Source organism: Geobacter anodireducens (assembly GCA_001628815.1).
Lineage (GTDB): Bacteria > Desulfobacterota > Desulfuromonadia > Geobacterales > Geobacteraceae > Geobacter > Geobacter anodireducens.
Map to the genome: position 1 here is coordinate 115,344 of CP014963.1, position 57,671 is coordinate 173,014.

Below are 57,671 nucleotides of genomic sequence, written 5' to 3' on the forward strand. Positions count from 1 at the left end.
CGAGAAGGAGGGCCAGGACCGCAAGGACTGGCGCGGATGGGCGCCGCAGGCTCGCCCACGACCGTTCGAGGTATGCCCGGAGTGAACGCAACCCGGGGAAGCGGTTGGCTGCCGTGAGAATCATCCTGTGTTCTCCGGGTAAGGCCGTAGCCGTACCCTGTTCCAGAGGATGCGGCGTCTGCGGTCAGAAGGCCGGAGGGGCTGCATCCCGGGAAGCGGAACTGCTTCCAATTACCTTCGATGCCTTGCGGCGCGCCTTGTCGGCGTACATGCGCTGGTCCGCCAGGCGCCAGGTTTGGTCGAGGGTGAGTGGCGCCGTGGCCGTTGCCGTGCCCAGGGAAAGGCTGAGCTCGGGAGAATCTCCATCGGAGTTGAGCAGGGCTACGGTTTCCCGGACCCGCTCCAGTGCCTCCAGCGCCGTTTCGTGGTCGGAGCCCTCCATGATGACGGCAAATTCGTCGCCACCGACCCGCGCCACCACGTCTTCGGACCGGAATGCCGCCCGCAGGGCCTGGGCCGCCTTGACGATGAGGGTGTCGCCCGCAGTGTGGCCGAAGGTGTCGTTCGCCGCCTTGAGATTGTCCACGTCGACCATCACCATGCTCACGGGGAAGTGCCGCCCCCGGTCGATCCGCTGCATCTCCGCCTCGAAAAAGAGCCGGTTGTAGAGGCCGGTCAGGGAGTCGTGGTTGGAGAGATGGACGAGCCGGTCTTCCTTTTCGATGAGCCGGTTAACGAGGCCGTTGAATGCCTCGGCCACCCGTTCGATCTCATCACCCGAACGGATCAGTACGTTGCGGTGGGCGCCGCTGTCCTCGGCTCCCCGGATCTGGCGCTCCAGCGCGAGGATCGGCAGTGTCAGGCGGCGCATGAGGAGCCAGATGGCGGCCGCGCTCAGGAGTCCCCAGGGGATGACAGCCATCCATGCCGAACGCTCCGCCATGCGGAGCGGCGCATAGGCCTCGTCCTCCGGCAGGTCGGCCGCAAGGGTCCACGTGGTCTGGCGCAGCTTTTTCAGGGTGCTCAGCATGGCAGTGTCGCTGGCAACGGTTTCGACCGAGATGACGTCTCCCTTGGGCAGGGAGGATGCCAGGTGCAGGATTTCCGGCTTGACACTCTGCTGCAGGATGCTTTCCCGTTGGGGATGCATGATCAGGGCGCCGTCATCGGCAAACAGGTAAAAGATACCTTCCTTGCCGATGCGGGTAGAGGCCAGGGAGCCGATGAAATTCCCTTTGAGCAGGTCCATGCTCCCCCCGAGTATGGCGACGAGGGTTCCGTTCGGCGTAAAGACCGGGGCAGTGAACATGACGGTGGGATGGTGGTGGGGCTGGCTCGACACGAAGGGCCGCGAGATGTAGGGGCGCTCCGAGACCCTGGTCTGCCGGATGTACTCGCGGGCGGAGAAGTCGAGGCCGGTGCGCTGCAGCCCCTGATTGGTCTCGGCCAGCAGGATTCCGTCGGGCGTGAACACGAACGCTCCGTTATCGAAGAACGCGGCCAGCAGGGGATAGCGCTGGAGAAAGCGCCGGGCGTTCCCGGGGGACGTCACGTCGTCGGCGGTGGCCAGGCGAGCGATACTTATGAGGGCATCGTGGCTGCCCTGGAGCTTTTCGTCTATCTCTGCGCCGACCCGGGACAGCAGGGTCGCCTGGTGGGTATTCACCACATCCCGCAGCGACTTGCCGAAGAACTCGAGCGTCAGGTAGATCGCCGCGGGTGTCGTGGTAAAGAAGACGAAAAGCACGAAGAGGGCTGTCTTGGTTTTAAGGCTTGCTCGTCTCATTGGCGCCGCCGTAGGAAAAGGATGGTACCCGGTAGTATACCATTTCGTCACCATAGTTTCATTGCTTGAGCTTTTTTGCATCCGAAGTGACACTAGCTTGTGCTGTCCGGCAATAAAACCGCTTTTCCCCTGCCGGTGAAGGTGGTACTCTCCTCCCATTTCGCGGAGGATGGAGTGCATGGATACCCGCAACAGGATGATTCTTTTCAACGGTCTCGTGGTGAATGTGGAGCAGATGGAAGTCCGGATCGGCACCAAAGGGTGGCACACCTTTCAGGTGGTGCGGCATCCGGGCGGGGTGGGAGTCCTGCCGCTCCACGGGGACGGAACGGTCACCCTGATCCGTCAGCTCCGGCCGGCCGTGGACGACGTGCTGCTGGAGATCCCGGCGGGCCGGCTCGATCCGGGGGAGGAGCCTTCCGCCTGCGGCCGGCGTGAGCTGACCGAAGAGACGGGGCTTACGGCTGAACGGCTCGAATCCCTCGGCACGATCCTGACCTCGCCGGGAGTCTTCGACGAACGGATCCACCTGTTCCTCGCCGTCGGTCTTACCCAGGGTGAGGCGACCCCCGAGCAGTACGAGGAAATCGAAACCGTGCGCCTTCCCCTGGCCGAGGCCCTGGCCCTGGCCGCCGAGGGCGGAATCCGGGACGGCAAGACCATTGCGGCCCTTCTGCGGGCTCGGTGCGGCAGTCATGATCCTGACGGCGCGGGTGGGGGCCGACCAGGCCGGCGTGCGGCTCGACGAGGGGGCGGCGCGGCTCTTTCCCCAGCTCTCCAAAACCCGGATCCGCACCATCATCGACTGGGGAGGATGCGCTGTGGGGGGGACCATGGCGCGGGTGGCGTCCCGCCGTCTTCAGGCCGGTGACGAAATCGTCCTCGGAGTAATGGAGCCGGAGCGTTACCGGGAGATTGCCCTGGCGCCCGAAGATATCCTGTTCGAAGACGCCGGCTATCTGGCCGTGAACAAGGCCTCCGGCTCAACTGCCAGCGGACTCCCTACCAGCTCAAGGGGACCGTTGAGTATGCCGTGACCCTCCACTTCCGGGCCCGCGGCAGCGCCGAGCCTGCACGGGTGATCCACCGCCTCGACCGGGGAACCTCCGGGGTGATGATCTTTCCCGCCTCCCGCCGGTCGGCGGCCCATATCTCGCGGGAACTGAAAGAAGGGAGGGTGGAAAAGGTCTACTGGGCGCTGGTGACGGGCATGCCGCCGGCCGATTCCTGGCAGGTCGACGCGCCCGTGGCCAAGGTGGGCACATCCCGCTACGGGGTGGCGCCGGTCGGCAAGGCCGCCCTGACCGAGTTCCGGGTCGTGGCCCGGGGGAACGGCGCGACACTGGTGGAGGCCCGCCCCCGCACCGGCCGCACCCACCAGATCCGCGTCCATCTGGCCCATGGGGGGCTTCCGATCATAGGGGATACGACTTACGGCGGCATCGCCGCGCCGCGGATGATGCTCCACTGCCGGACCATGGCCTTCCGGGCTGAAGACGGCCGGCCGGTGAGCGCCACGGCACCCCCTGACCGGGAGTTCACTGCCGCTTGCGAACGGCATGGAATCCAGTCCGGCGGGGCATGATGTATTGCCTTGATTTTTCCTTTACATCCAGGGATAAAGAGAACGAAATCACGTAACGGAGGGGTTCATGCTACGAAACATTTTTGTCACGATTGCTGCTGTTATGGTTATCAGCGTTGGCGCAGTCCCACTCGGGGCAGTGGAGAAGGTCTTGACCGATACGGCTGGGGCGGCACAGAACAAGGCGGGCCGCGGCTGCTGCATGAAAGGGGCTCGGGATGGGCAGGGGTGCTGCTGTTGCTGCTGCGATTGCGACGCCCCGGCGGATGGCTCCTGCTGCAAAAAAGGTGGCAAAGGCCGCGGCACGAAGCGTGGCTGCGCCAAGCAAGGCATGGGACCGAAGGACTGCCCTGCCGCGTCCGGCCAGAAGAATGACGCCCCGGCCGACCGCTGAACGGCAGGCCGTTCTGACTGATTGAACGAACAAGGAAACCCGGCGGGGGGATGACGGCATGTCATCCCCCCGTTGTCGCTTAACGGAACCAGCTTACCCGGACAAAACTCTCCCCGTGGCTCCACCGGTAGTGGAGCTCTCCCCGGTGGGCCTTGAAGATCTCGCGGCCCAGCTTTTGGGCCAGTTTGTCCTCGGTGGTGGCGATTGTGAGGACGTTTTTGTCCTGGCTGATCTCCATGATGCGGCCCAGGGGGTTCTTTGCCCGGGACTTGGCCTCGATGTTTTTGATGGAATTCAGGATGGCGTCCTCGTGCGCCAAGAGGTAGTCGCCGGCAAAGGTGACGATGCCGCCGGGGTTGTTATCGGCCATCCGCTGACAGGCGGGGCAGACCACCTTGGCAAGGTTGCCGGCTCCCGCCTCCTCCCCTGCAACGGTCCAGCGCTTGTTGCGGTAGAGCGCGCCGCATTTCTTGCACAGGGCAGCTTCATGTCCCACCTTCGGCAGGTAGCGTCGGTGCTGCGCGCGGTCCGCTGTCCCTGCTCCTCGACCACTGATTTGTGAGTAACCCGTGACATGTGCTCCATCTCCTTTCCCTGAGAGGATGCGGGAGTCCGGTAGTTCCTCGTTCTCCTTGACGTTCAGTATATCACCCGGTCCCCCGGTCTCAATCGGCTCCGTCCGCAACTGCGGCAACCACCCGGTTTCGGCCCCCTTCCTTGGCCCGGTAGAGGGCCCGGTCGGCGGCCTCGACCAGTTCCCGCCCCTCCTCGGCGTCGTCGGGGAAGGTGGCGATGCCGATACTGATTGTGAGAGCGCCGCCGGGCTGGGTCTCCCGGAGCGGGAAGGGGTGCTCTTCCACGGCCCGGCGCAGCTTCTCGCCGGCCAGCAGGGCCAGTTCCCTGGTGGTTTCGGGCATGATGACGACGAACTCTTCCCCCCCGTAGCGGGCCGCGATGTCAGAGGTCCGGATGCAGCCGCGGAACACGGCGGCAGCCTCCCTGAGGACCTCGTCGCCCCGGAGGTGGCCATGGCAGTCGTTGTAGTGCTTGAACCAGTCGATGTCGATCATGGCCAGCGAGCAGTTGCGGCGGTAGCGGCGGGCGCGCTTCAGCTCGTGGTCGAGGCTGAGCCAGAACTGCCGGAGGTTGAAGAGCCCCGTGAGAGGGTCGGTGAAGGCCTCGCTGGCGGCAATTTCATAGTTGCGCTTCAGGAAATCGTAGCTGAGTTTCCGGGCAATGAGCCCCCGTGCCGCCATCAGAAGGTCGCCCACTTCGGCGGGAAGGGCGAAGAATCCGTCGGCCCCGGCCTGGGCGCACCGGGCCCGCACCGATGCATCCCGGTGGGGCGCGGTGATGATCACCGGAATCTGGGAGCTCTGTTCATGGGCCTTGAGGCGGGAGCAGACGTCGATCCCGTCGATTCCCGGCAGGTCGAGGGCGAGGATGCAGAGTGCAGGTGACTGGGCCATCCCCTTGTCGAGGGCGTCCCGCCCGTCCACGGCGGTGATGATGTCGCACCGCTCCTGCCGCAGTGCATCGGCCAGCTCCCGGAGCCGTTCAGGGTCCTGGTCGGCCAGGATCACCCGGGGCGGTGGGCCGACCCGCTCAGCGGGGCCTTGCCGGGGGAGCACGACCGTGAAGGTGCTCCCGATGCCGGGACTGCTCTCCACGGTTATGGTGCCGCCATGCAGCTCTACGAACCGTTTGACCAGGGTGAGCCCGATGCCGAGGCTGCCCGGTTCCGCCCGGCCCCGTTTTCCCATCTCGAAGCTCCGGAAGATCTGCTCCAGCTCTTTGCTGCCGATACCCCTTCCCTGGTCCGAAACCCTGATCCGCAGCTCTTCGCCCCTCCCGCGCCGTTTTACGGCGTCGATGGCAACGTCCACCCGTCCCCCCTGGTCCGAGAACTTGAGGGCGTTGGTTGCCAGCTCTTCGATGATGAAGGTGAATTTCCCCTTGTCGGCGGTGATGGTGCATCCGTCATCGCCGCAGCCGGCATGGAGCTCCACCCCCCGCTTCCCGGCCGCAGCCCCCAGGCTGTCCATGACGTGGTCCAGCACTTCGCGCACCGGGAACTTCCGGGGCAGGAACAGGGCCATCCCCAGCTCGTCGTTGCAGAGGGAGAGGACCCTTTCCAGCAGGCGCTGAAGCCTCTTGCCCCGGGCGATGATCGTGTCGAGGCAGATGCGCTGCTCGCGGGTGACCGGCCCCATGGCCTCTTCCCGCAGGCACTGGGCGAAATCCACGATATGGTTGAGGGGCCGCTGGAATTCCCGCGACATGTGGGACAGAAAGTCGGTCTTTACCTGGTCGGCGAGGAAGAGGCGCTCGTTGACGCGCTCCAGCTCCTCGGTCCGCTCCATGAGCAGGCGGCGCAGGAGGTCGAGCTCCCGCGAACTGACAATCGTGCGCCGGCGCGTCACAGTCAATGCCTCAGGAAAGGGGCCAGCGGGTGGTGTGGGGGTCGAAGGAGGATTCCCCGGCCGGTACCCGCGCGACGGAACGAAGGAGTGCGCGGGCCGGTGCGCCGTCTCCGCCGGCTATCTTGAGGGGAAGGCAGAGGAGTTCGTAGTGCCCCGGCTCGACGCCGGCGAGATTCAGCCCCTCCAGGATGAGGATGCCGGCGTCCAGAAGGATCCGGTGGACCTCGGCCTCGCTGCCGAAGGGGCCGATGGAGAGGTAATCGATCCCCACCAGGCGCGTGCCCGCCTCGGCCAGATAGCGGGCACCGTCGGGAGTAAGCGAGGCGTAGCTGTCGCGGAAGCCGGCGTGGCCCCAGAGGAGGGAGTTGGCGGTCTTGAGGATGATCCGCTCTTCTCCCTTTACCGGCAGATGGGCCAGTTCCCGGCGCCCGATGGCGGTCACGTCGCGCAGTTCGAGCACCCGGGCCTTGCCCGTCAGCAGGTCAAGGGGCACCTGGTCCACGGAGGCGCCGTCATCGCGCAGATGCCGGGGAACGTCGATGTGGGTGCCGGCGTGGGTCCCAAGGGTGATGCGCGAGACGTTGGCGCCGTCGCCCCGGGCCACGCGGGCCACCGGTTCGAGCGAGAAGGGCGGGTCTCCCGGGTAGACGGGGAGATCCGGGGAGAGAGGGACGGTGATGTCGATGATCTTCATGGGGACCTCCGCTGCGGTGGGGGGTGGTGAGTCCGCGAGGCCGGCCTGCGCCGCGCGGACCCACGATACAGAGTATACCGCCGGCGGAGGAATTTTCGAGAGGGTCAGGCGGCGGTGAGGGAGTCCCTGAGCCGTTCCAGCTCTTCCCGTGTGAAATTATAGTGCTCGCCGCAGAATTCGCACCCGACAGAGGCCTTGCCCTGGTCGTGGATCAGGGAGGAGAGTTCGTCGCTCCCAAGGGAAAGGAGCACCCGTTCGATCCGTTCGCGGCTGCATGAGCAGACGAGTGCTGCGGTCCGTTTTTCCAGAATGTCGAAGGGGATGTCCTCGAAGAGGTACTCCAGAAGTCCTTCGGGGGTTGCCCCGGTCCGGAGCATTTCCGTTACCGGCGGCATGGAACCGATACGCTCCATGAGCCGGTCGATGAGCTGGTCATCGCCGGGGGGGAGCGCCTGGATCAGAAAGCCGCCGGCAGCGGCAACCGATCCGTCCTGCTCCACGTACACGCCGAGCCCTACGGCCGAGGGAATCTGCTCCGACTCAGCCAGGTACCAGGCCAGGTCCTCGGCGATCTCGCTGGTATGGAGCATGACCGTGCCGGTGTAGGGCTCCTTGAGGCCAAGATCCCGGCTGACGGTCAGAAATCCGGCCTTCCCCAGGGCTCCGGCCACGTCGAGTTTGCCGTCGTCCCGCAAAAGGTTCACTGCCGGATTCCTGACAAGCCCGCGCACGGCGCCGTTGGCGTCCGCCTCGACAATGATCTTGTGCAGGGGGCCGTTCCCCTCGAAGGTGAGGGCGATCCGTTGACCGGTCTTGAGGAGGGCTCCCATGAGCACGCCGCCGGTCAGGGCCCGCCCCAGGGCGGCCGAGGCCGTGGGCAGGGTGCCGTGGCGGCGGCATGCGTCGCCCACCAGGTGGGTGGTGACGCAGGCCAGGGCCCGGATGTTGCCTTCCCGGGTGACGATGCGGATGAGATAGTCGGTGATGGCCGAGTCAGTGCTGGTTCCCATTGTTCTATCCTTGCAGCCCCGTTTTCCAAAAAATGGTTAGTTAACCACAGGGGACCCGGAGGAAAATCTCTTTGGTTCCCCCTGTGATTTTCTCCGTGTCCTTGTGGTGAATGTGTTTGTGCCTGGCCTCACACGAGGCCCATCACGAAGTTGAAGGGGCTGGTCCCCGGCAGCTCGCCGCCCCGGGCAAAGGTGTCGAGGATTGGCCGCCACCGCTCCCGGGGCGCCTGGGACAGGTCCACGATGAAGGTGCCGCAGCCCGCCTCCTGGAGCTGCCCCCGGAAGTGGGTGATGGAGAAGCGGGTGGCTGGGGTAATCGTGGTGAGGTCTCCCCGGATCGTCACGTCGTACTCGTCGCCCCGGTCCGAGACGAGGGGGGCATCGTTCTTCACCCCGCGGATGGCGACGCGGGTGGTCATGGCCGGCACGCCGGCGTAGACCAGCACCCGCCGCTTTACCGGCACGGCGGCCCCCAGGAGCCGCGCCATGTTCTCGGCGTCGTCCTCGATGTAGAGCGTGGCGGTTGTGACCCCCAGTTCGTGCCAGGCAAGGATAGCCTGAGTGTTCAGCGAGAACAGGCGATAGTCGGTGGCACGCTCGGCGTCGCGCCCTTTAAGCAGGGCCGCGTGGGAGAGGTTGGACAGTTCGAAGCGCCGGAATCCGTGGGCCAGGATGACGTCCACCGCCTCCCGGTAGAAGGGGAGGTCGTCGTCGAACATGATGAACGGCAGGTGCCAGGTGATCCGCTCAGCGTCCCCCCGCAGCTTGCGGGCCGCGAGGGGCAGTTGGTGGATGTTGGCCCGGGAGACCGGAAGGATGATGCCGTCGACCCCCGGCTGCCGCAGGAGAGAGGCATCCCGCAGGTGCTCGATCCGCACGATGACCTCCGTCCTCGACTCCCGCCGCGGCTGTGCCGCCGGAACCAGGGCCGCCAGAGCCCGGCGCCGGGCCTCCGCCTGGCGGGTCCGGGCACCGGCCACGGCCTCCTCGGCCAGGAGCCGGTAGAATTCCCGGCGGATATCCTTGAGCCGGGCCGGCGGGATGAGGACGCGGGGGAAGCCGGGCGCGTCGAGGTTCCTCAGCTCGAAGGGGGTGTCGCCGGTGCGGGAGAACTGGGCCCGGAGCACGCCGGTCATGTCTTCGGTTCGGGCAGGTTCCAGGGCGCCCACGGGGAAGGCGGCCTCAATCCGACCCCCGGCGGCCTGGCCGGTCACCCGCAGGGTCTCCCCGTCCAGGGCGAGGGCCACATCGCAGGGAATAGCGCAGGGCTTCACCGAGGCCAGGCGCTTGAGGCAGGCATTTTCGCTCATGGTGAACGCGGTTTCGGACGAGACCTTGAAGACCGCATCCCCCACCTTGAACGGGAAGGGCGAGATCACGGAAACAATGCTTTTTCCCCGGACCGATTTCACTTTGCCCTGGCCGGCAAAAAGTTCTTTCACCGTGAAGGCGCGGCCGGCCATGTCGCTTTTCGGCTGCACCCTGATCCGATCCCCCACGAAGAGGGGATCCTTGGTCTCAAAGGTGATTCTGTTGCCCTTTACCCCGGTGATCTCTCCCAGGAACCGGCCCGTGGCCCCGCGCAGGGTGGGGATGGCGATGTCGGAGGGGGAGCGGGAGCCCATGAAGCCCTTGGTCGGCACCCGGCCGAAGGAGAGCTTCAGAAGCTCCTTGGCGCGGCCGGTCACCTCGGCCCGTTTCCGCACCGGCGCGTCCAGCACCATTCGGTAGGCCTCCACCACGCTCGCCACGTACTCGGCCGACTTCATCCGTCCCTCGATCTTGAGCGACGCCACGCCGGCGGCGGCCAGGTCCGGGATCAGATCCACCGTGGAGAGGTCATTGGTGGAGAAGTAGTACCCATCCTTGGCCCGATAGCGATAGTGGCGGCGGCAGGGCTGGGCGCAGCGCCCCCGGTTGCCGCTGTGCCCTCCGAGGAAGGACGAGAAGTAGCACTGCCCCGAGATGGCGAAGCAGAGCGCCCCATGGATGAAGCATTCGATTTCCACCGGCGTCGACCCGCAGATGCGGCGGATATCGTCCAGGTGGAGCTCACGGGCGAGCACGACCCGCTCGAAGCCCATCTCGCCCAGCACCTGGACCCCGGCCAAGTTGTGGATCGTCATCTGGGTGGAGGCGTGGCGGGGAATGCCGGGAAAGTGGTCGCGGATCAGCCGCGCCACCCCCAGGTCCTGGAGGATGACCCCGTCGGTGCCCATGGCCTCCAGGGCGGCGAGGGTCTCCACGAGTTGCGGCAACTCCGCCTCTTTCACAAGGGTGTTGAGGGTGACGTAGACCTTGCGGCCCAGGCTGTGGGCATAGGTGGTCATCCGCTCCATCTGGGAGATGCTGAAGTTCTTGGCCTTGGCCCGGGCGGAGAAATCGCGCAGGCCGCCATAGACTGCGTCGGCCCCCTTTTCCATGGCGGCGAAGAATGCCTCAAGGGAGCCGGCAGGGGCGAGAAGTTCGGGTTTTTTCATCGATTCGCGGGAGTTGAGCATTGGTTCAGACTACCCGATGGAAGGTTGCCGGGTCAAGGGCGAAGCTCCCCTCACCGGGCCTGGAATTATGTTGAGTTGGCCGGAGCGAAGTGATATAAGGTGCCGGTTGTGGCGCGCAGTCTCCGCCGCGGGCCACAAGGGATATGCGATCAGTTTGTTTTCTCGGCAGTTCTTGCCGCGGGATGATATGGAACATCACAAGCACGATACATCCTTGGGGGGCATCGTCAAGGCCCTGGGGCTCGTCTTCGGCGACATCGGCACGAGCCCCATCTACACCCTGACCGTCATCTTCACCCTCACCCAGCCTACGGTCGGAAACGTCTACGGCATCCTCTCCCTGGTCTTCTGGACCATGACGATCCTGGTCACCGCCGAGTACGCCTGGCTCGCCATGAGCCTGGGGCGCAAGGGGCAGGGGGGGGAAATCGTCCTGCGGGAGATCATCATGAAGCTGGTCAAGGCCGGCCGACTGGTGGCCTTTGCCGGCTTTCTCTCCTTTGTGGGGGTGTCGCTGCTGCTGGGTGACGCGGTCATCACTCCGGCCATCAGTATTCTCTCCGCCGTGGAGGGTTTGCTCCTCATCCCCGGTCTGGAAGGGCTTTCCACGGGTGTCCTGGTTGCCATTGCCGCGGCCATCGCCATCGGCCTCTTCTCGGTCCAGCACAAGGGGACCGACCGGGTGGCCAGCGCGTTCGGGCCGATCATGGCCCTCTGGTTCGGAACCCTCGCCGTCACCGGCGCGGTCTCCGCCCTTTCCATGCCGCAGATCGTGGAGGCGATCAACCCCTGGCACGCCTTCTCCTTCTTCCGGGAGAACGGCCTGGCCGGCTACTTTGTCCTCTCCGAGGTGATACTCTGCTCCACCGGCGGCGAGGCCCTCTACGCAGACATGGGGCACTTGGGAAAGAAGCCGATCGTCCGGGCGTGGCATTTCGTGTTCGTGGCCCTCTACCTCAACTACCTGGGCCAGGGGGTGTTCGCCATTGCCAATCCGGAGGCGAAAAACCTCCTCTTCGGCATGGTGCGGAGCCAGGCGCCAGCCCTCTACATCCCCTTCCTCATCCTTGCCATCATGGCCACCATCATCGCGTCCCAGGCCATCATCAGCGGGGTCTTCTCCATCGTCTACCAGGGGATCACCACGCGGCTCCTCCCCCTGATGCGGGTCGACTACACCTCACGGCAGATCAAGTCCCAGATCTATCTGGGCGCGGTCAACTGGTCGCTCATGGTGGCGGTCATCTTCATCATGCTGGTCTTCCGCAAGTCCGAGAACCTGGCCGCAGCCTACGGCATGGCGGTGACGGGCTCCATGACCATCACCGGCATCATGATGATCATCGTTTTCTCCCACACCACAAAAAAGTGGCGGGCCCTGGTGGCCCTGGCGGTGACTCTCATCGCCGCCGCCTACCACGTGTCCACCTTCTCCAAGCTGCCCCACGGCGCCTACTGGTCCATCATTCTGGCGTCGATCCCCTTTGTGACCATCATCATCTGGACCCGGGGCCAGCGCTCTCTCTACCACGCCCTGAAGCCCCTTGACCTGGAAACCTTCCTCCTCTCCTACGAGCAGATCTACGCCAAGGGGCCCATCCGCGGGACCGGGCTCTTCTTCACCCGGGAGACCGACGTGGTCCCCCCCTATGTGGTCCACTGCATCATCCGGAGCAACATCATCTATGAGCGCAACGTGTTCATTTCCCTGATGATCAGCGACGAGCCCCTGGGCGTGGACACGGAACTGATCAGGGGGATCGGGCCGGGGCTCGACGCCTTCCGGATCCAGGCGGGATACATGGAAGTGGTGGATATCGAAGGGCTGCTCAAGGCCAACGGCATCCAGGAGAAGGTCATCTTCTATGGGGTCGAGGACATCAGCACCCGCAATCCGGCCTGGCGGGTCTTCTCGGTCTTCAAGAAGCTCACCCCCAACTTCGTCCAGTTCCACAAGCTGCCGGCCAGCCGGCTCCAGGGGGTGGTGACGCGGGTGGAGATGTAGCCCCCCTATCTCACGCACCGCTCCCGCGCCGCCTTCACCATCTCCAGCACCCGCTCGTCAGCTCCTTCTTTCGGTGCTGACACCATGCGGACATAGGCCATGAAGTCGACCCCCATCGGCAGGTTTTCAGCCAGGCAGGAGCAGACCTCCCGCGCGCCCACGGCGGCAATGCAGGGTTCCTGGATTTCGCGGACCCGCGCGTCCTTCTGCTGTTGCTTCTCGCGCAATTCCTTCAGGTCGCGAATCTGCTTTTCAAGCTGCTCGATGCGGTTCTGGAGTTCCCCCCGGTTGTCGGCGGCAGGCTCGGCCGCGAGTACGCCGGGGGCTGCCAGGCAGGCGAGGATCAGGGCGAGGGGCAGGATACGCAGGGTCATTGGGGATGTTCCTCCTGAGGGTGCGGGTTGGGTCAGGCGCGGCCGTAGGTCTTGGCCAGATCGTTGTCGATGACGTAGATGCAGACTTCCTTGGCGCCGTTCCGGGTGTAGCGGTACTTGGTACCCAGGTTGCCGATGAGGAAGGTGACGTCGTCCCGGATCCGCTTGTCATAGGTCTTGAACTCCTCCCGGCCGAAGTCCTTGATGGCACGGCGGAAGTTCTCGTTCTTCAGGAACGGATCCAGGGCTTTTTCCTTGAGGTTGAAGACGTAGCGCTCGAAAAGGTCATGGTAGAGGGCGGTCTCTGAGATCGCTTTTCCTTCGAACAGGATTTCCTGGGCCAGGGTGCGGGAGGCGTATTCCTTCTGGGCTCCCGCCCGGAAGGCGAGCCGTTTTTCCTCCTCGACGCCTGCTCCCAGAAGCCGGTTTTCGATGGCTTCCAGATAGGTTTCGGTGATGTGGAGCTTGTCTCCGGTCCAGGTGCAGGTCTCGTCCACCACCGGCTCGAAGTTGATGGCGAAGAGGTAGTTCTGCACGTCCCGTGAAATCTGTTCTTCGTTGAAGTAGTAGAGCGATTCCTTCACCTCCTGCAGGATGGTGAAGTTGTAGAGGCGCATGAGAGATTCCGGGAAGCCGGAGGGAAGCTGCTTCCCCAGTTCCGGCCGCACCTTGGTGAAGTAGGAGGTGAGGGTGGTCATGGTGATGAGCTTGTCCTTGCGGGCATAGGTGGAGTAGAAGTCGCCGAAGATCTTGATGGCGTCCCGGCCGGACAGGCCCCGGTCGCCCTCCTGCTCGCTTTCGGCGATGATCATGCGCCGGCGCTTGGCCGTGAGCTTCTTGCGGTCTTCCTCCGTGAGCCACGCGGGGATGTGCCCCGTGTAGATCTCCATCCTGAGGAGCTGGAGGTTGAAGTCGCAGTACATGCCGTAGCGGTGGGGCTCCGGGATCCAGTCGTTCATGGCGTAGGAGCGCTCGTTCATGCGCGACGAGATGATGATCCGGGCGAAGTTGTGGAGCACCCGCGGCAGGAAGCTGTGGTCGATCTGCTTGCCGAAGATGTTGCGGTAGATCTCCACCTCGGTGTTCAGGTCGAGCACGTAGGGTATCTTGATGTACTGGATCCGGTCGAGGAACGACTGGTAGCTCTCGATGTTGCTTTTGTCCTCCGGGTTCATGAGGGCCAGGAAGAGGGAGTCGACGTTCTCCTCCAGGTCGTCCACCTTGTGGACCCCCTCGCTCACGATGTTGTGGAGCTCGATGAGCCGGTCGGTATTGTGCCCCTTGATGTCCATGAGGGCATAGATGCCGTTGTTGGTCTTGGCGTACTGGGAGAAGAGATACTTCACCTGGTTGCTGTCCCGCAGCACGGCGTTGATGCGGCTCTGGAGCATCTCGTTGGTGAAGACGTTCTGGCGCACCGGCTTGTCGCCGGGGTTGAAGACGCTGATCCCCTCACCCATGCGGCGGTTGACGTGATAGGGGCGGGCGTGGAGCATCCGGAGCACTGCCGCCGGACTCTTGAGCCGGGCCAGCAGCGCCTGGTAGATGGAGCTGCAGATGGTGCAGCAGGTGCCGCGGAAGACCCAGTCGAACTCCTTTTCGGTGAAGAGGCGCCACTTCATCTCGTCGTTTTTGAACAGGTCGTCGAAGAACTGGCGCCGCAGTTGCTTGGGAATGACGAGGACCGGGTTGTCGTGGGAGGGACAGGGGATCTCCACGAAGTCGTCCCCGGCGGGCATGGCCCCTTCGGCCTCGAAGAGCTCTTCCTGGTTGAACTCGTACTCCTCCAGGAGTTTTGAAAGCTTGTCCAGAAAGACCGCGGTCTCGTGGTGCGTGAATCCGCCCAGGGCCTGCCGGTCCAGGCGCCAGACCGCCTCGTGGCGGGCACCCTCCGCCGTGTTGGCGTAGGTTTCGAATTTCATGAGCAGGTTGTTGAGGAAGGTGCTCTTGCCGCTGCCGGGCGGCCCCTCGAAGACATAGATCTTGTTCTGCTGGGCCCCCCGCTTCCAGGTCTCCACCAGGGTCACGAGGCGGTTGGCGAAGAGCCGGTCGGCGAAGAACGGGGTGTCGGATCCCTCCACGAAGAGCTTGCGGCAGTCGTAGGAGACGTAGTGGATCGATTCGGGGTCGTCCGGGGTTTCGTCGATGCCGATGCCGATGTGGCTCGTGACCATGTCGTGAAAGACCTGGAAGACGTTGCGGAGCACCAGTGCCGGGTTGGCCACGAGAATCCGCAGGAATTCCTCGAAGGGGACGGAACCCCGGTGGTCCCAGGCGTTGACGCTCCGGTCCATGTGCTGGAGTGCGCGGGATATGGTGTCCATGGATTTCGTCATGGGGGCTGGTCCTTACAGGAGCGTCCGCGAGAGCTTCCGGTCCTCCATGGTGTAGACGTAGCGTCGCCAGTGGATCTTTTGCTGCCGCTCAGGGGGATTCACGGCTTCGTCGGGCGGCGGCAGCCCCACTTCGCTCGTTTCGAGCTTTACCGGACCGCCCCAGAGGTACTCGATTCCCATCAGGGTGTTCCCGATGAAGTCCTTGACCAGCGGCTTCCCCTCGAACCGGTGGTCAAGGTAGAGATACTTCCCCTCTCCCTTTGCCTCGTCCACCACTATGACGGGGGGGTGATAAAGGGAATCCGTGAGCATGGCCCGGTAGGCCTCGGCCGTGCGGCTCTTCACGTAATACTGCCAGGTCATCCGTTCCCTATTGAGCCGCCTCCCCACTACGAAGAGCTTGTGCCGGTTCACGAAATCCTGGTCCACGAAGGTGTTGATGAACGAGAAGTCGCACAGGTTTTCGCGGATGGCGAAGATGAAGGCCGTTCCGCCCCTGGTGCCGCGGTCGAACTCCTGCCGGGCATGGCTGTCGGCCAGTTGCTGGAACTCCAGGGAGATGCGCCCCTTGTCGGCCTGCTCCTCGATGTGCTGGAAGAGCCGCATGCCGATGGCGTAGGGGTTGAGTCCCACCCGGTGCAGGCAGGTGACCCCCGAGTGAACCCGGGCAAAGTCCACCTCGCGCCCCCTGATCCGGTCATCGGTGAGAAAGAGCTTCTCATGCCAGTAGCTGGCCCACCCCTCGTTCATGATCTTCGTCCGCATCTGGGGCTGGAAGTAGACCGATGTGGAGCGGATCACCTCAAGGACGCTCTTCATCCAGCGGTTTTCCTCCCGGTTGAGGAAGGGGGAGTGCTCCATGATGAACTGCATCAGGTCGGGCCGCCCGCGTCTTTCCTCCGACCGGCTCTTCAGGTAGAGAGCCTCGAACTCGGGGTGCCTGGCCATGACCTCGGCGAAGAAGGTTTCCTCGCCCAGATCGCCGAAGTCGCGCATGCAGCGGTTGTACCGTTCGATTTCCTGCACGTACCCGGCGGTTTTGACCTTTTTCACCCTCTGGAGGAACACGTCGAAGTAGTAGTCGAGCCGGAGCGGCAGCGGCGGGGTTTCTTCCCGGAACAGGGTGGAAAGTTCGCCGTAGTAGCCCACCAGATTGTCGATGGAGCGGGCGAACTCGATCACATAGTCGAGCCGGCGGCCGTGCTCGGACCGTAGCCGGGCGATGAGCCTCTTGTCGGCCAGGGCCTTGCCGGTCAGGTCATAGTCCCAGGTGTGGCGGTAGTAGAGGTTGTTCTGGAAGAAATCGATATGGGCAAGCACGTGGTAGAAGATCATCACGTTGAGCCAGTCCGGGTTGTTGTCGTTGTAGAACGAGATGGGCGGCCGGGTGTTGATGACCGTCTCGTAGGGGTTGTGGGGATAGAGCTCGTACTTCCCCTTCTCCTTCAGCACCTCCACGTCATGGACCCAGTAATCGTACAGGGTGGGGATCATCACCTTGGGGTGGAGTTCCAGCATGTCCCGGTTGGTGACGATGTATTCGAGGGTTTCGTCGGAAAAGCGCAGCCCCGCCTCGCGCGCCCGCTCCTTGCACCCCTCCATGATCTTTTTCGTGTGCTGGTCGATGAGTTGCATAACCCTGCCCGAAACGCGCCTTGTCGGTTATCCCCGGACGCCTTGACCGTGCCCGGGCATCACGCTTCCTGAAAAGTCCCTTCTGTCACGAAATCAGTCTTCTGATCCCCTCGATGACCCTGGTCTCTTCGGCGTCTTCGCCCATGACGTCCATGCGGAGGAGTTCCGGCTTTTCCTCCAGCAGGCCCGAGCGCTTCAGGTACCGCTCCACCTCGGTGTTGCCGCTCGAGCCGTAGGTGTGCTCGGCAATGGTGACGCCGACCCGGTTGGCGTAGGCGAGCATTCGCCGGAGCTCCGGGATGGTCTCCTCGCCGTTGGTGTCCCAGTCGTCGCCGTCGGTGCCGTGGAACACGTAGATGTTGTAGTCCCGGGCCAGGCTTTCCTTTTCCACGATCTCGCTCACCATCCGGTACGCCGCGGCCACCCGCGTTCCTCCCGCCACCCGCAGGTTGTAGTAGGTGTAGAAGTCCGGCACCTCCCGGGCGTCGTTGTCGTGGAGGATGAACCGGGTCTCCACCTGCCGGGCGAACTGGTAGAGGAGCCAGCTATAGATGAGCACGTGCTGGGAGCAGATCACCTCGGTGGCCTTTCCCTCCATGGAGCCCGAGTAATCGCGGATGAAAAAGACCAGGGCCTGGGATTCGTACTCCAGCTCACGGGAGAGGATGCGGTAGACGCGGTCCCGGGGGGAGATGACGAGCCGGGTGGGATCGATTTCGGCCATATCGGTCACGGTGCCCAGGGCGATGTTCGTTTCGAGAATCCGCCGCAGGGTCTGTTTTTTCTCCAGGATCTGGCCGAAGCCCCGGTTCCGGTCGGTCAGGTCGTAGCTGTAGTGGGAGAGCGAGCTTTTCTTGCCCTTCTCCTTCAGGTTGGGCAGGTCGAACCGCTCGGTCAGGATTCTCCCCAGATCGTAGGCCGTGGACTCCAGTTCATGTCCCTCGCCCTCCCCGTGGCCGGCGGTGCCGCTTTCTCCTCCCTGCTGGGGCCGGACCGGCTGCTCGCCGATGATTTCCCCCTCGTCACCGTCGCCGGTGCCCCCCATGGATTCGTCTTCCTCGGTCTCTTCGGGCGCCCGGTCGTGGATCAGCTTCTCCTCCACCGTGGTGGGCACCACCACGATCTTTTCCTTGCCCCCCGCACCCGGCTTGATGAGTTTGCCGATCCGGATCTTGCGCGGGAAACCGTCCTCCTCACGCAGCCGGTCCCGCTCCAGGAGTTCGTCCAGGGAGCGGATGCGTGTCGTGTGGCTCGCCTGGGGTTGGGCCATGGCCTGGAGCTCCATCAGGTCGTGGGCATCGTAGATGCCGGCACGGGCGGGCCGGACGGGGTCGGCTCCGGGAGTTCGTGCGTACGGGCATCGTTCAGTTCCCGCAGGAGCAGTTTCTCACGCTCGGGGGGAAAGCCGGCAGCCCTGAGTTTCTCCATGTGTCTTTGCAGGTCGGGTTTCATGGTGTCCTGCCGGAAGGCTAGATCTCGTCTTCCTGGGTGCAGAAGTACTCGATGGTTTTCTGGGCGCAGGTCCGGCAGTAGCCCAGCTTCTTGAGCATGGTGTCCACCATCCGGTCGTAGAGCTTCTGGTTTTCCTCGTTGGTCCGGTTTGCCAGGGCCCCGATCAGGCTGCCGGCTCCGGCGATGTCGCTCTTGAGCCGCACGTCAGTCACCGCCTTGACCAACTCCAGGTTGTCCATGAAGTCGTAGGACGGCTCCACCGAGATCTTCTGGCCGTAGATCTTGCGGATCGAGGTGCGGAAGCTCTCGCGCTGCTCACCGGTTCGCAGCCCCAGCCGATCTTCCACGTTGCGGATATAGCGCTCGTCGATCTTCAGGGCCTTCAGCCTCCGGTCTGGGGATCCTTGTATTTCCACATCCGATCGGGCCCCAGGTTCTCGGCGTCGATGCCGATGATCATGTTCACGTAGTTCATGACGTCCTTTTTGATGGCGTAGGGCTCATCCATGTAGGCGTTGAACATCTCGGTCATGATCCGTTCCCGGTAGAGCCCCTTGGCGATCTTCAGGTCATCCAGGTATTTGCCCCGGTCGTTCTGGTCCGGGACATAGTCGAGGACTACCCGCTCCAGGGCCTTGAACACGTCGTGGGCCACCATGCAGCGCCCTTCGTTGGTTTCGGAACTTTCCACCAGGAGTTGGATCGCCCGCCCCAGGTTTCGCTGGCCGAGCCCCTTCTGGCCGAATCTCTTGGTGATGTCCGCCTCCTGGTTGAGGGTGTCGACCACCTCGGCAAGGGTTTTGAGGCTCTTTTCGCCGGCCACCTCGCCGGCGGCCAGTTTCATGGTTTCGATGGGGGTGAGCTTTTCGGACCGGGGGAGCCGCGACAGGGTCACTGCCACGCTTGCGGCGTAGTTCAGATTCGGGTCCTGGTGGAGCTCCTCCTTGGTGAGGGTCGTCTTGGTTTCCCCGCCGATGGCGTAATCGGTCAGTTGCTCCTGCATCCGGTAGTGGGTGTTGTGGGAGACGTAGCAGATGCGGCACCGGTCGATGATGGGGGCCTCTTCCTTCTCGGCCAGGAAGCGGTTGAACTCGGCGTTGTTGCTGGTGGCGACGATCAGGGTGTCGATGGGCCAGCGGTAGCCGTCGATTTCGATGACCCGGTTCTGGATGACCCCCAGGTAGACCTGGACCAGGTCCTTCTTGTTCTTGTAGATTTCATCGGAGAAATGGATGCCGCCCCCCGCCACCCGGGCCAGGGCGCCGCGCCGCAGGTCAAAGCGGTAGGGGTTGGTCACGTCGGTGATGTGGAGCAGCCGCTGGATCGATTCCTCTCCCAGCAGGTCCACCGCGCTGGAGGTGATCTTGTCCTTGGCCGCGTACTTGCCGGTGATGGTCCCCAGGGTCTCGGTGAGCGGTACCGGCACCACCTGCACGAAATCGAGCATGGCCGCGGCATCGCCGCCGGTGAAGCTCCTGATGTCGTTCCACATGTATCCCGTGCAGGCCCCGAGCGGACGGTAGTTGTCGAAGAGGTCCTCCAGCTCCCGGTCTGAGAAGCCGAATTCCCGGGCCAGCCACTCGCGGTTCTCGTCCCGGCTTTCGAAGAGGTTCATGGCCAGCACCACGGGGTCCTCGTAGGTCTGGGACTCGATCACGTCGATCTTGCCGTAGCTCCCCAGTTTCTCCATGCCGGAGAAGCGGAAGGTGTATTTGCGGTTCTCGTCCCGCGCCAGGTAATCGCGATAGCGCGCGCAGACGAACTCCACGAAGAAAGTCTTGCCGTTGCCCGGCTCGCCCACCAGCACAAAGGCCATCTCCTTGGACGATCCCCCCTCGGCCGCATCCTTCACAAAGGAGACGAAACTGTTTATTTCGTCATACATGCCGATGGGGTGCTTGCGGCCGGTGCGGAAGATGCGGAAATCATAGGTCATCCGGCCGTTGACGGTGACCTTGTCGATCCCCTGTTCCAGGATCATCCGGGCCACGCCCTGGAAGGCGTTCTCGAAGCGCCGTTTCCCTTCCCTTATGGCGGTCATGTGCTCTGTAAGGGTGCTCATGGCAGTGGTCCTCATCCTTATCCCCCTGTCGTGGAGTGCATGGAACGCGAATGTGGGCGTTTGACCCTTTCAGTATACACGGTTTTTTTGTTTGCACCATCTGGACAAAAACAGTCCTGTTTGGTAACTGTCCTGAATATATTTGGTTTTTTAATGGATTGGCTGCTGGTGGAGAACCGCGAGGCTGGGGTGTTCGATGGTTCGGAGACGCCGGGCATGAAAAAGGGGAAGGACCGAAGCCCTTCCCCTTGTGTTGCGATACCGACCTGGACGGCGGGCTGATTACATCATGCCGCCCATGCCGCCCATGCCGCCGGGCATGGCGGGCATGGGAGCTTCTTCTCTCGGCTTGTCGGCGATCATGGCTCGGTGGTGAGCATGAGTCCGGCGACGGACGCCGCGTTCTGCAGGGCGGAACGGGACACCTTGGTCGGGTCGATGATGCCGGCGGCGAGCATGTCAACGTACTCGTCTTCGGCGGCATTGTAGCCGAAAGCATCCTTGCCGTTCTTCACCTTGTCGACCACGATGGAGCCGTCGACGCCCGCGTTCTGGGCGATCTGGCGGATGGGCTCCTCGATGGAGCGCTTGATGACGTTGACGCCGAACTGCTGCTCGGTGGGAAGGTTGAGGGCTTCCAGCGAAGCAAGGGCGCGCAGGTAGGCAACGCCGCCTCCGGGGACGATCCCTTCGTCCACGGCGGCGCGGGTGGCGTGGAGGGCGTCCTCGACGCGGGCCTTCTTCTCTTTCATCTCGGTCTCGGTGGCGGCACCGACCTTGATCACGGCAACGCCGCCCACGAGCTTGGCCAGGCGCTCCTGGAGCTTCTCGCGGTCGTAGTCGCTGGTGGTCTCCTCGATCTGGGCGCGGATCTGCTTGACGCGGCCCTGGATGTCGGCTTCCTTGCCGTCGCCGTCGATGATGGTGGTGTTGTCCTTGTCCACGGTGATCCGCTTGGCGCGGCCGAGCATGTCCATGGTGGTGTTTTCGAGCTTGTTACCGATCTCCTCGGAGATGACCTGGCCGCCGGTGAGGATGGCGATGTCTTCCAGCATGGCCTTGCGGCGGTCACCGAAGCCCGGGGCCTTGACGGCGCAGATGTTGAGCACGCCGCGCAGCTTGTTCACGACCAGGGTGGCAAGGGCCTCGCCCTCGATGTCCTCGGCGATGATCAGCAGCGGACGGCCGCTCTTGGCGGTCTGCTCCAGGACCGGGAGGAGGTCCTTCATGTTGGAGATCTTCTTGTCGTGGATCAGGATCATGGCGTTCTCGAGCGACGCCTCCATCCGCTCCGGATCGGTCACGAAGTAGGGGGAGAGGTAGCCGCGGTCGAACTGCATCCCCTCGACGGTCTCCAGGCTGGTTTCCATGGCCTTGGCTTCCTCGACGGTGATGACCCCTTCCTTGCCGACCTTTTCCATGGCCTGGGCGATGATGTCGCCGATGGTCTTGTCGTTGTTGGCGGAGATGGTGCCCACCTGGGCGATTTCCTTGTGATCCTTGATCGGCTTGGAGATGCTCTTGAGCTCGGCCACGATGGTCTCGACGGCCTTGTCGATGCCGCGCTTGATCTCCATGGGGTTGTGGCCGGCGGCCACCAGCTTGGAGCCCTGGCGATAGATGGCCTGGGCGAGGACCGTGGCGGTGGTGGTGCCGTCACCGGCAACGTCGGAGGTCTTGGAGGCGACTTCCTTCACGAGCTGGGCGCCCATGTTCTCGAACTTGTCCTCGAGCTCGATCTCCTTGGCCACGGTGACGCCGTCCTTGGTGATCAGGGGGGAGCCGAAGGACTTCTCGATGACCACGTTGCGGCCTTTGGGACCGAGGGTGACCTTTACCGCGTCGGCGAGGGTATTGACACCTTTCAGGATGGCGTTGCGCCCTTCCTGGTCGAATTTGATGATTCTGGCTGCCATATCTGTCTATCCTCCTTGGATTGGTTCACTCGGGTATGCTGTGCTGTCCGGCGTGGTGCCGGTTACTCGATCACGCCCAGGATGTCGTCCTCGCGCATGATGAGGAACTCCTGCCCCTCGATCTTGATGTCGGTGCCGGCATACTTGCCGAACAGAACCTTGTCGCCCACCTTGAGATCAACGGGGATCACCTTGCCGTCCTCGGTCTTCTTGCCGTTACCGACGGCCACGATCTCGCCGCGCTGGGGCTTCTCCTTGGCTGTGTCGGGGATGAAGATGCCGCCGGCGGTCTTGGTCTCCTCCTCGATTCTTTTCACGAGGATACGGTCTTGCAACGGTCTGAGGTTCATCTGCTCCTTCTCCTTTCTTCCATGATATGCTCGGGTGTTTTCATCGAAAAAAATTAGCACTCGATACGACTGAGTGCTAACACGTGGTAACTATAGTCACCCCTTTGCCAAAAATCAAGACCCCGGGGCAAAATTTTTTGCGGAGCGGCTTCTCCGGGAAAGCCCCTGCTGGGCTCCTGATGCCGTCATGGGCGCGAAGGCGACACGAAAAGGCGTAGCCGGGGAAGGGGTGCGCCGGTTCAGCGGCGCGGGGCAAGAATGACGGCGAAGCGGTCGGCGAATTCGCGGGCAAGGGTGCGGGCCAGCCGGTCGCGCTCCCGCTCGACCGTTGACCGGTCGTGATCGAAGAAGGCTTCAAGGGGGACGAAGATTTCGGCCACCGGCTCTTTTCTGCCCGGCTCGTGGAGGTAGGCCCGCGCCTTCACCCTGATGTTGGTGGTGCAGCACCCGGAATCCTCCACATAACTCCAGATGTCGCCGGAGATGTAGAGTTGGCGGGCGAGCCATGCCGGGTCCACCTCCTTGACCTCCTCCTTGAGGATGACGAAGGAGGTAATACCGGTCTCCCGTCGCCGGCCGCTCAGGAGGTCAACGAAGTCGTTGAACGCGGTTTCTGAGAACAACTCGGGGACCAGGGCCGAGGCAAAGGGGACAACGTAGACGGTCTCAACCCCGCCGGTGGGACGGAAGTCCGGGGAAACGGACATGGTAGGCCGGGGCGCGCAGCCGGAGAGCAGCCAGGAACAGGCGACGGCGAGCAGCAGGACGGCGCGGGTGCGGAGCGGACCGCTGAACGTCACCATTTCCGCTTCGCCATCTCTTCCTGGTAGAATTTCTGGTACAGGATTTCATAGTCCCGGCTGCCGGGCACCTTTGCCTGTGAGTAGGAGGCCAGCTTCCTGCGCACCGCGGCATCCACCTCGCCGGCAACGGCGAAGAAGGAGGTGATGCCCTCCTTGAGGCAGTGCAGTGCCCGACGCTCATCGGCGAAGTCGGCCAGGTCGTCCTTCCAGAGCCGATCATAGATGCAGTGGGCCAGGTGCGAGATGCGGTCTTCGGATATGCTCATGGTGTACGCTCCGAACGGCAGGGATCAGAGAACCATGCCGCGGTCTTTCGCCAGCTTGTCCTTGATCATCCTGAGCATCCGGTGGCGGTCGATGCCAGCCCCGCCACCCATGGAACGGAGGGTCTGCTCCAGAAGCCGTTCAGCCTCTTTATCCAGATCCTCCTCTCCCTTGATGTCGGCGGCAACGGCGCGCCTGATGCCGTCGAGGACCTGGCTCCGCTCGGCCTTGAGGGTGATGAGGCCGGCGGCCGTGAGCCCCTCCAGGAGGCGTTCGGCCAGCCGGGCTATCTGTTCGTCCTTCAGTCGCATGGGACTCTACCTCAGGCCTTTCAGGTAGTTGACCAGCGCGTCCTGCTCCTGCTTGGGCAGGCCCTTGAAGGACGGCATGGTGGTGGCGGGATTCATTTTTTTGGGGTTCACCAGTTGTTCACGCAGAAACGATTCGTCCCGCATTGTCCCCACCGTTGTCAGGTCGGGTCCGAGCACCCCGCCTGCACCCTTCACTTTGTGACACATGGCGCACTTTCCCGCAAAGAGCTTCTCTCCCGATGCGGCGGCGAGAGCTGGGACGGCGGAGGCGCAGAGCGCGCCGGCGGCGAGGATAGCGGCAACGGCCTTGGTCACGGGCATTCTCCTTGGTCTGGAATCGAGTCAGCCCATTGTACCGGAACGCGTCGAAAAAGCAACCGGCCACCACGTGCCATTCACCGGCACGGCCGCTGGGGTGGGCAGCGGTAGCGCGGCTCTTAGCCGTTGACCCCTGCGGGGGCGGTCTGGTATCGTAGAATGATGCGTAAATGCTGTTTCATTCGGGAACCGGGGGGGGATTCGTGCTGATTGTCATGAACCACAAGGCTGGACCGAAGCAGATCGAGGCGGTAGTGAAAGCGGTGGAACAAATGGGGCTTACGGCGGCGCCCATTCCCGGCAGCGAGCGGACAGCCATCGGCGTCCTCGGCAATCGCGGATATGTGGATGATACCACCATCCGGGATCTGCCCGGGGTTCAGGAGGTCATTCATGTCTCCAAGCCCTACAAGCTCGTGTCCCGCGACTTCCACCCGCGCCACACGGTGGTAAGGGTGGGTGACGTGGTCATCGGCGAAGGGAAACGCCCCGTGGTGGTGGCCGGCCCCTGCGCCGTGGAAGGGGAGGAGCAGATCGTCCGCACCGCGCGGGCGGTGAAAAAATACGGCGCTGATCTTCTGCGGGGGGGGGCCTTCAAGCCCCGGACCGGTCCCCATGCCTTCCAGGGGTTGCGGGAGGAGGGGCTGAAGCTCCTGGCCATTGCCCGCCGGGAAACGGGGCTGCCCATCGTGACCGAGGTCATGAGCCCCGATACGGTGGGACTTGTGGCGGAATATGCCGACCTGCTCCAGGTCGGCGCGCGAAACATGCAGAACTTCGAACTGCTCAAGGAGCTGGGCCGCATCCGCAAGCCGGTGCTCCTCAAACGGGGGATGAGCGCCACTCTGGAGGAATTTCTGGCCGCGGCCGAATACATCCTGGCAGAGGGCAATGGCCAGGTGATCCTCTGCGAGCGGGGGATCCGGACCTTCGAGACCGCCACCCGCAATACCCTCGACCTGGCGGTGGTGCCCCTCATCCGGGAGATGACCCATCTGCCGGTCATGGTGGACCCCTCCCACGCCACCGGCAAGCGGAGCCTCGTTGCACCCATGGCCAAGGCGGCGCTGGTGGCCGGAGCCCACGGCGTCCTCGTGGAGGTCCACCCGGAGCCGGACAAGGCCCTCTCGGACGGCCCCCAGTCCCTCACCTTCCATGGCTTCGAGACGCTCATGGGTGAGATCCGGCGGCTCAACGAGTTCCTCGGCTTCTGATCCAAGGCGGCGCCGGCGGACATCTGCCGGCCCCCTGCTTTTCATGGGTGTTACACCGCCCACCGGGTTTGTTTTGCCTTCCTCTTGTGCTATGCTTTTCCATGCCGTAAACGACCGCCCTTCAAGGAGTGCCCCATGCTCACCCGAGTTTTCGCGTTTTTGGCTTCCGTGGCCATGCTGTCGCTGGCCGGCGGCTGTGCCATGCTGATGTCCTGGAAGGCTATTCCTCCGCCGGGAGGCTGCGACCAGTGCCATACCGTCCCCATCAGCACCAACTGGCAGGTGTCCTACCGCACCGTTGCCCTGACCGATGAGCGTGGCAGCGACCGCCCCTACTTCCAGACCGAGAAGTACAACGTTCCCCCCTCAGACCGTCCGCGATCGAGCCTCGATATCCGCAAGGTGGATGAGCTCCCCTGCTTCGAGTGCCACAAGTCCCCGAGTCCGGCCCACAAGGGACGGGTCGGCAGATTCCACCACTGATGCCTATGCCGAAGCCCATGGATACATTGTCACGCAAGACCAAGATCATCGCCACCCTGGGACCCGTCAGCTCCTCGCCCGGCATGATCCGGCAGTTGATGGAGGCCGGAGTCGATGTCTTCCGGCTCAACTTTTCCCACGGCTCCAACGACCAGCGGCGGGAGGCAATCGCCCTCATCCGGCATCTCTCCGCAGAGCGGGGCAAGGAGATCGGCATTCTGGCCGACCTCCAGGGGCCCAAGATCAGGACCGGCAGGATGGAGAACGGCGCCATTCCGCTGGTGCGGGGCGAGTCGCTCGACATCACCACCGATGAGGTCCTGGGGCGTCCCGGACTCATTTCCACCATCTACCGGGCCCTCCCCCGGGACGTGAAGCCCGGCTCGCGTATCCTGCTGGACGACGGCCTCATCGAGCTGCGGGTCCAGTCGGTGTCCGGCACCACGGTCCGCTGTACCGTGGTCCAGGGAGGGATGCTCAAGGACCTGAAAGGGATCAACCTTCCCGGCGTCAAGGTCTCTGCGCCGTCGCTCTCGGAGAAGGACCTTCGCGACCTGGATTTCTGCCTGGAGACGGGGGTGGACTACATCGCCCTGTCCTTTGTCCGCACTGCCGCCGACGTGGAAGGACTGAAGCGGATCCTCTTCGAGCGGAACGTCCAGGTGCCGGTGGTGGCCAAGATCGAGAAGCCCGAGGCTCTGCGCAACTTCAAGAGCATTCTCAAGGCTGCCGATGCGGTCATGGTGGCCCGGGGCGATCTGGGGGTGGAAATCAGCCCGGAAAAGGTCCCCCTGTTCCAGAAGAAGATCATCCGGGCCTGCAATGAGGCCGGCAAACCGGTCATCACCGCCACCCAGATGCTGGAGTCCATGATCAGCCACCCGCGCCCCACCCGGGCCGAGACCTCGGACGTGGCCAACGCCATCCTCGACGGTACCGATGCGGTCATGCTCTCGGGAGAGACCGCGTCGGGGCTGTTCCCCCTGGAGGCGGTGCGGACCATGGACAAGGTGGCCCTCGACGTTGAGCGCTTCGCCCAGGTGGAGGACGGCTCGGGGTCGCGCCGGCACAGCGTCAGCATCGCCGAGGCGGTGGCCGAGGCCGCCTGTCACGCCGCAGTGATTTTGAAGGCAAAGGCCGTGGCCTGCATGACCCAGTCGGGGAGCACGGCGGCCCGCATCTCCCGCTACCGACCTCCCCTGCCGATCCTCGCCTTCACCGGTTCGGTGGACACCATGCGGCGGCTGTCTCTCTACTGGGGCGTCAAGGCATACCCCATCGGCACCATGGCCGGTACTGACGAGCAGATCATGGCCGTGGAGTCGACGCTCCTGTCCGGCGGCTATCGCAAGGGCGACGTGGTGGTCATCACCATGGGGGTGCCGGTGGAGGCCCGGGGGTCCACCAATCTCATGAAGGTCCACAAGCTGGGAACCGGCCAGTTCTTCGAGATATTCTGATGCCGCCCCTGCCGACCTGCTGCCGGTTGAAGGAGGAACGCTGATGCGCAAGGTGTTCGACGAGACCAAGATCAACCATATGGTGCTTGCCAACCGTTTGGTCCGCTCCGCCACCTGGGAGGGGATGTGTGGGGAGGACGGCCGTCCCACGGAGAAGTTGGCGGGTTACTATGCCTCCCTCGCCCGGGGTGGGGTGGGGCTCCTCATCACCGGCTACGCGTTCGTTCGTCCTGACGGAAAACAACTGCCCGGGCAGATGGGTGCCCATGAGGATTCCTTCGCCGCCGCCGCGCGGCAGGTAACCGGCGCCGTCCACCGGGAGGGGGGAAAAATCTGCCTCCAACTGGTTCACTGCGGGGGGCAGACGTCGTCCCGGGCCGCCGGCTGCCAGCCGGTGGCTCCCTCGGCGATCAAGGCGGAGCAGTACCCGGAACTGCCGCGGGAACTACCCACAGCCGAAGTGGCCGAGGTGGCGGGCCTGTTCGCCGCCGGCGCCCGCCGCGCTCGCGAGTGGGGCTTTGACGCGGTCCAGCTCCACGCCGCCCACGGCTACCTGATCAACCAGTTCCTCTCTCCCCTCACCAACCATCGGACCGACCACTACGGCGGCAACCTGGAAAGTCGCGCCCTGTTTCTCCTTGAGACCTGCCGCGCCGTTCGCAGGGCGGTGGGAAAAGAGTTTCCCGTCATGGTCAAGCTTAACGGTTCCGACAACCTGGCCGGCGGGTTCGACCTGGACGAGGCGGTTCAGGTTGCCCGGATGCTCGATGAAGAAGGCATCGACGCCATCGAGGCCTCGGGCGGCACCCCCGCCTCGGGGAACCGGACCGCAGTGCGCCAGGGGATCGAGACCCGGGAGCAGGAGGCGTACAATCTTCCCGCCGCGTATCGGATCAAGAGCGCCGTCTCCTGCCCGGTTATGGCGGTGGGTGGCTTCCGATCCTTTGAGCTGGTGGAAGGAGTCATCCGGCGAGAGGAAGCGGATTATGTGGCCCTTTCCCGCCCCCTCATCCGTGAGTCCAGTCTTCCCCTCCGCTGGCAGCAGGGCGACGAGAGCCGGGCCCGCTGCATCTCCTGCAATGGCTGCTTTAAACCGGGAATGAAGGAAGGGGGCATCTACTGCGTGGTGGACAGGGTGGAACGGGAAAGCCGGGAGTTTTCCCTCTGACCCATGACCAATATCGTCCTGCTCGTGGTCTGCTTCCTGGCGGGGATGATCCTCCGCCGCACCGGCCGCTTCCCCGACAGCACCCCCGCGGCCCTCAACGGCTTCATCATCCACGTGTCGCTGCCTGCGGTGGCGCTCCTGCACATCCATGACCTCCGTCTCGACCTCTCGCTCCTCTACTCGGCCGCCATGGCCTGGTTCCTCTTTGGCGCGGGTGCTCTCATCTTCCGTGTCGCAGGCCGCCTGGCCGCTCTCCCCCGGGAAACGACCGGTGCCCTGATGCTCGTGGGGGGGCTCGGCAACACCTCCTTCGTGGGGCTTCCCATGATCGAGGCCTACTATGGCAAGGAGTTCCTCGGCATCGGTCTCATTGCCGACCAACTGGGCTCCTTTCTGGTCCTCTCAACCCTCGGCATCCTGACCGCCACGCTCTATTCCTCGGGAGATGTCTCTGTCCGCCAGATCGCCCGTAAGATCATCTACTTCCCGCCGTTCCAGGCTCTTATCCTGGCATTCCTCCTGAAGCCGGTCCCGTTCCATCCTGTTGCCGTTGCCGTGCTTCAGAAAGTGGGCGACACCCTGACGCCGTTGGCTCTGGCCTCCGTGGGGTTCCAGCTGCAGCTCTCCCATATGCGGGGAGAGTTGAAACCCCTCTCTCTGGGGCTCCTCTACAAACTGGCCCTGGGGCCGGCCCTGATCACTCTCCTCTTTGTGGGGATTCTGGGGGGAAGCGGCCCGGTCATGCAGGTGACGCTCTTCGAGGCGGCCATGGCCCCCATGATCTCCGCCGGGATCATCGCCGTGGACCACCGGTTGAACCCGCCCCTGGTGGCCCTCATGGTGGGGATCGGCATTCCCCTTTCCTTCGTCACGCTCCCGGTCTGGTGGTGGCTGCTGCGCGGCGTGTAGTGGCGCGACATATTCCGTCATATTCCTTCGGTAGTGTGTAACCATGCCGGAATTCACCCTTGCTGAAAAACTCGAAATCCTTGCCGACGGTGCCAAGTACGATGTTTCCTGCGCCTCCAGCGGCAGCTCCCGCAAGGGCAAGGGCGGGATCGGAAACGCCGCCCAGTGCGGCATCTGCCACTCCTGGACCGCCGACGGCCGCTGCGTATCCCTCCTGAAGATCCTTCTCACCAACGTCTGCATCTATGACTGCGCCTACTGCGTGAACCGCCGCTCCAACGACATCCGGCGGGTGATGCTCACCCCCGCCGAGGTGGCGGAGCTCACCATCGGCTTTTACCGCCGCAATGCCATCGAAGGGCTCTTCCTCTCCACCGGGGTCGTCAGGAATCCCGACTACACCATGGAGCTTCTCATCGAAGCGACCCGGCAGCTGCGCGAGGAGTACCGCTTCAACGGCTACATCCACGTGAAGGTGGTGCCTGGCGCGGACCTCGCCCTGGTTGAGCGGCTCGGTCGCCATGCCGACCGGGTCAGTATCAACATGGAACTCCCGTCGCGGGAGAGCCTCGCACTCCTGGCTCCCGACAAAAGCAGGGAGTCGATCGTGGGGCCCATGAAGCGGGTGGGGGAGCTGATCGTCCAGACCAGGGAGGAGCGCAAGGTTTCCCGGAAGATGCCCCCCTTTGCCCCGGCCGGGCAGAGCACCCAGCTCATCGTCGGCGCATCGGGGGAGACTGACCTGCAGATCATTTCGCTGGCGGCGGGGCTCTACGGAAGGCTTTCCCTGAAGCGGGTCTACTACTCCGCCTTCATCTCCGTGAACCGGGACGAACGCCTTCCCGTCGTGGTGGGCACCCCACCGCTCGCGCGGGAACACCGCCTCTACCAGGCCGACTGGCTCATGCGCTACTATGGCTTCGCCGCCGGCGAGCTCCTGGACGAAGAGCGCCCCAACCTGGACCTCTCGCTGGACCCCAAGGCCGGGTGGGCGCTCCGGAATCTCCACCTGTTCCCCGTCGAGGTGAATCGGGCCGACTACGAGGCGCTCCTCCGGGTGCCGGGAATCGGGGTCCGCTCGGCCCAGCGGATCGTCCTTGCGCGGCGGGGCAGCCATCTGTCCCTGGACGACCTGCCCCTGCTCGGGGTGGTGATGAAGCGCGCCCGCTACTTCATTACCGCCCGGGGGCGGTTCGCCGCCGATCTGACTCCCGATGCGGTAGGCCTCCGGCTGCGACTCACCGAAAAACCGCCCCGTCGGGAGCGCTGGAGCCAGCCGTCCCTGTTCGACGGTGGGGCCGGCATGGACATCCGGTCCACCATCACAGGTGAGTTGTGATCCTTCGTTACGACGGCACCTTTGCGGGTTTCCTCACGGTCGTTGCCCTGGCCCGGGAACGGGGAGTGGAGCCCGAGGCGATCACTGACCGACAACCGGAGCAGCAGGCGCTCTTTGCCGCGGTTGAGGAGGTGGCAACCGACCGGCAGCGTGCCGCAGCGTTTTACGGACTTTTGCGCCGAACCCTCACCGCCGGTGCGCTGCACACGCTCCGCCTTGCCTTTCATGCCGCGGAACCGGGCCGGGAGCTGCTCCTCCTCCACTTCCTGCAGTTGGGGTGTGTGGTGGGACAACAGCTCGACGGGATGCTCGCCCACGAGCGGGTCGTGCCCGTGTGGAAACTTGCGCGGGCCGTGGGGCGCGAGGCGCACCGCTACAAGGGGCTTGTCCGTTTCCAGCACCTGGACGGCGATATCTGGTATGCCGCCATTGAGCCGGAACACCGCATCCTTCCCCTGGTGGCTCCCCATTTTGCCGACCGTTTCGCCGACCAGCGCTGGATCATTCACGATCCCCGCCGGGGCGAGGCCATCATCTTCGACCCGGCCCGCCGCACATGGACCGACACTGAACTGGAGGTGACCGGCCCGCTCCCGCTGTCCGACGGGGAGCGCCTGTTTCGCGAACTCTGGCAGCGCTATTTCGACCGGCTCGCCATCGAGGAGCGACGTAACCCTGAATTGCAGCGGCAGCATCTCCCTCTCAAGCACCGTCGTCACCTGCCGGAGTTCGACCAATGACGGCGTTGCCGGTCATTGGTGGTTTTTTTCGATAATCCTGATATGCTGATACAACTGCACGATGAACATCAATACAAGGGAGAGCACGCAGTGAAGACAACGCGGGAGGAACTGGCGGTACAGGTTGACGTGGCCCAGTGGAGCTGGTTGCGGGCTCATCTTGAGCGGGGCGGGCTCATTGTCGTGAACCGGGGGCTCGACCTTGTGGAGGTGGGTGTCAGCATTGCTTCCGACGATACCGCCGTGGTGGGAGACTGGATCCAGACCGGGCTCCTGGCCAAGCCCTCGGCCGAGCAGATCTCGGCCTGGGACGCCAATGAAGAGATCAGTTTTTCCACCCTCATCATCAGTCCCTACGTTCTGATCCAGGAGCAGAAACCATGAGCGATACGCCGACGCACCATCCTGTGCCCGTTGCAGCGCCGTCTGGCAGAAAAGCGGCACCACCAACTGCTGGAGCAACCCGGACAACCGGCCCGGCCGGCCTGCGGACTGCCCGTCTTCGGCCCATGGCGACATCGTGGCCTCCAGCTTCGACGAATACCGCGGCGAGAGCGACGATGCCCGGCTTGCCCGGGTAGCGGCCCGGGTCGAAGGGCTCTGCTACCGGAAGATGCCCGGAAGCGACGCCGTGGTGGCCCGTTGGACCCGGGTGGAAGACACCATAGCCCTGGCGAAGCTCATGGGCTGGAACAAGGTGGGCATCGCCACCTGCATCGGGCTCCTGGATGAAACCCGGCAGCTGGCCTCTATCCTTGAGGCCCAGGGGCTGGAGCCGGTGAGCGTCTGCTGCAAGGCCGGCAGCATCGACAAGCTGGAACTGGGCCTGGACGAGAGCGACAAGGTCCGTCCCGGCACCTTCGAGCCCGCCTGTAATCCCGTTGCCCAGGCAGAGGTACTGAACCGCTGCGGCACCCACATGAACATCATCGTCGGCCTCTGCGTGGGCCACGATATGCTGTTCACCAAGCATTCCGCTGCCCCGGTCACCACCCTCGTCTGCAAGGACCGGGTCACCGGCCACAACCCGGTGGCCGTGCTCTACGGCCAGAACTTCTACTTCAAACGCCTGCAGAAAATGCCGATCGACATCCCCGAGGGGGAGGACTAGCCCTCCTTCCCCCGCCGTTATCACGCCTCTTCACAGCATCTTCCGCAAATACTGTCCCGTGTGGGACCGCGTCACCTTGGCCACCTCCTCGGGTGTGCCGGCGGCGATCACCTCGCCGCCCCGGTCGCCCCCTTCGGGGCCCAGGTCGATGATGTAATCGGCGGTCTTGATGACATCCAGGTTGTGCTCGATGATGACGATGGTGTTGCCCCCCTCCACCAGCTTTTTCAGCACCTCCAGGAGCTTGGCGATGTCGTGGAAGTGGAGGCCGGTGGTGGGCTCGTCGAGGATGTAGATGGTTCGGCCGGTGGCCCGGCGCGCCAGCTCCTTGGCCAGTTTCACCCGCTGGGCCTCGCCGCCGGACAGGGTCGTGGCCGATTGGCCCAGGCGGATGTAGCCGAGCCCCACCTCCTCCAGGGTCTGGAGCTTTGTCTTGATCTTCGGAATGTTCTCCAGGAAGCGCAGAGCCTCCGAAACGGTCATGTCCAGGACCTGGGCGATGGATTTCCCCTTATAGGTAACCTCCAGGGTTTCGCGGTTGTAGCGGGCCCCCTTGCAGACCTCGCACTGGACGTAGACATCGGGGAGAAAGTGCATCTCGATCTTGATGATCCCGTCCCCGGCGCATGCCTCGCACCGTCCCCCCTTCACGTTGAACGAATAGCGCCCCGGCTTGTAGCCCCGCACCTTTGATTCGGGGAGCTGGGCGAAGAGGTCCCGGATGTCGGCGAAGACCCCGGTGTAGGTGGCGGGGTTCGAGCGCGGGGTACGGCCGATGGGCGACTGGTCGATGTTGATGACCTTGTCCAGTTGCTCCAGTCCCCGGATGTCGCGTACCGCGCCGGCCCGCTCCCGGCTCCGGTAGAGCCGCTGACCCAGGACTTTGTAAAGGGTGTCGATGACCAGGGTCGATTTGCCCGACCCGGACACCCCGGTGACGCAGGTCATGACACCGAGGGGGATGTCAACGGTGACATCCTTCAGGTTGTTCTCCGCTGCCCCCTCCACGGTGATGAAGCGCTTTGGCTTGCGCCGCTTCTTCGGCACGGCGATGGTGAGCTCCCCCGAGAGGTAGCGGCCCGTGAGGGACTCGGGGTTCGCCATGATCTCCGCCGGGGTTCCCTGGGCCACCACCCGGCCCCCGTGCTCACCGGCGCCGGGCCCCATGTCGAGCACGTGGTCCGCCTCCAGGATCGTCTCCTCGTCGTGCTCCACCACCAGCACCGTGTTACCGATGTCGCGCAGGTGCTTGAGGGTCTGCAGCAGCCGGCCGTTGTCCCGCTGGTGCAGGCCGATGGAGGGCTCGTCCAGGATGTAGAGAACCCCCACGAGGCTGGAGCCGATCTGGGTGGCGAGCCGGATCCGCTGTCCTTCGCCGCCGGAGAGGGTGCCCGAGGTCCGGTCCAGGGACAGGTAGTCGAGCCCCACGTTGACCAGGAAGTGGAGCCGTTCCCGGATCTCCTTGAGGATGCGGCGGGCGATCTCCTCCTCTTTCGGGGTGAGCGTGAGGGAGGCGAAAAACTCCAGGGCGTCCTTGATGGAGAGGGCCGTCACCTGACGGATGTCCCGCTCCGCCACTTTCACGTGAAGGGCCTCGCGCTTCAGGCGCGCCCCCTGGCAGGTGGGGCAGGGCATCACGTTCATGTAGCGCTCCAGCTCTTCCCGCACCTGCTCCGAGTCGCTTTCCCGGTAGCGCCGCTCCAGATTGGGGATGACCCCCTCGAATTCCTTGGTGTAGGTGTGACGCCGCCCCCCGTCCTCCTCCCACCAGAACTCAATCTTCTTCCCCCCGGAGCCTCGCAGGACTACCCCCTGCACCGTGGGAGAGAGCTCCTTGAACGGGGTCCGGATGTCGAAATCGAAGGCCTTGGCCAGGGCGTCGAGGGTCATGTGATACCAGCCGGAGAGCCGCTTTTCCCACGGCACGATGGCCCCCTCGCGGATGGAGAGCTCCGGGTTCGGCACAACCAGATCCTCGTCGAAATACATCCGCGTGCCGAGGCCGGTGCAGTCGGGGCAGGCGCCGTAGGGGTTGTTGAAGGAGAACATCCGGGGAGTCATCTCGGGGTAGGAGATGCCGCAGTCGATGCAGGCCAGGGCCTCGGAGAAGAGGATGGTGTCGCCGTCCACGACCTGGACCTTCACCACCCCTTCCGCGTGGTTCAGGGCCGTCTCCAGGGAGTCGGCCAGGCGCCGCTCGATCCCCTCCTTGACGATGATCCGGTCCACCACGATGTCGATGTCGTGCTTCTTGTTCTTGTCGAGGGGGATATCCTCGGCCAGTTCGTACTGCACGCCATCCACGATGACCCGGGCGAAGCCGTCCTTGCGCAACTGGGCCAGTTCCTTCCGGTACTCCCCCTTACGGCCCCGGACCATGGGCGAGAGAAGCTGAAGCCTGGTTCCGGAGGGCATGGCCATGATCTGATCCACCATCTGGGACACGGTCTGGGAGGTGATCGGTTTGCCGCATTCATAGCAGTGGGGGCGGCCGACGCGGGCAAAGAGGAGCCGCAGGTAGTCGTAGATCTCGGTGACGGTGCCCACAGTGGAGCGGGGATTGCGGCTGGTGGTCTTCTGCTCGATGGAGATGGCGGGAGAGAGCCCCTCGATGGATTCCACGTCGGGTTTTTCCATCTGCTCCAGGAACTGGCGGGCATAGGCCGAGAGGGATTCCACGTAGCGGCGCTGCCCCTCAGCATAGATGGTGTCGAAGGCCAGGGTCGATTTGCCCGAGCCGGAGATGCCAGTGATGACGACGAGCTTGTCCCGGGGGATCTCCACGTCGATGCACTTGAGGTTATGCTCGCACGCGCCTTTGACGATGATGGTGTCGTGTGCCATGGTGCTCCCGTGAGTGATGCATGGTGGCGCCGGAGGCCCCGGACGCAAGTCCCCACTATATCACATAATCGGATTGCTGAGGGGTAACCCGAAAGCGGTAGTCAAAAGTTGCTATTGGCCAGGCGGTTAACATCTTTTTTCAGGTCCATGCAAGGTTACGGCAACGGTGCGTCTTCGGATGCAATATTGACAAGTAATACTATATCTGTCAGAAATATGTGCTGTGGGGTGGAAGAGCCACGACGGTGCATCAGGGAGATATTGTGACAGATACGGCGCGAAACGGGGCTGAGTCCCCCCTTGGTGGGCGCATCAGGAAACTTCGTCAGGCGCGGGGCATGACCCAGAAGGCGTTCGCCGACTCCCTCGGCATTGTCCAGGGGTTTCTGAGCAGTATCGAACGGGGGAGGAAGGCCCCTTCAGACACGCTCGTCATTGCGCTCTGCCGGACTTACGGAGTCAACGTGACCTGGCTTCTCCAGGGAAAGGGCGCCATGAACGCCCCCCCTGACGGTGCGGGCGAGGGGGCAGGCGAGGGCACGCCGCTGCTGGAGAGCATTCCCCAGGGATTTCCTGGGGACATTCCGGGGGACGTGGTGCAGGGGCGGATTGTCTTCCCCGGGATGCCGCATGGGTGTTATGCGGTGCTTGCCTACGGCGATTTCATGGCTCCCACAATCCGCGACGGGGATATGGTTTTCTTCGATCCGGCACGGCCGGCAGCGCCGGGAGAGATCGTGCTCGTCACCAACCGGTGGGGCGAGGCCATTCTCCGCCGCTATCGCCTCAAGGCCGGCGAGCTGTTGTTCTCCTCCGACAATGCCGCCTATTCCCCGTTCCATCCCGATCCCGACACCCGGATCATCGGCACGGTGGTGCAGGTCTGGCGGAACGTGAAGCTGTAGTCCGCAGTGCCCCGACCGCGGCCGGACGTACGGCCTGGGTGAGGTCCCGCGGCCCCGGTGGCGCATGGTCTGTGGCCACACCATGCGGGGTTCCGGCGCATTGTGGCGGGCGGGGTGCAACACAGGACGGACCAGTGGGATAGGGGGGCGGTTGCCGTTGCGGGAGGCGCGGGCGGGGCTCGGACGGAACCCCTGTCAGTACAACGGAAAGATCCAGCAGCAACATGGACCCGAAGGGTTACCGGGCCGAGCGCCGGACGACTCCCCGGGCCTTTTTCTTTTTCAGGCGCGCCCCGGCCTTGCGGCGCTTTTCAGCCAGGTCCACGAGAATTTCGTGGCTTCCCCGGGGATCGTCCCTTTCGCCCGGCGTCCGTTGCAGGTAGCTGCCGTCGGGCCGCATGTCCCAGGCGCTTCGCCGGTCTCCCAGTTGCACGTCGATCATGGTTCGGATTTCCTTCCTCAGTTCCGGCGCTTCCACCGGTGCCAGGACTTCGACCCGGTACTCCAGGTTGCGCTTCATGGCGTCTGCGGAGCCGATGAAGTACTCCTCGTCGCCGCCGTTGCGGAAGTAGTAGATCCGGGCGTGCTCCAGGAATCTCCCCACCACGCTCACCACCCGCACCGATTCCGAGAGCCCCGGTACGCCCGGCCGGAGGCGGCAACTGTCGCGGATGATGAGATCGATCCGCACTCCCTGCCGTGCTGCCCGGTAGAGGGCTGCAACGATATCGGCGTCTTCCAGGGCGTTCATCTTGAATTGGATGAGCCCCGGGCTCTTTTCCGAGTGAAGTTCCGCTTCACGCTCGATCCTGGCCAGCAGCGCCCGCTTCAGGTGCTTCGGAGCGGGCAGCAGTTTCCGATAGGTGCGCCGCGGGGTATAGCCGGTGGTGAGGTAGTTGAAGAGTTCGGTGGCATCCTGGCCTATGGTCTCGTCGCTGGTGAGCAGCCCCAGGTCGGAGTAGACCCGGGCCGTTCCGGGATGGTAGTTGCCGGTTCCGATGTGGACGTAGCGCCGCAGTCCGTTGTAATCCTGCCGTACCACCAGGATCACCTTGCAGTGGGTCTTGAGTCCCACCACGCCGTAGGTGACATGGATTCCCGCCTCCTCCATCCGCTCCGCCAGCCTGATGTTGGCCGCCTCGTCGAAGCGGGCCTTGAGCTCCACCGCCACGGCCACCTGCTTGCCGTTGTTGGCCGCGTTCACCAGGCAATCGATGATCCGGCTGTCCGAGGCGGTCCGGTAGAGGGTCATCTTGATGGCGCGCACCTTCGGGTCTTCGCTTGCCTCCATGAGAAAGCGCTCCACCGACGTGGCAAAGGAGTCGTAGGGGTGCTGCAGGAGGATGGCCCCGGCGTCGCGGAGCACGTGGAAAATGTTCCGGTCGGTCATGAGCCGGGGGTGGTCGACGGGATGGTGGGGAGGATCGCGCAGTTCCGGGTAGCCGAGGGCGGCGATCTCGAAGAGGTCGCGAAAGGCCAGCATCCCCTCGACATCGAAGACATCGTCGGCTTCGGTCAGCTCCAGCTCTGCGGCCAGCATCCCCCGGTGGACCGGGTCCATGTCCGCGCCCACCTCCAGCCGGACGATGGGGGCAAAGCGGCGGTCCTGCAACTCCGACTCGATCAGGGACAGCAGATCGTCCGCCTGTTCTTCGTTACGTTCAGTGTTTGCGTTGCGGGTCACCCGGAAGAGTTCGCACGCCGTCACCTCCATCTCCGGAAAGAGCATGTCCAGGTTGTGGCGCATCACCTCTTCCAGGGGGACGAACCGCTCGCCGTCCCCCGCGCGGATGAAGCGCGGGATGCCCGCCCCCACCGGTACCTTCACCCGGGCAAGGGACGTTTCGCGCTCCCGCGGATAGCGCAGGGTCACCAGGAGATTGAGGGAAAGGTTGGAGATGAAGGGGAACGGGTGGGCCGGATCGATGGACTGGGGGGTCACCAGGGGGTAGATGTTGCGCTGGTAGTGCTGCCGCAGCCCCTTGCGCTCTTTCTCGCTCAGCTCGCTGTAGCCGAGAATCCGGATGCCCGCGTCCCCCAGGAGACCCAGCAGCTCCCCGAACACCCGTCGCTTGCGTTCGGCCAGATCCCGCACCACGGCGTAGCACTCGGCAATCTGCCGCCGGGGGGTACGGCCGTCCACGGTGGGGTGCTGCACCCCGGCCCCGACCTGCTGCTTGAGGCCGCCGATCCGTTTCATGAAGAACTCGTCCAGGTTCGAGCTCACGATGGCCGTGAACTTGACCCGCTCCAGCAAGGGGGTGCGGGGGTCCTCGGCCTCGTGGAGGACGCGCCGGTTGAACTCGAGCCAGGTGAGTTCCCGGTTGAGGTAGAGCTCGGGCGAGGCAAGGCTCGTCTCCGGGGGGCGCGCGCCCGTCGGTTCCGGGGCGCCGGCCCCGGCTGCCTGTGCCTTGCGCGGCATGCTACAGCCACCCTTTTTTCTTGAAGATGTAGAGGGGTAATACCGCCGAGAGGACGATGAGGCTCAGGGCGAAGGGATAGCCGAACACCCACTCCAGCTCGGGCATGTGCTTGTAGTTCATGCCGTAGATGCTGGCGATCATGGTGGGGGGCAGGAAGATGACCGACATGACGGTGAAGATCTTGATGACCTTGTTCTGCTCCACGCTCATGTGGTTCAGGAAGAGGTTCTGCAGATAGTCGAGCCGCTCGAAGTTGAAGTTGGCGGAGATGATGAGGGAGTTCACGTCCTTCATCATCATGCTGAACTCCTTCTTGAGGGGTTCGCTGATCATGGTGCTCTTCAGGAGCGACGAGAGCACCCGGTGCTTGTCCGTGAGGTTTTCGCGGATGGTGATGTTGATGTCCTCGTAGTCGGTGATGTATTCGAGGAACGTGGTCGGATTGTCGAAGGACTGGGGCTCTTTCCGGCCGATGCTGGCAATTGACTTGGACAGGGCCTCAAGGATGTCGGCGTCCATGTCGACCCGCATGGCGAGGATTCCGTTGAGGATGTCGGCCCCGTCCCGGAAGGCGCGCGGATTGAGCCGGAGCCGGCGGGAGAATTCGGTGAAGATGCGGTGGTCGCTGAACCGGATGGTGACGATGAAGTGCCGCTTCAGGATGAACGAAACGGTTTCGTTATGGTATTTGTCATCCTGCTTCACGAGGAAGTAGGTGTTGATGTCGATGCCGGTTTCGTCCTCCCAGTAGCGGGAGCTGAACTCGATCTCCTCCGACTCCTGCCGCGTCGGCAGCTCCAGCTTGAGGCAACGCTCAACCGTGGCCAGCTCCTCGGTCGTGGGGGACATGAGGTCGAGCCAGACAAGGGTATCGGTGTCCAGTTCCGCCAGTTCATCGGACTCCACTGCCACTGGCCTGAAGGTGTCTTCCGCGCGAAGGTATGCCTTGATCATAGTGCACCGCTTTCTGCTAGAAATTCAGGATGTTGCCACGTTACAACGATTGTAGATGCAAGAATGGCAGGGGTCAAGCAGCCACTACCCTCTCCGGTCAGACCCCTGCGATTTCCCGGCCGGCCGCCAGCAGTTCCCCAACGGTCCCGGGCGTGCCGGCCTCGCTGTAGAGGCGCAGCACCGGTTCGGTCCCTGACGGGCGGATCAGGAGCCAGGAGCCATCTTCGAACATGAACTTGAAGCCGTCGCGGAAATTGGTGCCGGCCACCGGCCGTCCCGCAATGGCGTCGATCCGCTCCTCCCGCAGCCGGGTAATGAGGGCTGCCTTGGGGGCATCCTCAATGGGGAGATCGAGCCGCTGGTAGTGGAAGACGCCGATTTCGTCCATGGTTTCGTCCAGCAACCGGCGAAGCCCCTTGCCGCTCATGGCCATGGCTTCCAGAAGCAGGAGCCCCATGAGGACCCCGTCCCGCTCGGGGATGTGTCCCTTTACCCCGAGCCCTCCCGACTCCTCGCCACCCATGAGGATGTCGTGCTCGAGCATCAGCTCGCAGATATGCTTGAAGCCGATGGGGGTTTCGTGGAGGGGAAGCCCGTACTTCTGCGCCAGCAGATCGATCATCCGTGTGGTGGAGACCGTCTTGACCACCCCGCCGGTGAGGCCCTTGCGCTCCACCAGGTGCCGGAGGATCACGGTGAAGATCCGGTGGGAGGAGAAAAACTCGCCGTTTTCGTCCACGGCGCCGATCCGGTCCGCGTCGCCGTCGAGGGCCAGTCCCACCCGGCAGACGCCGTCCCGCACGAGCGCAGCCAGCTCCTGCAGGTGCTCTTCGGTGGGCTCGGGGGGCACGCCACGAAAGCCCGGGTTTTCGTCGCCGTGGATCTCCAGAGCGCCGGGCACGAGTTCCGGAATGACGCCGGCCCCGGCCCCGTGCATCGGGTCCACCGCCAGGGGGATGGCGGCCCGGCGGATGAGATCCAGGTCCACGTAACGGGCGAGCTGACGGCAGTATCCTTCGCGCGGGTCGAAGACGGTTACGGTGCCATCGGCCAGCGCCGCCGCCAGGGGACGCTCCTCGATTTCCCGGCCGGCAGCGGTATTGGCGGCGGTCATCTCCTCCAGAATCCTGGTGGTGGCAGGGCGGGCCGAGCCGCCGAAGGACTCCTTGACCTTGAACCCGTTGTAGGCGGGAGGGTTGTGGCTGGCGGTAATCATGACGCCGGCGCCAGCCTTCATCTCGTGGACGGCCCAGGAAATGGCCGGAGTGGGAGCGGGGCCGTCGGTCAGCCAGACCCGGATGCCGTTGCCGGCGGCAATCTCGGCCACCCGGTCGGCGAAGTCCCGGGAGAGGAAGCGGCGGTCGTACCCCACCACGAGCCCGCGCGCTGCGAGCCCTTCCCGTTTCAGGTAATCCATGGTGGCCTGGGCCACCCGGGAAAGATTGTCGAAGGTGAACTCCCGGGCAATGATCCCCCGCCAGCCGTCGGTGCCGAATGTTATCTGCACGGAATCAAATCCTCCTGCAATGTCGGTATGGTTGCGGCCATGGGGCCGGTAACCCGACATTTTCCGCACATCCTCCCGTCAAGTCAACCATTTGTTTGTTCCCCCGACCGTCGAAATGGGGTATGGTTGGGGCACCTCACCAACGGAGCGCTGAGTCATGGCTGGTCGTATCTTCACCCCCTTCAGGTCGGGGGATTCATTATCGTGCCGGAGGACGCGCCCCTGCCGCTGGGGGCGCACATCCCCCTCATCATGGGTAAAAAGGGTGCCTTCGGCTCCGGTGAACATGAAACCACGGCCTCGTGCCTGGAAGAACTGGAGCGGATACCCGGGCTGACCGGCATGCGCGGCCTCGATCTGGGGAGCGGCACCGGCATCCTCGCCATCGCGGCGGTGCAGCTCGGCGCGGCCTCGGTGGTGGCGGTGGACATCGATCCCAATGCGGCCGCTTCCTGCGCTGCCAACGTTCGGCTGAACGGCGTGGCCGACCGGGTCTTCACGGTCTGCGGCGAGCTGGCCTCCGTGGGGCGGGCGCTCTACGACCTGCTGATGGCAAATATTTACGCCGATATCCACCTGGCCCTGGCAGGAGAGATGGTGGCGCGCGTCCGTTCCGGCGGCTGGCTGCTCCTGTCCGGGATTCCGCTCCAGGACAAGTTCGACGTGCAGCGGCGGTTCGCCAGCCTGGGGTGCGTCCAGACCGACCTGCGGATCATGGAGGATTACGTCACCCTGGTCATGCGGAAGGCTTGACCTTTCCCGGGGAAATGCCTATATAATAATCTGTTTGCTGCATAACGCCTTCTCACTTTCCGGAGGTTATTCATGTTCAAGAGACTGATCATTGCCCTGCTCATGAGCGGGCTGTTCGGCGCACTGCTTCTGGCCGGCAATGCCGATGCCGCCGACAAGGCGGCCAAGGCCGCCAATCCCGTGGTGGTCATGGAGACGAGCCTCGGCAAGATAGCCGTGGAGCTCTACCCGGACAAGGCGCCGGCCACGGTGAAGAACGTTCTCGACTACGTCAAGAGCGGCTTCTATGACGGCACCATCTTCCACCGGGTCATCCCCGGCTTCATGATCCAGGGAGGCGGCTTCACCACCGACCGGAAACAGAAGGAGACCAGGGCGCCGATCAAGAACGAGGCGGACAACGGCCTCAAGAACGACCGGGGCACCATTGCCATGGCTCGCACCGCCAGCCCTGACAGCGCCACGGCCCAGTTCTTCATCAACCTGGTGAATAACGACAACCTGAACCGCCCCCGCCCCGACGGCTACGGCTACGCCGTGTTCGGCAAGGTGGTTGAGGGCATGGATGTGGTGGACAAGATTGCCGCCACCCCCACCCAGCGTCTCAACATGCTCTTCGCCAATATCCCGGTGACGCCGGTGGTCATCACCTCCGCCAAGATCCGGTAACCCGGCACCGCGGCTCGCATACCACCAGGCACCCTGACGGGAGTCCCGGATTGCTGAAAGTCCCCGCCCATGGCGGGGACTTTTTTGTATTGTTGTTATGGGCGGTTGCAACCAGGAAGGGAACGATCTGCAGATGCATCATTTGAAGTATTTGACCGGCTACCCGCCGCAGATGGCGGCCCAGGTGGCACAGCTGGTGACGGAGAACCGCCTGGGCGAAGTCCTGGTGCAGAGGTATCCGACGGTGCACGACGTGAGGACCGACCGGGCCCTCTATGACTTCACCGTCGCGGTCAAGAACGAATTCATGCGCACCGCCCAGCCGCTCAGCCGGGTCTTGTATGATGGCAAGATCCATGCGATCAAGAATGCCCTGGGAACCCACACCTTTGTCTCGCGGGTGCAGGGGGGAAAGCTCAAGGCAAAGCACGAGATCCGCATCGCGTCCATTTTCCGGGAAGCGCCCCTGGAGTTCCTGAAGATGATCGTGGTGCACGAGCTGGCGCACCTGAAGGAAAAGGAGCACAACAAGGCGTTTTACCAGCTCTGCGAGTATATGGAGCCCCGCTATCACCAACTGGAATTCGACACCCGGCTCTTCCTGACCCAGATGGAGGCAGCCGGATCACCCTACCACCCCTGACCCGGGAGCGCCGAAGCGGCTGCTTTCTGGCCGTGGCAGTCTCTGCTATGGCCTGATCTCGACCACCGTCCCGTTGGGCGCCGCCTCTGCAATTTCCTCAATCTCTTCGTCGGTTACGGCGATGCACCCCTGGGTCCAGTCCACCTCGGCGTGCGCGGCGCCAACCTGCGAGAGCCCGTTCTTGATGCCGTGAATCATGATGTCCCCGCCCGGAGAGACTCCCAGTTCCCGTGCCCGCTTTTTGTCTTTTTCGTTCGGATAGGAGATGCGCAGGGACAGGTGATAACGGCTGCCCTTGTTCCTCCCCTCGATGACGTAGGACCCCTCCGGGGTCTTGTTGTCGCCCTGCCGTTCCTTGGGACCCACCGGGTTGCCCCCCAGGGCTATCTTGTAGGTCCTGATCACCTCGCCCATGGAGAGCAGCGACAGCCGGCGGTCTTTCTTTTCGATCAGGATCCTGTCCACCGCTCCCTTCCGGGTGGCAATGGCAAATACCTTTTGCTCAAGGGTGTTAATCGTTTCCCGCAGGGCGGCGATGTCCTTGTTCCTGTTGTCGAGATCCTGTCTGAGCGCCTCGATGCGGGCCTGCTGTGCGGTAATGGTGCCGTCCTTGAGCGCGACGGTGTTGATGCCGAAGATCATCCGCTCGCTGTCCTGCCGGTACCTGCTCTCCGGGAACTCCCTGATGAGCTGCTCGAAGCACTCCAGTGCCTTCTGGTAATCCTTGAGCTCATTTCTGGGATAGGCATGGATGAATCCCTTTTCGAACAGCACTCGGTCTTTCGCGGCGGGATGGGTTTCGCCAATACGGGTATATGCGTCGAGGGAGGCGCTGTAGTTCCCCTGGGAGAACAGGTCGTTCGCCTCCTGGAAGATCGGCGCGGCCTGATGGTGGCTGCAGCCGCAGAGGAGCAGCATGCAGCAGATGCAGACCGGCACGAGGCGCGCAGCCATCCTGTGTCGAGAGTGTGTCATAGATGCCGTTACTCCATGGCGGAAGCATCGGGAATATGATGTGCCGGGACCGGTTGTCCCGGCCGGCAGGTACGTGACGGGGATTCCGGACCGTCACGTACCTGCCCGGTGCGGAGAGACGCTACTTCCTCATGGATTTCTGGAACACGGCGTCGGCTTTTTTCGCCTTCTCATCGGCGATCCGCTCCCGTTCCTGGGCGGCCTTTTCGGCGTTTTCGGCGCGGGTGGTAGCGTCCTGCGCTTCCAGTTTTGCCGCATCTGCCGAGGCTTTGGCGGCCTGCGCTTCCTGCAGCGCCTGTTCGATCTTCGCGTCGAGCAGGCGCTGGTCGGCCTGTACCTGCTCCATTTCCCGGGATGTCGCGCAGCCGGCCAAGGCAGCGGCGAGAACCAGCGTCACCGAGATTACCGATAGTCTCTTCTTCATCACACATACCTCCTGTTTGTGTAGTGTACTCCGAGGGTTGCCGAGGGACGTCCCGTTGTCCCGCATCACCTCCCTTCGGTTCGATAGGGCGGGGCAGGTCAGATGGTCCTGCCGGGTTCGATCACGATACCGTCTATGTCAAGGTCGATTTTCAACCGTTTGGCCGCATCCCTGGCCTTGCCGCCGTCACTGAACGGGCCGGCGACGATCCGGTAGCTCGAATCCTTCGACAGCACTCGGGCCGGGATCGGCGGCCCCTGATGGTTGATGATGGCGGCCGTCCTCCGTGCTTCGATTTCGTCGCGCATGTCGCCGACCAGGACATACCATGCGTCCAGCTTGAGCGCCGGCAGCTCCGGCCTGCCGTACAGTGCGGCCGGGTGCTCGATTCTCAGGGGGGAGGACGCTTCCTGTTCCGCTCCCGGCCTCAGCTCCAGGATGGGGACGGGAATCCCCCGGGCCTCGGTCTGGACTGTGTTGATCTTGTCCCAGTCAAGGGTGCGCGCCGACGCGCGTTCAAAGGATTTCAGCTTCGCATGGATCCGGGCCAGTTCACTGGTGCCCGAATCCTCCAGGGGGGTGTGGGCTTCCATGTAGAGCACGCCGTCGCGCTGGCCGATGAGATAGGGCTGATTGACTATGAGCACCGGGGTGTTGACTGCCGTATCCCGGAACAGCACCTCGATATGTTCCGGATAGAGCCTCATGCAGCCATTGGATGCCTTCAGGCCGATGCTGGCCGGTTTGTTGGTGCCGTGGATCAGGTAGCCCGACCTGCTCAGATAGAGCGCGTAGTCTCCCAGGGGGTTCTCCGGCCCCGGCGGCACCTTTGCGGGGAGAATGTCCCCTTTTTTCCGGTGATCTTCGGCAATGGAGGCGGGCACATACCAGGTCGGCCGGCTGGCCTTGCGCGCCACGCGCGTCGGGCCCTGGGGGGTGGGCCGTTCCTTGGTCCCGATTCCGACCGGGTAGGTGGACACGGTCAGGCTCCGCCGTTTTCCTTGAATTGAAAGAGCCGCATGGTGGCCAGGTTGATCACGATCCCCTTTCGGGGGGCGTCCGGCAGGATAAAGTTCAGGGGCAGGGTAATGCGTTCGCCCGCCTTGGGCAGCCACACATCAACCCCCGGATTGGCTGCGCTGATGGCATTGATGCCCACGCTGAAGTGCCGCGCCACATCCGGCAGCGTATCCCCCTCTTCGAGTTTGACCAGCCCCAGTCGGCCGATGACGTCAGCTCCCGGCGCGACCTGGAACCGGTTCCGTTCAAGTTCGCTTTCGGGGTGGACCGGTGGGAACCAGGCTTGCCGGGTGGCGGCGCAGCCCGTGAGGGCAATGACGCAGATGCCCAGGACAACGGAACGAAGCCAATAGGCCACGGTTGGCAGCGTAACGAATCGGCGCATGGGTTACACGGGTACCTTTCTGTCTCATGACAATAAATAAGCCGGGGCCGAATATCCTGTGATAGTTCGGCAACCCGGCTGTCTCGGTGAGACCCTGTAGGCTTTCCGCCCCATCCTCGCGGATGGTTTAGTATTATCGTTTATCACCAGCAGTTGTCCTGCCGTGTCCGTCGTCGATGGAAACCGGCACGATCCGGCGCCTGTTCGGGCGCACCTCTCACTGACTCGCGCAACAAAAAAGCCGGGGCCGATATCCTGTGATATTTCGGCAACCCGGCTGTCTCGGTGAGACCCTGTAGGCTTTCCGCCCCATTCTCGCGAATGGTTGAGTATTGTCGTCTATCGCAACTAAATTTGTTGAATTGATAGCATCGTCATGAGAATTTGTCAACATTTTTCCGGAGTTCGCCGGTGCCGCACACCGATTTCAGAGCGCGGCCCATTGGCTGCCGTTGTGGGTAGGCCGTCCGGGGGCGGAGCGTGCGTTGCCGTGACATTGGGCCTTGACGGACAAACGCGGAGGATTTTAAGCTTGATGGTGGCGTCGCTTCGGCGTCACCGTGCCAAACGGGATAGGGGAGATTTATGTTCGAAGGTATTTTCTGGGACAACGACGGCGTGCTGATGGAGACCGAGCACCTCTACTACCGGGCCAATGCCGAGGCCCTGGTACGGGTGGGCGTAGAGCTTTCCCTCGACGACTTCTGCCGGATCTCCCTACGCCGGGGTGAAAGCGTGCTCGATCTCGCCGCCGGGCCGGGGCGGGACGACAGGGCAGCGGATGACCTGCGCCTGGTCCGCGACGAGATATACTTCCGGCTGCTGGGGGAAGAGGCGCGGGTAATACCGGGGGTCCGTGATACCCTGGAGCGGCTCCACGGCCGGCTCCCCATGGCGATCGTCACCAGCTGCCGGCGGGTGAATTTCCTGCAGATGCACCGTAGGAGCGAGCTGCTCCACTATTTCGATTTCATCCTCACCCGCGAGGACTACGGCGCATCGAAGCCCGATCCCGAACCGTACCTGGCGGCCTGTGCCCGCGCCGGGCTCGACCCCGGCCGCTGCCTGGCCATCGAGGATTCGGAACGGGGCGTCACCTCCGCGGCCCGGGCCGGGCTTGCCGTGGCCGCGATCCCGGGCACCATGAACCAAGGGGGCGATTTCGGCGCGGCACGGTGGCTGTTGGACGGCATTCACCAATTGCCGCCGCTCCTGAATCTCGACGAAGAGTGAGGAGCACGGTGACGCCGTGCGGAACTCAAGTCCCGCCCTTGCAGGCAGGGGCGGCATCCGCGTGCCGGTGCCTGAAGAAGAGATAAACCAGCGGCGGCAGAACGAGCAGGTAGGCCACGGCGAGGAGGCGGAAGGTACCGCCCGCGCCGGCGGCGTCGGCATACCGCCCCACCAGGGGGGCGGTGCAGGCGAACAGGAGCCGGAAGCAGAGGGACTGCAGCGACAGCATCCCGGCCCGGTTGGCCGAGGGAATTTCGTCCTGGACCAGGTGGAGGAGGAGCGGACCCCGCATCCCCCGCATGGCAGTGAGCAGGTAGTAGAAGAGAAAGCTCCATGCCCCCGCCGTCCAACCCAGCCCCAGATAGCCGGCCCAGACCAGCAGCACCAGGAGCAGGATCATCCGGCGGTCCCCCAACCGGGCCCGCACCCGGTGGCTCAACACGGCAAAGAGGGCCACGACCAGGTTGGCCCCGGCCCAGACCGGGCCGAAGGAGGCGAGGGGCACGCCGCAGTCGCGCATGTAGGGCTGGATCAGCCAGACCGGATAGAAGGAGGCGAGGCCGAGTGCGATGCTGAGCAGGATGGTGGCGCGCAGGCGCCGGTTGCGGACGAAAACGTAGCGGGCCGAGGCAAGGGCCTCCTTCAGATGGCTGGCCTGGTGGTGCCGCTCCCGTGAGGGCTCGGTCAGTCTGCGCGTCAGGAAAAGGGCTAGCACCCAGACCCCTACCTGGAGAAAAAAAGGAAGAAGGGGATAGCGGGCATAGAGGACACCGGCAAAGAGCGCCCCGGCTGCCTCGCCGGTCTGGCCGAAAAAGGTGGTGCGCCCTTCGTGGCGGGCATAGGCCGTTTCCTCTCCCTGGTCCTTGAGGGATTCGTAGAGGAGCGCGCTGTCGGTGCCGCTGATGAACGAGGTGGCAATGCCGAGAAGGATCTCGGCGATGAGGACGTCCCTGAACGATGTGGCCGCCGTATAGACCGCCCATCCCGCGATTCCCAGGGCCGAGGCCGCGGTCAGGGCCGGCCGGTAGCCGATCCGGTCGCTGATATAGCCGGATGGGTATTCCATCACCGCCATGGCCACGGCGAAGATGCTCTGCAGGAGCAGGATCTCGGACAGGCTCAGCCCGATCTGGTCCTTCCAGAACAGGGTGATGACCGCCATGGGAAACAGGGTCATCTGCAAGAAGGAGAAAGCGTAGAGCAGGGGGATGTTGCGCCGGAGGGTCATGGGCATGCCGGGCTCTCGGGTGGCACAGTGTGGCTCGGGAACGCTCCCGGTGTTTGCCCTCCAGGAGCAGAGGAGCGGGGGCACAAGACGTCCCATCGTTTGCCCTTGCCGGTTCCTGCTGAGAACGAGGTGCGCATGTGCACAGCATAACCCGCGCGGCCACTAAACGATACGGATTTAATGGATGCCAGCCGTCAGCGCCATGAAAGCATGCCCGACATGACATCCCGCTGTCTTTCGATCGCCACTGTCGCCGTCCGTGCAGTGGGTTGCGCGGGCCCACGCGGTTAACGCCGCCGGTAGATGCCCATCAACCCAGCGTCGGCCATGACATGCCCTTTCATGGCCCGTTCGACGTCGGCCTTGCCCGCGCTTGCCGGCAGGTTGAGGAGGGTGTCGAGCGCGTAGAGCTTGAAGAAATAGCGATGGCTTCCCGATGGCGGACAGGGGCCGCCGTAGCCGGTGCGTTGCCAGCTGTTGCGTCCCTGCACGCTCCCGGCGGGGACGCTGTTTTCGGCGAGTGCCGCGGTCTGCGGTGGGATGTTCCACAACACCCAGTGGACCCAGGTGCCCATGGGAGCGTCCGGATCATCCATGATCAGGACAAGGGAGCGGGCCTTGTCCGGCACGCCGTCGATCACGAGCGGCGGGCTGCCGTCCGTGCCGTCGCAGGTATACGCGGCCGGAATGGCCGCGCCATTGGCAAAGGCGGGACTGGTGAGATGCATCGCGCCCATCGTCGTTCCTCCCTTCTCCCCGGCAACGGCGGGTGACGCCAACGCCAGCAGCACCAACCCGAAAATCGTGTTCCTCATGGCCCTTTTCCCTCCCGTGCCAGGATCGCGGCCAGCTTGTCAAAAGATTCGTTCCAGCCGGTCGCACACATCTCCCGCATCTCTCCTGCGAGCAATCCCTTGTGCCGCAGGGTGAGCCGCGTTTTCCCCTTCACGTCCTCCAGCGTGGCCGTGATCAACAGTTCCAGGGGCCAATCGAGCAGTATCGAATAAAACGTCTTGGCCTTTGCCGGGCCGTTGGTAGCCAGTTCCACATGAACGAATTGATTTGCCATGATCTGATCCCGCTTGACTCAAGTATATCCCGTTCCGGAGGAAGGTCACCGCCATGGGCGGCTTATTGATTGATCCCTGGGCTGCAGCATGGTATATCTGGCAAGCGTATGAACCACAGGGCACGCCCTGTGGTTTTTTTGCGGGCGCAGAACGGGAGATCCCCCATGAATCCGAAGGCATTTTCGTCGCTCCACCTGAAATCACCCATGCTCAAGAACCTGGCCTCCCTCGGCTATGCTGAGATGACTCCGATTCAGGCCCACAGCCTGCCGCTCATCCTGGCTGGTAAGGACGTGATCGCCAGGGCCAAGACCGGTAGCGGCAAGACCGCGGCCTTTGGCATCGGACTGCTGACGCGTCTGGATGGGTTATCCTTTCGGGTGCAGGCGCTGGTGCTCTGCCCGACCCGTGAACTGGCGGATCAGGTGGGCAAAGAACTGCGGCGTCTGGCTCGATTTACCGATAATATCAAGATTCTGACCATTTGCGGTGGCGTCCCTTTCGGACCCCAGTTGGGCTCCCTGGAGCATGGCGCCCATGTGGTGGTAGGAACACCCGGCCGCCTGCTGGATCACCTGCGGCGCGGCAGCCTCGACCTCTCCTCGCTGCGGACCCTGGTACTGGACGAGGCGGACCGGATGCTCGACATGGGCTTCCAGGATGACATCAGCGCCCTGGTCGCTGCCACCCCGTCCAAAAGGCAGACCCTTCTCTTTTCCGCCACCTACCCGGAAACCATCGCAGCCATGAGCGCAGCGGTTCAGCGGGAAGCGGTGGAAGTCAGCGTGGACGAAGTCCACGGGGAGGGGGTCATCGAGCAGGTCTTCTACGAGGTGGACAGCGTCCAGCGGACCGAAGCGGTCGCGCGGATTCTCGGGCATTATCGCCCGGAGTCAGCACTCATCTTCTGCAACACGAAGATAGAGTGCCAGGAAGTTGCCGATGCTCTGGCCGGCCGGGGCTATGCCGCCCTGGCCATCCATGGTGACCTGGACCAGCGAGAGCGGGACCGGGTGCTGGTCCGGTTCGCCAACAGGAGTGCATCGGTGCTGGTGGCCACCGACGTCGCCGCCCGGGGGCTGGACATCAAGGAGCTTTCGGCGGTGATCAACTACGAGTTGTCCCGCAATCCGGAGGTCCATACCCACCGCATCGGCCGCACCGGTCGCGCCGGGGAGCGGGGGCTGGCCGTAAGCTTGGTAACGCCCCGGGAAAGCCGTCTGATTGCAGCCATCGCGGATGTGCCCGGCAGCACCACCACTCGTGGCGACCTGTCCACGCTGGCGCCGCTACCGGCGAAGCCGCCGCTGCCCCCCATGGTGACGCTCTGCATCGACGGGGGTCGCAAAAACAAGCTGCGGCCTGGTGATATTCTGGGGGCACTCACCGGAGAGGGAGGTATGCCGGCCAGCGAGGTGGGGAAGATCGATGTGTTCGATTTCCTTACCTACGTGGCCATTGCGCGGCAGAGCAGTGATCAGGCTCTGAACTTTCTGGGGGGACACAGGATCAAGGGGCGTTTTTTCAAGGTGAGGAAAGCAGTCTGACGATATGGGTTTTCTGGAAGAGCAGCGGGGCATGCGTGGCAATCTGCCGACCATGCCGTTTTTTCGAAACCCCGCTGAAGCCTTGTGGTGTTAAGGTGCACGAAAGGCGGTCAACCGGTCTGTTGCCGCTGTCATTCGGTTTCCCCACCGGGAGAGGTGCTCTCGATGCTGCCAGGCAGGCGATCTTTTTTTGCGAGTTTCCGCTGCAGCTTTTCCTCCATTTTTTTCTTCCGTTCCAACTCTTTCTGCCTCTTCTGAAACTGAAAATTGGGTTTAGCCATTGAATCATCACTCCTGCGCAAGGTTGGTCCGGCCGGAACTCCCGTCAAGGAAATCAATGCTGCCGCGGAGTTAATGTCATGGACCGGAATTTTCGAAACACAAAAGCCCCGGAGGTACCCGGGGCTTTTGTGTTTGCTGGGGACGAGCTGTTACACTCTGGTCACGTTTGCAGCCTGGAGGCCTTTCGGCCCCTTGGTGATTTCAAACGTTACTCTATCGCCTTCAGTAAGGGATTTGAATCCGTCACCCGAAATGGCGGAAAAATGACAAAACACGTCTTCACCATTTTCCTGCTCAAGAAAACCAAACCCCTTACTGTCGTTGAACCATTTTACCGTACCGTTTACCATGTGTGTACTTTCTCCTGATACTTCCTGTTGTTTTTGTCAGGCGTCATGCCGAACTTGTACCGACACTAACAGTTTTGTTTCAGGTAAGTCAATCTATTTATGTTATTTAGAGGGAGTAAATCAAACTATTTTGAGCAAATTGCAAATACTTCAAGGGAGAGGAGGCTTCTCTCATTAGAGTGATGTTGTTATTGAAAATACCTAGTATATTGAAAGCGTTGTATGGATATTTAGGGGTAATGAATAGATTGTAGACAACATTAATCGATGGATAGAAATATTATTGTATGGTTTTAAAGTAAATAGGAGTATTGTTAAATATCAGGCTTTGTTTTCTACGTATCGTCAGGTCCCAGAGGTGTCGACAAAGCATTCACCTCAATAAGAGAAACCGGAGTTGCTCAAATGACTATCAAAGTCGGTAATATTGTCAATCACACTGGTGGGTTGGGATGGGGATCCGGCAAGGTTCTGGAAGTGACGGCCACGTTGGCGGTAATCCAGTTCAGTGACGGAAAAAGCCGTAAGATAGCGGCATCGCACTTCTGTACGCTCGAACCGGCTGCCCCGGACTCATATGTTCCTCCACCTGAAGCTGCTGTTGAGGCAAAGCCTTCTCGGCCATCCCGGATGACCAAAAAAAAGTAAGTATCGCGCAGGGTGTCCCGGCGACATCCTGTGTAACGACAGGCGGCCCATCACGGACCGCCTGTGTCGTCATGCGCCGGGTATCATGGTGCCGCCTTGTCGCTGTCCTCTCCTATCATGTTTCCCGTCATCCCCAGGCCGGCTGTCCCTCCATCGTACAGACTAGATCATAGCGCCCCGCTTTAACCGGAATGAAATAAAGTTCCAGTGCATGCCCGGGGTGCACTTCGATGGACAAGAAATAGGAGGCCTTCACTTCTCCGGCGGCGCTGGATTGCACGTACGTTGCATGGTGGTGGCAACAACTGCACAGGGCAAGAGATACCAGCATAAGAGCCACGATCGTAAGTCTCAATCTTCATGGGGGCCTCCCTCCCTTTAGGAACGGAATACGGTGTGTGCTGGCATTTGTGGCGGTTTGCTCCTGCGGCTTGTGCAACGTGGCCAAGATGGCTGTAACAGCCCCACGTGGCTGATCCCTTCGCAGGGGGACCAGATATGCAGGGGATGCACTCACCGTGCGCCATGGGCCGGCGGTTGTTGCCGGTAGCTGATCCGGTAGATGGCCCCGGCCTTGTCGTCGGAAACGAGCATGCTGCCGTCGGGCATGACCTGCACATCCACGGGCCGGCCCCAGACCTTGCCGTTGTCCAGCCACCCCTCGGCAAAGGGCTCGTAGGAGACGGCCCGGTTTCCTTCGAGGCGCACCAGGGTGATGCGGTAGCCGATCCGTTCACTGCGGTTCCAGGAGCCGTGCTCGGCGATGAATATCTGGTTGCGGTAGCGTTCGGGAAACATGGTGCCGGTGTAGAAGCGCATGCCCAGCGCCGCCACGTGGGGGCCAAGCTCCATCTCCGGCGCCACGAGCCCGTCGGGCTTGCGTTTTGCGCCGAACTCGGGGTCAGGGATGTCGCGGCCGTGGCGGTAGGGGAACCCGAAGTGGAGACCGGGCTTGGGCGCCCGGTTGAGCTCGTCCGGCGGAATGTCGTTCCCCAGCCAGTCGCGGCCATTGTCGGTGAACCAGAGTTCGCCGGTGCCGGGGTTCCAGTCAAAGCCCACCGTGTTGCGAACTCCGTTGGCGAAGATCTCCAGGCCGGTGCCGTCCGGGTTCATCCGCATGATCGTGGCGAAGCGGGGATCCTTTTCCTCGCAAACGTTGCACGGGGCCCCCACCGGCACGTAGAGTCTGCCGTCGGGGCCGAAGCGGATGAACTTCCAGCCGTGATGGGTCCTGTCCGGGAATGAGTCGTTGACGATGACCGGCTGCGGGGGATTTTTCAGCCGCTCTTCAATGGCGTCGTACCGCAGCACCCGGCTCACCTCGGCCACGTAGAGGGAACCGTTGCGGAAGGCTACGCCGTTGGGCATCTGCAGCCCCTTGGCGATGGTGATCACCTCATCGGCCACCTGGTCGCCGTTGCGGTCCACCAGGGCGTAGACCTTGCCCTCCCCGCGGCTCCCCACGAACAGGGTTCCCCGGGAGCCGAGGGCCATGGAGCGGGCCCCCGGCACGTTGTCGGCATAAACGGCGATGCTGAAGCCGGGGGGGAGCGTGATGGCGGCCGGCAGCGTCCGGGCGGCGTTGCAGCCCGTGGCGGCAGCCAGCAGGAACAGGTGGGGAAGCAGGAACCGAAGGGCTCTGGGCAGTCGCATGGAGACCTCCCGTGACAGCGGATTGGTGTCCCTCAAGTGTACCACGACGGAACGATGCGTAAGGTCTCGTTGACTGATGCCTCGTCCTTGTTATCCTTCCATCACGACCGATATCTTTGTCCGCGGGCCGAGGCCGGCCCCGCGTCCCCACCGGGGAGGGAGGATCACCATGTCTGACGCAACCACCATCCGGGACCGGGCCGCGGGTGCCGTCATGGGCGCCTTCGTGGGCGAGGCCCTGGGCCTGGGCCCCACTGGTATTACGATCTCGATGAGATGCGGCGGGACTACGGCCCGTGGATCACCGACTACACCGATCCCCGGCCGGATCGCTACCATGCCGGGCTGAAGGCCGGCCAGCTCTCCCAGGCGGGATACATCCTGAAACTGCTGCTCAGTTCCCTGGTTGCGTGCGGCGGCTATGACGAGGCGGATTTCTGCCGCCGTCTGGATGAGGAGTTGCTGCCGTTGCTGGACGGCACCCCCGTGTGCGGGCCGGGGGGCTATACCAGCCAGTCGATCCGCGAGTTGTGGCGGCAGCGGGTGGAACGGAAGCTGCCGTGGGGCAGGACCGGCGGCCATGCCGACACCACGGAGGCGGCGGAGCGGACGCTCGCCCTGGCGGTGCGCTACGCGTGCGAGCCCGACCGTCTTGCCGCCGCCGTGGCCGGCAACTGCGTCCTCACCCAGATCGACGACACCGTCGTCTCCATGACCACCGCCTATGGTGCGGTACTGGGGATGCTGGTGCAGGGACATCCCCTCGACGAAGGCCTGTCGGCCAGACTCATGGCGCTGGTTGCGCGGGGAGAACTGCCGTTCCACGCCGTCACCACCGGCAACCTGCAGCCGCCCCGCCCGGGTGAGCCGGACCCACCGCGGGCTGGTACGTTCGCTTCCCCCGATGCCCTGCTGACCCCGTCCTACGTGGCGGCGGCCGCGGCAGACCCCCAGATCCGGATCGAGCCGGCATGGAAGGTCTCCATCGTCTACGGTATGCCCTGCGCCATCTATCACCTCCTGCCGGCGGTCTACTATCTGGCGGCCCGTTTTCGCGACGATTTCGAGGCCGCGGTCCTCCATGCCGTCAACGGCGGCGGCCAGAACCAGGCCCGGGCCATGCTCGCCGGTGCCCTGGTCGGCGCCCAGGTCGGTTTTTCGCGTATCCCCCGGCGCTTTATCGACGGCCTGGAGGAATCCGCCACCCTGTGCCGGCTGGCCGAAGATCTGGCCGCACAGGTTTGCGCCTGAGCGTACGGAGGGAGTCCCGTTGCAGCACGTCCCTCGGGAATGAAAGGAGGCAGTCATGTACGGCAAGGACAGGATCTACAAGAAGGTTGAGATCATCGGCGTATCGGCAGTGAGCATTGAGGGGGCCATCGAGACGGCCCTGGTCAGGGCCCGGAACTCCCTTGACAAGCTCTCCTGGTTCGAGGTGCAGGAAATCCGCGGTCACATCGGTGCCGACGGCAAGGTGGCTGAATACCAGGTGGTGCTGAAGGTTTCCTTTGAGCTGAAAGACTGACGCGGCGTTCCGGCCGGGCGGAACCCGGGGGAGGGGGCTGCCCGCCCGGGTTCCGCCGGAGAGATGGGGACGCCCGGTCAGCGCCCCGGCAGGGTGATGCAGAGGCATTCCCCTTCCGCATAGACCGCATCGTCGCAGAAGAGCCGGCCGTGGACCATGACCTTCCGGCCTTGGGCGGAGACGACGCGGCTCTCCACGGTGACCACCTTCTGGAGGGGGAGCATGGTGCGGAAGCTGATGTTGAGGTTCCCCACCACGATGGGGTAACCGGCGGCCCACGCGGCAAGTCCCAGGGCCTCGTCCATAACGGCGGCGATCGATCCGCCGTGGGCATGGCCCGGCGGGCCTTCGGTCTCGGGACCGAACCAGATGCGGGCATGGAGATGCTGTTCGCTGTCGCGATAGTAGCGGGCCCGGAAGCGGTTGCCGTCGGGTTCTCCGGAGACGAAGCGGAGCGATGCGCCGACCAGCGACGGCGCATCGAAAGGGATCCAGCCCTCCTCGCCGCTCAGGTCTACGGGGTGGCGGATGTGTTCGGCCCCCTGTTCAAGCGATGTTTCTGGCACGATTAGTTTCCTCCGTGACGTACGCATCCCGGCACGGGACGCGGTGATAATGCTGTGAGACGGGTGCCGGCGGGAGAGGGGTCAACTCGCCCCGGGCCGGTGGACCGCCAGCGGCCCCCACGACTGAAAGATCGACATGACCTCCAGGGCGTTGACGTTCACATGGGGCGGGAGTTCCGTCACCCAGGCCACGATGCCCGCGATGTCCTCGGCCGTGAGGGCCTGGGTCCCGGCGTAGACCTGGGCCGCCCGTTCCGCATCGCCCTTGAAGCGGACCATGGAGAACTCGGTTTCGGCCATCCCCGGCGCCAGGCAGGTAACCCGCACCCGTTTCCCCAGCAGGTCGGCCCGGAGGTTGCGGGAGAATTGCTCCACGAACGCCTTGGTGCCGCCATAGACGTTGCCGCCGGGATAGGGCCAGGAACCGGCCACCGACCCGATATTGACGATATGCCCCCGGTTGCGGGCGACCATGCCCGGCAGGAGAAACCGGGTGCAGTAGATCAGCCCCTTGATGTTGGTGTCGACCATGGCATCCCAGTCGTCCGGGTTCGTCTCGTGGGCCGGCTCCAGCCCCAGGGCGAGCCCCGCGTTGTTAACGAGGATGTCGATCCGGCTGAAGGCGTCGGGCAGCCCTTCCACCGCTTCCTGCACCGCCTTGCGCCGCCGCACGTCGAGGGTGACGGTGTGGACCTCCGCCTGCGGCGCCAGTTCGTCCCTGAGCGCCAGGAGCGGTTCCTCCCGGCGAGCCGCCAGAACCAGCCGGTCTCCCCTGTCGGCGAAGAGCCGGGCGCATGCCGCGCCGAATCCCGCTGACGCCCCGGTGATGAATACCGTTCTGCTCATGTGGTCCTCCCCTGAGGGTGCGTTGATGCCTGAGACTATGCACCGGATTTCCGCTGCGCGCAAGCAGCGGATGAATATCCCTGGCGTTTCGGGCCCGGCGTGCGCTACTCTGGAAATGCCTGTCGTCTCCGCGCCCTCGAGCTTCCAGTATCTCTCTCACTCTTTTTCGGAGGACTCAATCGAAAAGGATCCTGCTGTTCAGCATGGTGATGCTTGCCTGCAGCTCCGGCGACTGACCGCGGGCCGCGGATTGGCGGAGCCCCCTTGCCCCTTATCTGTGATATAATGAATTACATGGAAGGAGGTGCATGGTCATGCTGGACACAGGCAAGACAACAACCGGGAGTCCGTCCACGGAGAGATGCGACATCAAGGCCTGGAGCGGAGCATGCGGGCATGATTCCTACACGGCCATCGGCGACAAGTACCGGTGCGATCTGTGCGGGACCATTGCCGACCTGACCCATGAAGTGAAGCACGATACGTTCCCCTACACGAGCGGCGACTACGACAATCTGAGTTAGGGGCACGGGCTGGCTGATCCGTCGGTGCGGCATGAAGGTGACGTGGAGCTGGTG

At 63.6% G+C, this 57,671-nt stretch carries 47 protein-coding genes, 9 pseudogenes and 2 other annotated features (1 of these 58 only partly in view); of the genes and pseudogenes, 23 read left to right on the top strand and 33 right to left on the bottom strand.

From position 1 onward, the window contains the following. Together A2G06_00480 and A2G06_00485 are read right to left on the bottom strand one after the other, a co-directional pair. Positions 1–124, bottom strand: partial view of a histidine kinase gene (locus A2G06_00480; GenBank protein ANA39121.1) — the beginning only. The gene continues 2,264 nt to the left of window position 1, outside the view; 124 of the gene's 2,388 nt are visible here — the first part of the coding sequence; the start codon lies at positions 122–124; its stop codon lies beyond the left edge, outside the window. A 60-nt stretch (positions 125–184) separates the two neighbouring features. Further along, positions 185–1,786 (bottom strand): diguanylate cyclase, encoded by a 1,602-nt coding sequence (locus A2G06_00485; GenBank protein ANA39122.1) that lies wholly within the window; start codon positions 1,784–1,786, stop codon positions 185–187. A gap of 178 nt (positions 1,787–1,964) precedes the next feature. On the opposite strand from A2G06_00485, the pseudogene A2G06_00490 reads away from it, so the two are divergent. The 3 genes and pseudogenes from A2G06_00490 (at position 1,965) to A2G06_00500 (ending at position 3,765) form a co-directional block, all read left to right on the top strand. Beyond that, positions 1,965–2,471 (top strand): annotated as a pseudogene (locus A2G06_00490) (DNA mismatch repair protein MutT). A 10-nt stretch (positions 2,472–2,481) separates the two neighbouring features. Next, positions 2,482–3,371 (top strand): annotated as a pseudogene (locus A2G06_00495) (pseudouridine synthase). Positions 3,372–3,438: 67 nt separating this feature from the next. Then, positions 3,439–3,765: a hypothetical protein gene (locus A2G06_00500; protein ANA39123.1), complete on the top strand. Its 327-nt coding sequence runs from the start codon at positions 3,439–3,441 to the stop codon at positions 3,763–3,765. Between the two features lie 79 nt (positions 3,766–3,844). On the opposite strand, the pseudogene A2G06_00505 reads toward A2G06_00500, so the two are convergent. The 5 genes and pseudogenes from A2G06_00505 to A2G06_00525 all read right to left on the bottom strand — a co-directional run bounded on the left by A2G06_00505 (position 3,845) and on the right by A2G06_00525 (position 10,393). After that, positions 3,845–4,341, bottom strand: a pseudogene (locus tag A2G06_00505) (hypothetical protein). Between the two features lie 89 nt (positions 4,342–4,430). Beyond that, complete coding sequence (locus A2G06_00510; GenBank protein ANA39124.1) at positions 4,431–6,188, bottom strand: histidine kinase; 1,758 nt, start codon at positions 6,186–6,188, stop codon at positions 4,431–4,433. A gap of 10 nt (positions 6,189–6,198) precedes the next feature. Next, positions 6,199–6,882 carry a cyclase gene (locus A2G06_00515; GenBank protein ID ANA39125.1) on the bottom strand — a complete coding sequence of 228 codons (684 nt, stop codon included), beginning with the start codon at positions 6,880–6,882 and terminating at the stop codon, positions 6,199–6,201. Between the two features lie 104 nt (positions 6,883–6,986). Beyond that, the gene (locus A2G06_00520; protein ANA39126.1) at positions 6,987–7,892 is read right to left on the bottom strand and encodes a molecular chaperone Hsp33; all 906 of its coding nucleotides are present in this window, start codon (positions 7,890–7,892) and stop codon (positions 6,987–6,989) included. A 128-nt stretch (positions 7,893–8,020) separates the two neighbouring features. Further along, positions 8,021–10,393: a peptidase U32 gene (locus tag A2G06_00525; GenBank protein ANA39127.1), complete on the bottom strand. Its 2,373-nt coding sequence runs from the start codon at positions 10,391–10,393 to the stop codon at positions 8,021–8,023. Between the two features lie 187 nt (positions 10,394–10,580). Here A2G06_00525 and A2G06_00530 point away from each other — a divergent pair, with 187 nt between their 5' ends. Further along, a complete protein-coding gene (locus A2G06_00530; protein ANA39128.1) occupies positions 10,581–12,398 on the top strand; it encodes a potassium transporter Kup in 1,818 nt (605 codons plus the stop codon). Between the two features lie 5 nt (positions 12,399–12,403). Here the strand turns inward: A2G06_00530 and A2G06_00535 are convergent, their stop codons facing one another. The 11 genes and pseudogenes from A2G06_00535 to A2G06_00585 form a co-directional block, all read right to left on the bottom strand. After that, positions 12,404–12,772, bottom strand: a complete 369-nt coding sequence (locus A2G06_00535) for a hypothetical protein (GenBank protein ID ANA39129.1) — start codon at positions 12,770–12,772, stop codon at positions 12,404–12,406. A 32-nt stretch (positions 12,773–12,804) separates the two neighbouring features. Then, positions 12,805–15,096: an AAA family ATPase gene (locus A2G06_00540; protein ANA41552.1), complete on the bottom strand. Its 2,292-nt coding sequence runs from the start codon at positions 15,094–15,096 to the stop codon at positions 12,805–12,807. Positions 15,097–15,120: 24 nt separating this feature from the next. Further along, positions 15,121–16,743 (bottom strand): SpoVR family protein, encoded by a 1,623-nt coding sequence (locus tag A2G06_00545; GenBank protein ID ANA39130.1) that lies wholly within the window; start codon positions 16,741–16,743, stop codon positions 15,121–15,123. Positions 16,744–16,828: 85 nt separating this feature from the next. Next, positions 16,829–18,028, bottom strand: a complete 1,200-nt coding sequence (locus tag A2G06_00550; protein ID ANA39131.1) for a hypothetical protein — start codon at positions 18,026–18,028, stop codon at positions 16,829–16,831. Between the two features lie 184 nt (positions 18,029–18,212). Continuing rightward, positions 18,213–20,272, bottom strand: a pseudogene (locus tag A2G06_00555) (hypothetical protein). 267 nt (positions 20,273–20,539) lie between these two features. Next, positions 20,540–22,173: pseudogene (groEL, locus tag A2G06_00560) on the bottom strand (molecular chaperone GroEL). Positions 22,174–22,235: 62 nt separating this feature from the next. Further along, positions 22,236–22,523, bottom strand: a complete 288-nt coding sequence (locus A2G06_00565; GenBank protein ANA39132.1) for a co-chaperone GroES — start codon at positions 22,521–22,523, stop codon at positions 22,236–22,238. A gap of 239 nt (positions 22,524–22,762) precedes the next feature. Continuing rightward, on the bottom strand, positions 22,763–23,326 hold the full coding sequence (locus A2G06_00570) for a hypothetical protein (protein ANA39133.1): 564 nt from the start codon (positions 23,324–23,326) through the stop codon (positions 22,763–22,765). After that, positions 23,320–23,592, bottom strand: coding sequence for a hypothetical protein (locus A2G06_00575; protein ANA39134.1), 273 nt, complete (start codon positions 23,590–23,592; stop codon positions 23,320–23,322). The genes A2G06_00570 and A2G06_00575 overlap by 7 nt, the downstream gene beginning before the upstream one ends. 24 nt (positions 23,593–23,616) lie before the next feature. Next, positions 23,617–23,901, bottom strand: a complete 285-nt coding sequence (locus A2G06_00580) for a hypothetical protein (GenBank protein ANA39135.1) — start codon at positions 23,899–23,901, stop codon at positions 23,617–23,619. Between the two features lie 6 nt (positions 23,902–23,907). Further along, on the bottom strand, positions 23,908–24,216 hold the full coding sequence (locus A2G06_00585) for a cytochrome C (GenBank protein ANA41553.1): 309 nt from the start codon (positions 24,214–24,216) through the stop codon (positions 23,908–23,910). Positions 24,217–24,422: 206 nt separating this feature from the next. On the opposite strand from A2G06_00585, the gene A2G06_00590 reads away from it, so the two are divergent. The 9 genes and pseudogenes from A2G06_00590 (at position 24,423) to A2G06_00630 (ending at position 32,643) form a co-directional block, all read left to right on the top strand. Beyond that, positions 24,423–25,433: a 3-deoxy-7-phosphoheptulonate synthase gene (locus A2G06_00590; GenBank protein ID ANA41554.1), complete on the top strand. Its 1,011-nt coding sequence runs from the start codon at positions 24,423–24,425 to the stop codon at positions 25,431–25,433. A gap of 135 nt (positions 25,434–25,568) precedes the next feature. Further along, positions 25,569–25,916, top strand: coding sequence for a cytochrome C (locus A2G06_00595; protein ID ANA39136.1), 348 nt, complete (start codon positions 25,569–25,571; stop codon positions 25,914–25,916). Between the two features lie 17 nt (positions 25,917–25,933). Beyond that, on the top strand, positions 25,934–27,376 hold the full coding sequence (locus tag A2G06_00600) for a pyruvate kinase (protein ID ANA41555.1): 1,443 nt from the start codon (positions 25,934–25,936) through the stop codon (positions 27,374–27,376). 43 nt (positions 27,377–27,419) lie between these two features. Continuing rightward, positions 27,420–28,544 carry an NADH-dependent flavin oxidoreductase gene (locus A2G06_00605; protein ID ANA39137.1) on the top strand — a complete coding sequence of 375 codons (1,125 nt, stop codon included), beginning with the start codon at positions 27,420–27,422 and terminating at the stop codon, positions 28,542–28,544. A 3-nt stretch (positions 28,545–28,547) separates the two neighbouring features. Then, the gene (locus A2G06_00610; protein ID ANA39138.1) at positions 28,548–29,453 is read left to right on the top strand and encodes a transporter; all 906 of its coding nucleotides are present in this window, start codon (positions 28,548–28,550) and stop codon (positions 29,451–29,453) included. A 43-nt stretch (positions 29,454–29,496) separates the two neighbouring features. Beyond that, the gene (locus A2G06_00615; GenBank protein ID ANA39139.1) at positions 29,497–30,792 is read left to right on the top strand and encodes a biotin synthase; all 1,296 of its coding nucleotides are present in this window, start codon (positions 29,497–29,499) and stop codon (positions 30,790–30,792) included. Continuing rightward, the gene (locus tag A2G06_00620; protein ID ANA39140.1) at positions 30,789–31,532 is read left to right on the top strand and encodes a hypothetical protein; all 744 of its coding nucleotides are present in this window, start codon (positions 30,789–30,791) and stop codon (positions 31,530–31,532) included. Before A2G06_00615 ends, A2G06_00620 begins: the two co-directional genes overlap by 4 nt. Before the next feature lie 90 nt (positions 31,533–31,622). Then, on the top strand, positions 31,623–31,916 hold the full coding sequence (locus A2G06_00625) for a hypothetical protein (GenBank protein ANA39141.1): 294 nt from the start codon (positions 31,623–31,625) through the stop codon (positions 31,914–31,916). Continuing rightward, positions 31,913–32,643 (top strand): annotated as a pseudogene (locus tag A2G06_00630) (hypothetical protein). Before A2G06_00625 ends, A2G06_00630 begins: the two are co-directional and overlap by 4 nt. Before the next feature lie 30 nt (positions 32,644–32,673). On the opposite strand, the gene A2G06_00635 reads toward A2G06_00630, so the two are convergent. Further along, a complete protein-coding gene (locus A2G06_00635; GenBank protein ANA39142.1) occupies positions 32,674–35,487 on the bottom strand; it encodes an excinuclease ABC subunit A in 2,814 nt (937 codons plus the stop codon). Positions 35,488–35,750: 263 nt separating this feature from the next. Here A2G06_00635 and A2G06_00640 point away from each other — a divergent pair, with 263 nt between their 5' ends. Next, positions 35,751–36,392, top strand: coding sequence for a Cro/Cl family transcriptional regulator (locus tag A2G06_00640; protein ID ANA39143.1), 642 nt, complete (start codon positions 35,751–35,753; stop codon positions 36,390–36,392). A gap of 238 nt (positions 36,393–36,630) precedes the next feature. Here the strand turns inward: A2G06_00640 and A2G06_00645 are convergent, their stop codons facing one another. The 3 genes from A2G06_00645 to A2G06_00655 all read right to left on the bottom strand — a co-directional run bounded on the left by A2G06_00645 (position 36,631) and on the right by A2G06_00655 (position 41,276). Further along, positions 36,631–38,814 carry an RNA degradosome polyphosphate kinase gene (locus A2G06_00645; GenBank protein ANA39144.1) on the bottom strand — a complete coding sequence of 728 codons (2,184 nt, stop codon included), beginning with the start codon at positions 38,812–38,814 and terminating at the stop codon, positions 36,631–36,633. A 1-nt stretch (position 38,815) separates the two neighbouring features. Then, positions 38,816–39,769, bottom strand: coding sequence for a magnesium and cobalt transport protein CorA (locus A2G06_00650; protein ANA39145.1), 954 nt, complete (start codon positions 39,767–39,769; stop codon positions 38,816–38,818). 97 nt (positions 39,770–39,866) lie between these two features. Then, positions 39,867–41,276, bottom strand: coding sequence for a phosphoesterase (locus A2G06_00655; GenBank protein ID ANA41556.1), 1,410 nt, complete (start codon positions 41,274–41,276; stop codon positions 39,867–39,869). 157 nt (positions 41,277–41,433) lie between these two features. On the opposite strand from A2G06_00655, the pseudogene A2G06_00660 reads away from it, so the two are divergent. From A2G06_00660 to A2G06_00670, 3 genes and pseudogenes are all read left to right on the top strand, one after another. After that, a pseudogene (locus A2G06_00660) lies at positions 41,434–42,029 on the top strand (SAM-dependent methyltransferase). Between the two features lie 72 nt (positions 42,030–42,101). Then, the gene (locus A2G06_00665) at positions 42,102–42,698 is read left to right on the top strand and encodes a cyclophilin (GenBank protein ID ANA39146.1); all 597 of its coding nucleotides are present in this window, start codon (positions 42,102–42,104) and stop codon (positions 42,696–42,698) included. Between the two features lie 133 nt (positions 42,699–42,831). Continuing rightward, on the top strand, positions 42,832–43,341 hold the full coding sequence (locus A2G06_00670; GenBank protein ID ANA39147.1) for a metal-dependent hydrolase: 510 nt from the start codon (positions 42,832–42,834) through the stop codon (positions 43,339–43,341). A gap of 45 nt (positions 43,342–43,386) precedes the next feature. On the opposite strand, the gene A2G06_00675 is transcribed toward A2G06_00670, so the two are convergent. The 3 genes and pseudogenes from A2G06_00675 to A2G06_00685 all read right to left on the bottom strand — a co-directional run bounded on the left by A2G06_00675 (position 43,387) and on the right by A2G06_00685 (position 46,145). Beyond that, complete coding sequence (locus tag A2G06_00675) at positions 43,387–44,316, bottom strand: peptidase (GenBank protein ANA39148.1); 930 nt, start codon at positions 44,314–44,316, stop codon at positions 43,387–43,389. A 121-nt stretch (positions 44,317–44,437) separates the two neighbouring features. Continuing rightward, positions 44,438–44,740, bottom strand: coding sequence for a hypothetical protein (locus A2G06_00680; protein ANA39149.1), 303 nt, complete (start codon positions 44,738–44,740; stop codon positions 44,438–44,440). 98 nt (positions 44,741–44,838) lie between these two features. Next, positions 44,839–46,145 (bottom strand): annotated as a pseudogene (locus tag A2G06_00685) (peptidase). Between the two features lie 65 nt (positions 46,146–46,210). After that, positions 46,211–46,287, bottom strand: a binding site (cyclic di-GMP riboswitch class I). A 122-nt stretch (positions 46,288–46,409) separates the two neighbouring features. Beyond that, positions 46,410–46,486, bottom strand: a binding site (cyclic di-GMP riboswitch class I). A 244-nt stretch (positions 46,487–46,730) separates the two neighbouring features. Here A2G06_00685 and A2G06_00690 point away from each other — a divergent pair. Then, positions 46,731–47,378, top strand: a complete 648-nt coding sequence (locus A2G06_00690; GenBank protein ANA39150.1) for an HAD family hydrolase — start codon at positions 46,731–46,733, stop codon at positions 47,376–47,378. 25 nt (positions 47,379–47,403) lie between these two features. Here the strand turns inward: A2G06_00690 and A2G06_00695 are convergent, their stop codons facing one another. From A2G06_00695 to A2G06_00705, 3 genes are all read right to left on the bottom strand, one after another. Then, on the bottom strand, positions 47,404–48,606 hold the full coding sequence (locus tag A2G06_00695) for an MFS transporter (protein ID ANA41557.1): 1,203 nt from the start codon (positions 48,604–48,606) through the stop codon (positions 47,404–47,406). Between the two features lie 287 nt (positions 48,607–48,893). Continuing rightward, positions 48,894–49,421 carry a kinase inhibitor gene (locus tag A2G06_00700; protein ANA39151.1) on the bottom strand — a complete coding sequence of 176 codons (528 nt, stop codon included), beginning with the start codon at positions 49,419–49,421 and terminating at the stop codon, positions 48,894–48,896. After that, positions 49,418–49,675, bottom strand: a complete 258-nt coding sequence (locus A2G06_00705; GenBank protein ANA39152.1) for a hypothetical protein — start codon at positions 49,673–49,675, stop codon at positions 49,418–49,420. The genes A2G06_00700 and A2G06_00705 overlap by 4 nt, the downstream gene beginning before the upstream one ends. Positions 49,676–49,840: 165 nt before the next feature. On the opposite strand from A2G06_00705, the gene A2G06_00710 reads away from it, so the two are divergent. Next, positions 49,841–51,223, top strand: a complete 1,383-nt coding sequence (locus A2G06_00710) for an ATP-dependent RNA helicase (protein ID ANA39153.1) — start codon at positions 49,841–49,843, stop codon at positions 51,221–51,223. Between the two features lie 131 nt (positions 51,224–51,354). On the opposite strand, the gene A2G06_00715 is transcribed toward A2G06_00710, so the two are convergent. After that, on the bottom strand, positions 51,355–51,504 hold the full coding sequence (locus A2G06_00715) for a hypothetical protein (protein ID ANA39154.1): 150 nt from the start codon (positions 51,502–51,504) through the stop codon (positions 51,355–51,357). Between the two features lie 150 nt (positions 51,505–51,654). Beyond that, entirely contained in the window at positions 51,655–51,855 is a 201-nt protein-coding gene (locus A2G06_00720; protein ID ANA39155.1) for a cold-shock protein, read from the bottom strand. A gap of 405 nt (positions 51,856–52,260) precedes the next feature. On the opposite strand from A2G06_00720, the gene A2G06_00725 reads away from it, so the two are divergent. Continuing rightward, a complete protein-coding gene (locus tag A2G06_00725; GenBank protein ANA39156.1) occupies positions 52,261–52,503 on the top strand; it encodes a hypothetical protein in 243 nt (80 codons plus the stop codon). 513 nt (positions 52,504–53,016) lie between these two features. Here the strand turns inward: A2G06_00725 and A2G06_00730 are convergent. Further along, positions 53,017–54,156: a sorbosone dehydrogenase gene (locus tag A2G06_00730; GenBank protein ID ANA39157.1), complete on the bottom strand. Its 1,140-nt coding sequence runs from the start codon at positions 54,154–54,156 to the stop codon at positions 53,017–53,019. Between the two features lie 169 nt (positions 54,157–54,325). Between A2G06_00730 and A2G06_00735 the strand changes: the two are divergent. Together A2G06_00735 and A2G06_00740 are read left to right on the top strand one after the other, a co-directional pair. Then, positions 54,326–55,407 (top strand): annotated as a pseudogene (locus tag A2G06_00735) (ADP-ribosylglycohydrolase). Between the two features lie 55 nt (positions 55,408–55,462). Next, a complete protein-coding gene (locus A2G06_00740) occupies positions 55,463–55,681 on the top strand; it encodes a dodecin flavoprotein (protein ANA39158.1) in 219 nt (72 codons plus the stop codon). 77 nt (positions 55,682–55,758) lie between these two features. Here the strand turns inward: A2G06_00740 and A2G06_00745 are convergent, their stop codons facing one another. Beyond that, positions 55,759–56,247, bottom strand: a complete 489-nt coding sequence (locus A2G06_00745) for a thioesterase (protein ANA39159.1) — start codon at positions 56,245–56,247, stop codon at positions 55,759–55,761. 81 nt (positions 56,248–56,328) lie between these two features. Beyond that, positions 56,329–57,093 (bottom strand): NAD(P)-dependent oxidoreductase, encoded by a 765-nt coding sequence (locus tag A2G06_00750; GenBank protein ANA39160.1) that lies wholly within the window; start codon positions 57,091–57,093, stop codon positions 56,329–56,331. 314 nt (positions 57,094–57,407) lie between these two features. Between A2G06_00750 and A2G06_00755 the strand changes: the two genes are divergently transcribed. Further along, positions 57,408–57,617: a hypothetical protein gene (locus A2G06_00755; protein ID ANA41558.1), complete on the top strand. Its 210-nt coding sequence runs from the start codon at positions 57,408–57,410 to the stop codon at positions 57,615–57,617. Positions 57,618–57,671 lie beyond the last annotated feature (54 nt).

Coding starts and splice junctions, on each gene's coding strand:
- A2G06_00645 (ANA39144.1), bottom strand. CDS start 38,814: ATGCCGCGCAAGGCACAGGCAGCCGGGGCCGGCGCCCCGGAACCGACG.
- A2G06_00530 (ANA39128.1), top strand. CDS start 10,581: ATGGAACATCACAAGCACGATACATCCTTGGGGGGCATCGTCAAGGCC.
- A2G06_00730 (ANA39157.1), bottom strand. CDS start 54,156: ATGCGACTGCCCAGAGCCCTTCGGTTCCTGCTTCCCCACCTGTTCCTG.
- A2G06_00545 (ANA39130.1), bottom strand. CDS start 16,743: ATGCAACTCATCGACCAGCACACGAAAAAGATCATGGAGGGGTGCAAG.
- A2G06_00675 (ANA39148.1), bottom strand. CDS start 44,316: ATGACACACTCTCGACACAGGATGGCTGCGCGCCTCGTGCCGGTCTGC.
- A2G06_00680 (ANA39149.1), bottom strand. CDS start 44,740: ATGAAGAAGAGACTATCGGTAATCTCGGTGACGCTGGTTCTCGCCGCT.
- A2G06_00720 (ANA39155.1), bottom strand. CDS start 51,855: ATGGTAAACGGTACGGTAAAATGGTTCAACGACAGTAAGGGGTTTGGT.
- A2G06_00485 (ANA39122.1), bottom strand. CDS start 1,786: ATGAGACGAGCAAGCCTTAAAACCAAGACAGCCCTCTTCGTGCTTTTC.
- A2G06_00500 (ANA39123.1), top strand. CDS start 3,439: ATGCTACGAAACATTTTTGTCACGATTGCTGCTGTTATGGTTATCAGC.
- A2G06_00550 (ANA39131.1), bottom strand. CDS start 18,028: ATGGAGCTCCAGGCCATGGCCCAACCCCAGGCGAGCCACACGACACGC.
- A2G06_00705 (ANA39152.1), bottom strand. CDS start 49,675: ATGGCAAATCAATTCGTTCATGTGGAACTGGCTACCAACGGCCCGGCA.
- A2G06_00525 (ANA39127.1), bottom strand. CDS start 10,393: ATGCTCAACTCCCGCGAATCGATGAAAAAACCCGAACTTCTCGCCCCT.
- A2G06_00650 (ANA39145.1), bottom strand. CDS start 39,769: ATGATCAAGGCATACCTTCGCGCGGAAGACACCTTCAGGCCAGTGGCA.
- A2G06_00535 (ANA39129.1), bottom strand. CDS start 12,772: ATGACCCTGCGTATCCTGCCCCTCGCCCTGATCCTCGCCTGCCTGGCA.
- A2G06_00750 (ANA39160.1), bottom strand. CDS start 57,093: ATGAGCAGAACGGTATTCATCACCGGGGCGTCAGCGGGATTCGGCGCG.
- A2G06_00605 (ANA39137.1), top strand. CDS start 27,420: ATGCGCAAGGTGTTCGACGAGACCAAGATCAACCATATGGTGCTTGCC.
- A2G06_00610 (ANA39138.1), top strand. CDS start 28,548: ATGACCAATATCGTCCTGCTCGTGGTCTGCTTCCTGGCGGGGATGATC.
- A2G06_00570 (ANA39133.1), bottom strand. CDS start 23,326: ATGGTGACGTTCAGCGGTCCGCTCCGCACCCGCGCCGTCCTGCTGCTC.
- A2G06_00740 (ANA39158.1), top strand. CDS start 55,463: ATGTACGGCAAGGACAGGATCTACAAGAAGGTTGAGATCATCGGCGTA.
- A2G06_00540 (ANA41552.1), bottom strand. CDS start 15,096: ATGGACACCATATCCCGCGCACTCCAGCACATGGACCGGAGCGTCAAC.
- A2G06_00715 (ANA39154.1), bottom strand. CDS start 51,504: ATGGCTAAACCCAATTTTCAGTTTCAGAAGAGGCAGAAAGAGTTGGAA.
- A2G06_00665 (ANA39146.1), top strand. CDS start 42,102: ATGTTCAAGAGACTGATCATTGCCCTGCTCATGAGCGGGCTGTTCGGC.
- A2G06_00565 (ANA39132.1), bottom strand. CDS start 22,523: ATGAACCTCAGACCGTTGCAAGACCGTATCCTCGTGAAAAGAATCGAG.
- A2G06_00600 (ANA41555.1), top strand. CDS start 25,934: ATGGATACATTGTCACGCAAGACCAAGATCATCGCCACCCTGGGACCC.
- A2G06_00580 (ANA39135.1), bottom strand. CDS start 23,901: ATGCGACTGAAGGACGAACAGATAGCCCGGCTGGCCGAACGCCTCCTG.
- A2G06_00575 (ANA39134.1), bottom strand. CDS start 23,592: ATGAGCATATCCGAAGACCGCATCTCGCACCTGGCCCACTGCATCTAT.
- A2G06_00695 (ANA41557.1), bottom strand. CDS start 48,606: ATGACCCTCCGGCGCAACATCCCCCTGCTCTACGCTTTCTCCTTCTTG.
- A2G06_00690 (ANA39150.1), top strand. CDS start 46,731: ATGTTCGAAGGTATTTTCTGGGACAACGACGGCGTGCTGATGGAGACC.
- A2G06_00725 (ANA39156.1), top strand. CDS start 52,261: ATGACTATCAAAGTCGGTAATATTGTCAATCACACTGGTGGGTTGGGA.
- A2G06_00700 (ANA39151.1), bottom strand. CDS start 49,421: ATGAGGAACACGATTTTCGGGTTGGTGCTGCTGGCGTTGGCGTCACCC.
- A2G06_00615 (ANA39139.1), top strand. CDS start 29,497: ATGCCGGAATTCACCCTTGCTGAAAAACTCGAAATCCTTGCCGACGGT.
- A2G06_00755 (ANA41558.1), top strand. CDS start 57,408: ATGCTGGACACAGGCAAGACAACAACCGGGAGTCCGTCCACGGAGAGA.
- A2G06_00710 (ANA39153.1), top strand. CDS start 49,841: ATGAATCCGAAGGCATTTTCGTCGCTCCACCTGAAATCACCCATGCTC.
- A2G06_00670 (ANA39147.1), top strand. CDS start 42,832: ATGCATCATTTGAAGTATTTGACCGGCTACCCGCCGCAGATGGCGGCC.
- A2G06_00520 (ANA39126.1), bottom strand. CDS start 7,892: ATGGGAACCAGCACTGACTCGGCCATCACCGACTATCTCATCCGCATC.
- A2G06_00595 (ANA39136.1), top strand. CDS start 25,569: ATGCTCACCCGAGTTTTCGCGTTTTTGGCTTCCGTGGCCATGCTGTCG.
- A2G06_00515 (ANA39125.1), bottom strand. CDS start 6,882: ATGAAGATCATCGACATCACCGTCCCTCTCTCCCCGGATCTCCCCGTC.
- A2G06_00635 (ANA39142.1), bottom strand. CDS start 35,487: ATGGCACACGACACCATCATCGTCAAAGGCGCGTGCGAGCATAACCTC.